This is a genomic window from Blattabacterium cuenoti, assembly GCF_014251375.1.
Taxonomy (GTDB): domain Bacteria; phylum Bacteroidota; class Bacteroidia; order Flavobacteriales; family Blattabacteriaceae; genus Blattabacterium; species Blattabacterium cuenoti_K.
In genome coordinates this window covers 115,343-173,013 of the sequence record NZ_CP059187.1, presented here as the reverse complement: position 1 = coordinate 173,013, position 57,671 = coordinate 115,343, and the positions used below count along the sequence as shown (strand labels likewise).

Here is a 57,671-nt window from a genome sequence, read left to right as displayed (position 1 = left end):
CAAAGCTTTTTTTGCTTCATTCTTATTGTTTACTAATATAACTCCTTTTCCAGAAGCTATTCCGTTGGTTTTAATAGCTACGGAATAAGTAGTATTTTCTAAATAATCCATAGCTTTTTGATAACAAGAAAAAATTTTGTATTTAGGAGTACGGACACCGTATTTTTTCATAAAAGATTTAGCAAAAATACGATCGCCTTCAAGTCTAGCTGCAAGGTAATGCGGACCTATTATTTTTAATTTAAAATTATTGAAAATATCCACAATTCCTTCTAATAAAAACACCTCAGATCCAACAATAGTTAAATCTATTGCGTTTTTTTTTGCAAATAAACATAATTCTAATGGAGTATAAATTTTTTCAAGATTTTTTCCTATTTGATCGGTTCCACCATTTCCAGGATAAAAATAAAGATCCATGGAATGAAAATCTTTTAATAATTTTTTTCCGATAGCGTGTTCACGTCCTCCGCTTCCCAGAATTAATACTTTCATGTTTTTTTAATGTTTAAAATGTCTTTCGCCCGTAAAAGCCATAGCTATTCCATATTCATCACAAGCATTTACAGATTCTTCATCGCGTATGGAACCACCGGGTTGAATAATGGCACGAATTACACCAGAACGGGCGGCTTCATCTACTACATCTCTAAAAGGAAAAAAAGCATCAGAAACAAGTACTAAATCTTTTTTTCTTTTCTCTAAAGCTCTCTCTATAGCTTGTCTAGCAGACCAAATTCTGTTTGTTTGACCTCCAGAAATCCCTAAAGTTTGTGTTCCTTTAGCAATAACAATTGCATTGGATTTTACGTATTTAACTACTTTTTGAGCAAAAAATAAAGATTTTAGTTCTTGATTAGAAAATTTTTTCTTGGTTACTATTTTGTAATCATGAGATAAAAAACGATCGATTTGTTGTACTAATATTCCTCCATCTATTTTAACAGATTCTAATGTATCAGAAATAGGATCATTTATTCTAATAATTCTTAGATTTTTTTTTAATTTTAAAATATTTAACCCATCTTTTTCATAGCTAGGAGATAAAATCACTTCTAAAAAAATGTCTTTTATCTCATTCGCTAATTCTCTTGTTATTGGAACATTCACTGCCATTATTCCTCCAAAAGAAGAAATATCATCTGCATAATAAGTTTTTTGAAATGCTTCAATTACATTTTTACCTGATGCCACTCCACAAGGGGTAGAATGTTTTACTGTACAACAAGCTGGATCAGAAAATTCTGAAACAACTTTCCAAGAGATATCCATATCTCGTAAATTATTAAATGAAAGTTTTTTTCCATGTAATTGATGAAAATTTCGCATTGCCCCCCGATGAATAGTACTAACATAATATGCCGCTTTCTGATGAGGATTTTCTCCATAACGGAGATTCATTTCTTTTTTGTAAGAAGAATGTAAATAAATAGGAAAATCTTCTTCTAGAAGATATTGAGAAATGGAAGAATCATAAGCAGAAGTAAAATTAAATACTTTTCCTGCTAATTTTTTTCTCAATTTTAATGAAGTCATTCCATTATGTTCTATTTCTTTTTTTACTAGAATATAGTCATTATGATCTATAATTGCCGTAACATGTAAAAAGTTTTTTGCAGCTGCACGAAGCATAGAAGGACCTCCTATATCAATAAATTCAATCAATGATTGAAAAGATTTTAGGTGTTTTTTTTCTAAAAAAGGATAAAAATTAACTAAAACAATATCAATAGGATAAATCTTGTAATAAAAAATAGAATTCATATGTTCCTCAATAGAACGATTAGCTAAAATTCCTCCATAAATGTTAGGATGAATAGTTTTGATCCTACCGTCTAAAATTTCAGGAAAAGAGGTGATATCTGATATTTTTATAACATGATCTATACCATGTTTTTTCAAATATTGAAAAGTCCCCCCAGTAGAAATAATTTGATATCCTTTTCTATTTAAAAAACTGACAAAATCAAATAACTTTTTGTCCTTTTCATAAACACTAATTAATGCTCTTTTCATATTCAGTTTGTATGTCTATGTGTAGTAATTTTTTTTGTTGAGAATTAATTAAAAAAAATAATTTAGAGATTTAATGAGTATCTCTTCTTCTATGATAGATATCTTTTTAGATAAAGAAATTGGAGTTTCTTTTGAAGAAATTCTACATGATTTTTTTAAAATAACCCCTCCTGAATCAATAGATTTTGTCACGTAATGAACTGTGGCTCCTGATATTTTTTCTTTATTATTGATAACTTCTTGATGCACTTTCATTCCATACATTCCCTTTCCTCCATATTTAGGTAAAAGAGAAGGATGAATATTTATGATTTTTTTATTCCATTTTTTACACAATTCTGCATCAAGTATGGAAAGAAATCCTGAAAGAACTATGACATCTGGAGTATATTTCAAAAGTAAGGAATCAATTTTTTTAGAAAGAAATATTTTTTTTTCTTTTTCTAAATAATCTAAATAAACAGTAGGAATATTTACTGTTTTTGCATATTGTATGGCGATACATTTTCTATCAGAAATAACTAAATCCACTTTAAAATTAGAAAGTGTTCCATTGGAAATAGCTTGTAGAATATGCCGCATATTTGTTCCTTTTCCAGAAACTAAAATGGCCAATTTTTTCATGATCATTTTTTATATTTAATACTTTTATTTCCTTTTACGATGTGACCAAAAACAAAGGGGGTTTCCCCTAAAACACATAACTTCTGAAATACAGAATGTTGATCTTGAACAGAAACTATTATAATCATTCCCACCCCCATATTAAAAGTATTCCACATGATTTTATCTGATAAATCTCCTTTTTTTTGAATAAAATTAAATACAGAATGAATAGGAATTTTGTCTATTTCTACTATAGCTGAAAAATTTTCTGGAAGAATCCGAAATAAATTTTCGTAAATTCCACCTCCAGTTATATGAGCTAATCCATGTATTAAAAATTCTTTAAATAAAATATGAATAGGATAATGATAAATTCTAGTTGGAATTAAAAGAGTTTCATAGAACGGTTTTTTTTGAAAATTTTTGCTAAAGTCTTCTTTAGAAAAAATTTTTCTAATTAAAGAAAATCCATTGCTATGGACTCCTGAAGAAGGAATCCCAATTAAAACATCCCCTTCCCGAATTCTTTTTTTTCCATCTACAATATTACTTTTTTCTACAATTCCTACACAAAATCCAGCAATATCATAGTCATTGAATTGATAAATTCCAGGCATTTCAGCAGTTTCCCCTCCAATAAAACATGTTTTTGTTTCATTACAATATGTAGCTATCCCTTGTAAAATTTTTTCAATAATATTCGAATCAAGTTTCCCGAAAGCCAAATAATCTAGAAAAAATAAAGGTTTTGCTCCATGACACAAAACGTCATTTGCACACATGGCAAAACAATCTTTTCCAATTATATCATATTTTTTGTAATCAATAGCTAAACGTAATTTAGTCCCCACTCCATCAACTCCAGAAATCAAAACAGGTTCTTTGTATTCTACAATATCAGAGATTTGATAAAAAGCAGAAAAATGATCCAAGGAACTAATTACTTTATTGTTATAAGTTTTTTTTAGAATTTTATTAATTTTAGTTTTTATAATTCTCCTATGATTTTCTTTCATTTTTTTATTTATAAGTGACAATAATCATTTTTTATGAACCGGATAGTTTCCAGTGAAACAACCGAAACAGTAATTTGTACTTCCAAGTATTTCTATCAGACTGTTCATGCTTAAAAATTCTAAACTATCTACATCTAAAATTTCAGCTATTTTTTCCTTATTAATGTTATGCGAAATAAGATCTTTTCTTCTAGGAGTGTCCACTCCTAAAAAACAGGGGGCTATAATAGGTGGTGAAGCACTTCTAAAATGAATTTCTCTAGCTCCTGCTTTTCTTAAGATAGAAACTAACTTTTTACTGGTCGTTCCACGAACAATAGAATCATCAATAATAACAATACGTTTTCCTTTAATTTCATCTAATATAGGATTTAGTTTTAGATTTACTATCCGTTCACGGATTTCTTGTTTAGGGAGAATAAAAGATCTTCCAATATATTTATTTTTTACTAAAATTGGCTTAAAAGGAATTCCAGAAGCTTTGGAGTACCCAATAGATGCGGGGACTCCAGAATCTGGTACCCCAATAACGACATCGGCTTCTACTGGATGTTGTTCATAAAGTTTTTCTCCACTTTTTTCACGAACTTCATAAACATTTATATTTTCAATTAAAGAATCAGGACGAGAAAAATAAATATATTCAAAGGAACATGTTCTTCTTCTTGTGTATTTTTTTTTTTTAAGTAAAGAGAATCGGATTGATTTTTGATCTACTATAGCCATTTCTCCTGGAAAAAGATCTCTTATATAAAAACCTCCTACAGAATCTATTCCACAAGTTTCAGAACTAAATATATAAGTTTTTTCATTGAGCATTCCATAACATAAAGGACGAATTCCATTTGGATCTCTAAATGCCGCAATTTTATTATTCATAAGAACTATTACTGAATAAGCTCCTTGAATATCAAGAGTTGTTTTTTGAATAGCTCTTTCTAGACTATTATCATATTCATGTAAATATTTCTGTATTAAACGTAAAATTACTTCTGAATCAGAATGTTCTGATATGAAAGTGATTCCTTTTGATTCTAGATTCTTACGAATCTTTTTGGCGTTAACTAGATTTCCATTGTGAACTATAGAAATAATACTTTTTCCATGAGAATCTTCTCCAAAAAATGGTTGAATATTCTTTTTACTTTGTCCTCCTTCTGTAGAATAACGTGTATGTCCAATCACTGCATTTCCATGATAACATTTGGAATTTGAAATTTCCCGAAAAGAATCTAAAACAAGTCCTTCACTCTTATGAGATAAAAGAAATCCATCTCGTAAAACAGAAAAACCACAAGCTTCCTGACCTCTGTGTTGCAATGCAAATAAACCAAATTGAATTAAAGAAAATGTATCTACCTTATTAGGCGAATAAACTCCAAATACACCACATTCTTCATGGAACTTATCAGAATCAAAATGATTCAATTTTCCCATTGTGAATATTAAAAAATAATAGATTATTTATTATTAACTTTAATCGATATTTAACCGTTTTAATACTTCCATATAAGTATCAATGACTATCTTTTCACTCTTCCCTTTCCTAAAGAGATCTTTATCAAGTTTTTTCATTGTTTTTTTATCCCAAAAACGACAAGTATCAGGACTGATTTCATCAGAAAGTAAAATTTCGTTTTTTTCATCCTTTCCAAATTCTATTTTAAAATCTACTAATAAAATATTCTTTTCTAAAAAATATTTTTTAAGAATATTATTAATATTGAATGTGATTTTATTAATTATATTTAATTCTTCATAAGAAACAACACCTAAAAAAACTGCATGATGATCATTAACTAATGGATCATTTAAGGCATCATTTTTATAAAAAATTTCAAAAATAGGATTTTTTGAAAGAGTTCCTTCTTTGATTCCTAAACGTTTAGATAGACTTCCAGTAATAATATTGCGAACCACAAATTCTAATGGAATCATATCTACTTTTATACACAATTGTTCTCTATTATTTATTCTACGAATAAAATGAGTTTTTATTCCACAAGAATTAAGATATTTGAAAATAAATGTTGTTATTTCATTATTTAAAATTCCTTTATCTTTTAAAAATTCTTTTTTTAATCCGTCACCAGCTGTTAGACTATCTTTATAATGAAGGATAATTTCATGTGGATTTTTTGTAGTATATATTTTTTTTGTTTTTCCTTCCCCTAATAAATTATTTTTTATTTTATTCTTCATAATTATTTTTATCTATTTCACTTTCTAATTTTTCCTTTTCATTTATTCTGAATTTTATTAATAATTTTCTTATATCTTTATACTTTATAGATAAAATATGAATTGCTAACAAACCTGCATTATAGGAATTATTTATTCCTACTGTAGCAACCGGTACATTTTTGGGCATTTGAACTATAGAAAAAAGTGCATCTATTCCTCCTAACAATCCGTTTTTTTTATTATAAATTGGTACTCCTATGACTGGAAGTATAGTTTTTGAAGCAATGAATCCTGGTAAATGAGCTGATAAACCGGCACCTGCAATAATTAATTCTATCCCTTCTTCCATAGATTTTTTTATTGTTTTTGATAAAATATCTGGCAGTCTATGGGCTGAAATTATATAACTTTTATACCCTATATTAAATTGATTTAGTATTTCAACTGCTGATTGCATAATTAATTTATCTGATATGCTTCCACAAAATATGGCTATTTTCTTCATATTGATTGATTGAATTTTTTCTATAAAAAATATTGTACCGCATTCTTAAAAATAGAATGTTCTTTAATGTTCGGGATATTTTTTAATAATCCATGATCATAACGTTCTGGATGTGTCATTCTTCCATAAATTTTTCCATCTTCACTTAATAATCCTTCTATTGCCTCAACAGATCCATTTGGATTATACGGTCTTTCTAAAGTCGGATTTCCTTTTAAATCTACGTATTGTGTTGCAATTTGATTTTTTTTGAATAAAACATTAGTTATTTTTTCACTAGCATAAAATCTTCCTTCTCCATGAGAGATTGGGAGAATATATCTTCTATTTTTCATTCCATTCAACCATGGAGATTGATCAGAAACAACTTTTATATGAACACATTGTGAGATATGTTTTCCGATTTCATTATAAGTAATTGTAGGTGATTTATAGTTACGTAATGTGATTTTTCCGTAAGGTAATAATCCTGATTTGATTAATCCCTGAAACCCATTACAAATTCCTAAAATTAATCCATCACGATCAAGAAATTGGTAAATAGCATCTTTTATGTACTGATTATGCAATATAGATGTAATAAATTTTGCAGATCCATCAGGTTCATCTCCCGCACTAAATCCACCACATAGCATAAATATTTGTACAGATTTTATCTGTTTTTCTATTTGAAATAGAGATTCAATAATCTCTTTATTACTCAAATTTCTAAATACAGAAGTTTTTACTATAGCACCTTCTTTTTCAAATGCATGAATCGATTCGAATTCACTATTCGTTCCAGGAAATATTGGAATAAATACACGGGGGATTCCTTTTTTTTTAGATTGAAATATCATTTTTGTAGAGGAATATCCTGAAGATTTCTCTCCTTTTTTTAAAATATTTTTCTTATGTTTTTTATTTTTTATTCTATTATTATTTATGTTTCTGGAATAAATAGATGATAAAGGGTGCATCCAAATTTCTATGGCTTCATCTATATCAACAATATGGATTCCATTAAAGTTTAAATTCTTAGTTGGAACAACTTCTCCTATTAATAAGAAATTTTCTGTAAGAAAAGATGAGGATTCTATTATTAATGATCCTATGTTAGTTTCTAGTAAATGATTTCTACAATTTATAGAAACTCCTAAACGATTTCCAAAAGACATTTTGGCAATAGCAACAGATATTCCTCCATCTTTTACCGTTTTAATAGAAACAATTTTTCCGGAACAAATCCCTTCATGAATTTGATTGTATGCTTTTTTTATAGAATCAAAATCCGGCATCTCATTATCCAAAGAACTATGATGATATAAATAAATTTTATTTCCTATTTTTTTCAATTCAGGAGAAATAATATTGAAACACGAACTAGTCGTGACTCCAAAAGCTATTAATGTTGGAGGAACATGTATGTTTTGATACGTTCCAAACATACTATCTTTTCCTCCAAGAGAGGCAATTCCAAATTTCATTTGAGCATGATAAGCACCTAATAATGCAGAAAAAGGTTTCCCCCAATTTTTGGGATCATCTCCTAGTTTTTGATAATATTCTTGAAAACTCAAAGAAACATTTTTATAATGTCCTCCCATAGAAATAATTTTAGAAATACATTCTACTATAGCATAAGCACCTCCATGCATAGGACTCCAAGTAGAAATTTCTGGATGAAAACCCCAAGAAGCTAAACTTACCGTAGTTGTATTACCATGTAATACAGGAATTTTTTGAACACTTCCTTCAGAAGGTGTCATCTGATACTTTCCTCCAAAAGGCATTAAAACTGTAGTTCCTCCTACAGTACTATCAAACATTTCCACTAATCTTTTTTGAGACGCAACATTTAACAAAGAAAGAGCGTTAAAAAATGTTTCTTTACTGAAAGAAATATTTCTTGATTTTTTAAAAGGGGAAATAGAATTAGGAGAACTAACATGAACAACTTTTTTTTTATTCAAACCGGAAGTATTTAAAAAAGAACTTTTTAAGTTGAAAAGTTCTTTTTTCTTATAACATAGTACGATCCGTTGATCATCAGTTATTTTAGCTATAGGTACTGATATGATATTTTCTTCACGAGCTAAATTTATGAATGTTTTTACATCAGAAGAGGCTAGCACAACTGCCATACGTTCTTGAGATTCTGATAATGCAATTTCTATCGGTTCTAAATCATTTTGTTTGATTGGTATTTTATCTAAATAAAGAATTAAACTATTACTTAATTCTCCAATAGCTACTGCAGCTCCTCCTGCCCCAAAATCATTACATTTTTTTATTAAGGATATTACTTTTTTTTTTCTAAAAAACCTTTGAAGTTGTCGTTCTATAATTGGATTTCCTTTTTGTTTTTGTTCTTGAATATTTGAAGAATAATCCTCTTTAGATTTAGAGGAAGATGTCGCTCCTCCTATTCCATCTCTTCCTGTTAATCCCCCAATTAACAAAACAATATCTCCTTTTTCTGGATTTTTTTGTTTTACAGAATCAACTGGAACGGCTCCAATAACCATTCCTACTTCCATTCTTTTAGCCCTGTACCCTTCGTGATAGATTTCATTTATATGAGTCGTTGCCACTCCTACCTGATTCCCATAGGAACTATATCCATGAGCTGATTCACAGCATATTTTCCATTGCGGCAATTTTCCCTCCAATGTTTTTTTAACAGTAGGATCTGCCGATCCACTTAATCTAATAGATTGATAAACAAAAGCTCTTCCAGATAAAGGATCTCTTATAGCTCCACCTATACAAGTGTTAGCACCTCCAAAAGGATCAATTTCAGTTGGATGATTATGTGTTTCATTTTTGAATAATAAATACCATTTTTCCTTTTTTTCACTATTATCATTCAGAATGATATCTACATCAACCATAATAATACAAGCATTATGTTCTTTAGAGTACACATAATTTTTCAATTTTCCTTTTTTAGAAAGGATCTGAGATGGAAGTCTAGATAAATCCATTAGATGGATAGGATCTTTGATTGATTTTCCTATGAATTCTCTATCTCTTAAATATTCATTAAAAATATTTTGATAGGTTTCTTTAAATATTCCATCGAAAGTTATATTTTCTAATTTCGTAAAAAATGTAGTATGACGACAGTGATCAGACCAATAAGAATCCAAAACACGGAGTTCCATTTCTGTTGGATCACGATTTTCTTCAGTAAGAAAGTATTGTTGAATGAACAGTAAATCATTGAAGTCTATAGAAAAGTTACACGTGTTATGAATATTTTTTATTTTTTCATGAGAGAAATGAATAAATCCATCTATAGAATGTTTTTTTTTATCCTTAAAAAAAGGATAGGAATGAATAATCTTTTTTTTTTGAAAAAAAACGGAATTCATACAATGTTTTTTGATCTTCTCAAGAAGATCTTCATTTTGAGTTACTCCTATTAATTCTATTAACTGACCGGTTTTTATAAAAACTTTAGACAAAGGATCTATAATTTTTATGCATTGTATAGCAGCATCTGCACGTTGGTCATTTATTCCTGGAATATTTTCTATAAAAAAATAGGGATTTTTTAGATGTATCTTTTTATGAAAAATATCTGTAACAGGATCTACAAAAATTTTATATAAACTATCTAAAAAAATTTCTTTTTTTATGTGTAAAATATCATATGTATGATAAACAATGGCCTTAGACTTAGATAAGGATAAATTCATCTCTTTCAATTCACTCGATAATTTTCTTGAAAAAATATCAAAAGGAATTCTTTTCTGTATATAAATCCTTAAATTCATTATTAATTTTAATAAATTATAGACTAAACTTTAAGATCCAGATTAGAATAATCATCAATAATAAAATGATAAAATTTATCTAGTATTGGATTGACTTGTTTTTCAACAAATTCTAAAGTTTGTTCTGAAGAAAACCCTATAAAATTTTTAGAATCAAGCATTTGATTTATTTTTTTTTCATCAATGGGGATTTTTTTATCGTTTAAAACACGTTGAATAAAATCATTCTCTTTTCCTTCCAATTTTATTTTTTCATTTGTATTCATAGAATGAATTCGGATTCTTTCATGTATTTCTTGTCTATTTGATCCGCTTTTTACACTTTCTACAATAATAGATTCCGTTGCTAAAAAGGGGAGCTCCTGATCTATATGTTTTTGAATCATTTTCGGATACACAACAATATTTTCTATAATATTATTCCAAATTATTAATATAGCATCTGTTGCTAAAAAAGATTGGGGAATAACCAATCTTCTATTTGCCGAATCATCTAAAGTACGTTCTAACCATTGAGTTGATGCAACCATTGCTGAACTATTTGATAGTGAAATGACATATTTTGATAAAGATGCCATCCGTTCACTACGAATAGGGTTCCGTTTGTAAGCCATTGCACTAGATCCAATTTGTTCTTTTTCAAATGGTTCTTCCATTTCTTTCAAATTTTGTAGAAGCCGCAAATCATTACTAAATTTATGAGAAGACTGAGAAATATTAGACAATAAATTTAATATTTGTGTATCTACTTTTCTGTCATAAGTTTGACCTGTAACCGAGAAAATATTTTTAAATCCAAATTTATTGGATAACTTTTTTTCTAAACTTTTTACTTTTTGTAAATCTCCATTAAATAATTCTTTAAAGCTAGCGGCTGTTCCTACAGTTCCTTTCACTCCTCTAAAACAAAGATTCTTTAATCTAAATTCTAATTCTTCTATGTCAAAAAGTAAACTCTGCATCCACAATGATGACCGTTTTCCTACAGTGGTCAATTGTGCCGGTTGATAATGAGTAAAAGCTAATGTAGGAGTATTATGATATTCTAAAGTAAAATTTCTAAGACGAAATAAAATATTAATTAATTTATTCAGTATAATTTCTAATCCATCACGGATTAGTATAAGATCCGTATTATCTACCAAAAATGCACTTGTAGCTCCTAAATGAATGATCGGTTTAGCTAAAACCGCTTTTTCTCCAAAAGCATATAAATGCGCCATGACATCATGACGGAATTTCTTTTCATAAAAAGAAACTCTATCCCAATCTATATCATATAAATGTTTTTTTAAATCTTGTATTTGTTCTTTCTTAATATTTAATCCTAATTCTTTTTGTATTTCTGCTAAAGTTACCCAAAGTTTTCTCCAAGTAGTAAACTTTTTTTTATAGGAAAAATTATATAACATTTCTTTACTACTATATCTTTCTACTAAAGGATTTTTATATTCTTTCACAAAAAGAAATATTTTTTTTAAGAAAAAAGTTTAAAAAAGGAAGATTTATTTTTTATAATATTTTGATTTCTTTCAGATCCAATAGAAATCAATAGAATTTCTAAATCTAAATATCCTTCAATAAAGGTAATATATTTTTTACAATTTATTGGTAAATCATCATATTCTTGAATATGAGAAATATTTCTTTTCCAACCCGTAAAATCTACATAAATTGCTTCTATATTTTCTTTTAAATTTGCTGGAAAATATTGAATTTTTTTTCCATTATTTTTATACCCTATACAGACTTTAATTAGTTCTAATTCACTTAAAACATCAAGTTTTGTAATCATCAAATGATTAATTCCATTAACCATGCAAGAATATTTCAAAGATAAAAGATCTAACCATCCACATCGTCTGGGCCGTTTTGTAGTTGCTCCATACTCATTTCCTTTTTGACGGATTATTTCACTTATATGATTCTTAATTTCTGTAGGAAAAGGTCCATATCCTACACGTGTACAATAAGCTTTTGCGACTCCAATAAAATTTTTCAAAAAAATAGGAGGGACTCCGGATCCTATACAAACTCCTCCTGTAGAAGGAGAAGATGGAGTGACATATGGATAGGTTCCATAATTAATGTCTAAAAGCATTGCTTGAGCTCCTTCAAATAAAATTTTTTTTTTTTTCTTAAAAGCATCATGGAGTTCATAAACGGCATCTATAATTCTAGGTAAAAGCGTTTTGGAATACTCTATATATTCCTCATATATAGATTCAAAAGAAAGAGGTTTTCTTTTATATATTTTTGTTATAATTTGATTTTTGTATTCAAGATTATTTTTCAATTTTTTATAAAAAGTTTTTAGATTTAAAAAATCCAATACACGGATCCCCATTCTTGCTATTTTATCTTCATAAGTAGGCCCAATTCCACGATGTGTAGTCCCAATAGATCTATCCCCTAAAGCTTCTTCTTTGTATTGATCTAATAAACGATGATAAGGCATAGTTATATGTGCACGTTTTGCTAAAAATACTTTTGATGTATTGATTCCTATAGATTCTATTTCTTTAATTTCTTGAAGTAAATATTTTGGATCTATTACTACTCCGGGGCCAATAATACATTTAATATGCGGATATATAACCCCAGATGGGATCAGATGAAGAATCAAATAATTTTTCTTAATATGAATAGAATGGCCTGAGTTATTTCCACCTTGATAACGGATTACATAATCCGAATTTTTAGAAAGTAAATCTGTGATTTTTCCTTTTCCCTCGTCACCCCATTGGAGGCCTACAATTACATTTGAAGGCATGATAAAAAAATTTTTTCAATTTCAAAATAAACAGTAAAATATATAATTTTTTTCATTATATTAATTTTTTTTGTTGATTATTTTTTATGTTTCTTCGTTTAACATGTTGATAAGCTAACATTGTTGCTTTTCTTCCTCTAGGAGTTCTTATTAAATATCCTTCTTGAATGAGAAAAGGCTCATAAACTTCTTCTATAGTTTCTGAATTTTCACTAACTGCTGTAGCTATAGTATTTATTCCTACAGGCCCTCCTTTAAAATGATCAATAATAGATGTCAGTATTCTATTATCCATTTCATCTAATCCATGTTTATCAACATTCAAAGATTTTAAGCCTAGATTACAAATATTTATATCTATAGTTCCATTTCCTTTGATTTGAGCAAAATCACGAACTCTACGAAGCAAAGAATTTGCAATACGTGGAGTTCCCCGACTTCTATTCGATATTTCAGAAGCCGCTTTTTCTGTGATTGGAATATTTAATATTTTCGCGCTTCTACGTATAATCTCTTTTAATAATTCTTTTTTATAATAAGTAAGACGACAATTGATTCCAAATCTAGAACGAATAGGAGCTGTTAGTAATCCAGATCTTGTCGTTGATCCAATTAAAGTAAAAGGAGATAAATCAATTTGCACGGATCTTGCATTAGAACCAGAATTTATTATAATATCTATCTTATAATCCTCCATTGCAGAATATAAATATTCTTCTACTATTGGAGAAAGACGATGAATTTCATCAATAAATAAAACATCATTTAAATTCATATGAATGAGTAATCCGGCCAAATCACCTGGTTTATCCAAAACAGAACCTGAAGTCACTGTAATATTGACACATAATTCATTAGCTACAATATGAGCTAAAGTAGTTTTTCCTAATCCTGGAGGACCATGAAATAAAATATGATCTAAAGCTTCTTTTCTTCTTTTAGTTGCTTGAATAAAAATTTTTAAATTTTCTAAAATGCTACGTTGTCCAACAAAATCTTGAAATTTATTTGGATTCAAAGTAGATTCTTCTAAAGATGACATATAATAATAGTATTTTTCATTCTAAATGAAAATGAATGGATATAGATTGATTTTTCTTTTTTTTTATTATTTATTAAAAGTTAGTATTATTTAAAATTCCATGATCTTAAGATATTTAAGATCTGATAATCTGTTAAATCGAATTGAATAGGGACAACAGAAATATATCCATTTTTCAAAGCCCATTCATCGGTATCTAATTCTTTATCGAAATTAACAAAATCTCCGACTAACCAGTAATAAGATTTCCCTTTTGGATTATAACGATGATCAAAATTTTCTTTCCATTTAGCTTCTGCTTGTCTACATATTTTAATTCCTTTGATTTTTTCTTTTTTCAATTTTGGAATATTGACATTAAGAATAATAATTTTTTCTGGAATAGGATTATTAAGAATTTTTTTTACAATTTTGCAGATATATTCTTTTGAAGGTTCAAAATCTGCATTCCAATCGAAATCTAAAAGCGAAAATCCAACAGATGGTATTCCTTCTATTCCAGCTTCTATGACAGCAGAAATTGTTCCAGAATACATAACATTTATGGAAGAATTTGATCCATGATTGATTCCTGATACACAAATATCAGGTTTTTTTGGAAGAATTTTACTAATAGCTAACTTAACACAATCTACAGGAGTTCCTGAACATTTCCATTCTTTTTGAATTCCATCATCAATTTTTACAGAATCACAATGCAAAACAGTATCCATAGTTATAGCATGTGCTATTCCCGATTGAGGTTTGTTGGGAGCAATTACATATACATCTCCTAAAGAATTCATAACATGAATGAGAGTTCGAATTCCAGGCGCTATTATCCCATCATCATTTGTAACTAGAATAATTGGTTTTTTTTTCATTTTTTTCTCTATTCTTAGAAAGAATCTATAATTTGAATCTATCTTTAGACTTTTGATCTAAAAATAAGATGATATCAGATTTTGAATTCAGTAAAAAAATTAGAAAGTTAAAATATATAGTAATTGGATTTATTTTTACTTTTTTATTGAGCTTTTGTTCTCCAAAAAGCGAACAAGAAACACATCATATTATATTAAAAAAAATATATCAAACACTATATTTATTCCATCCTAGACCTGTTAAAATCAACAATGATTTTTCAAAAAAAGTATATAGAAAATATTTTGACAATTTAGATTTTCAAAAACATTTTTTTTTACAAAAAGATTTGAATGATTTTTCTTTCTATAAAGAAAAATTAGATGATTATTGGATTAATGGAGATCCAACTTTTTTTAAAGTTACAATGAAACGTTTCTATCAACGAATTCAAAAAGGAGAAGATTTGTGTTTAAAAATCTTAAAAAAACCTTTTGATTTCAATAAAAAAGAAATATTTATTCCTGGAGAAAGAAAATTGTTTTATTCTAAAAACGAAAAAGAATGGATTGAAGAATGGAGAAAATATTTAAAATATTTGACTCTTGTAGAAATCCTCACTCCAGAAATAGAAAATCAAAAAGAAAATATTTTAAAAAATTCAGATAGTTTTTGGAAAAACTTATTCTTAAAAAAAGAAAAAGAATCTAGAAAAAAAGTTGAAGAAAATATTCTTGATTTTTTTAGAAAATTAAAAATGAAAAAAGAATCGGATTGGTTTTCGGTATACATAAATGCTATCATATCGCAATATGATCCTCATACTCATTTCTTTTCTTACAAAGAAAAGGAAAATTTCAATTTAGAAATATCTGGACAAACAGAAGGAATAGGAGTAGAATTGCAAGATCAAAAAGGATATGCGACAATAGTGAAACTTATAGTAGGGGGCCCTGCATGGAAAAGTAATAAGATAGAGATAGGAGATAAAATTATTAGAGTAGCAAAAGATTCCAATTCAGAATACAAGAATATTATAGGAATGTTGTTAGAATATTCTCTTCCTCTCATAAGAGGAAAAAAAGGGAGTAAAGTAAAATTAACAATTCAAAAAAAGAATGGATCTATAGAAGAAGTTGTTCTTATGAGAGATGTGATTGAAAAAAAAGAAATTTTTGCAAAAAGTGCAATCATATTGGATGAAAAAAATAGAAAATATGGGTTTATCTGTTTACCAGAATTTTATTTTCATCCTGAAAATAAAAAAGTAAGGAATTCAGATCAAGATATAAAAAAAATAATTCAAGAACTAAAAAGAGAAAAAGTTCAAGGAATTATTTTAGATATAAGAAATAACGGAGGAGGATCTTTAGAATCAGCTGTGGAAATTGCTGGTTTTTTTTTAGGAAAAGTTCCAATTGTACAGATAGGAAAACGTCAGGGAAAAAATATTATAATAAACGCTTCTCATTCAGCTATTTGGAACGGACCGCTTGTGATTCTTGTCAATGAGTTATCCGCTTCTGCTTCCGAAATTCTTGCTTCATCTATATCTGATTATAAAAGAGGGATTATTGTTGGAAGTTCTCAAACTTATGGAAAAGGAACAGTTCAAACTTTGTTTTCATTAAAAAGATTTCCCTTATTATATTGTAAGGAATTGGGGATAGTAAAACTTACTATAAATAAATTTTATCGTATCAATGGAAGCTCTACTCAATTGAAAGGTGTCAATTCAGATATAGTCATTCCAATTGATGGAAAAATATTTAAAATGGAAAAAGATCAGATAAATCCTATGTCATGGGATAAAATTTCCTCTATTTCATATCAAAATTGTACTCCTTGGAAAGGAAAAAAAAACTTGGAAAAAATAAAGTTAAGGAGTAGAAATCGTTTGAAAAAAAACAAAAACTTATTAATAAGTATTCATAATACTATAAAACTTTTAGAAAATAAATTATTCAAGGTCAAATCTGTCCCTCTAAATTGGAAAGAGTTTCTTTATGAAAATTTAAAAATAAAAAAGAACATCGAAAATTTTAAAAAATTGAAAAATTATTTGAATGAATATAGATATAGAATTTCTCATTCTTCTTCTTACAAAATACTTTCAAATGATTCTGAAAATTTAGAAGGAAAAAAATGGAAAGAAGATTTATCAAAAGATTTACAAATTTCAGAAAGTGTCAATATTTTTCAAGATTTTAATGAAATTCAATAGGTGATTTATAAACTTTTTCTACATCAGCTATTTCATCATTTTTTTTGATGTTAATTAATCGAACTCCTTGAGTTGCTCTTCCCATCACTCGTATATCTGATACAGATATTCGAATGATGATACCTGATTTTTTAATAATCATTAGATCATCTTGATCTGTGACATGTTTGATAGAAATTAAATTTCCTGTTTTTTGAGTGATATTTATTGTTTTTATTCCTTTTCCACCACGATTTGTTATCCTGTAATCTTTAAGATTCGATCTTTTTCCAAAACCTTTTTCAGAAACAACCAATAGATGTCCTTTCTCATTTTCTTCAACACATACCATTCCAATTACTGCGTCTTTTTCATTTTTTAAATGAATTCCTTTTACTCCAGAAGAAGCTCTTCCGGTTGAACGAACTTTTTTTTCTGAAAAACGAATGATTCTTCCGCTTTTTAAAGCGATAAAAACATGACTATTCCCTTTTGTTAAAATTGCTTCTAATAAAGAATCTCCTTGACGGATAACAATGGCATTAATTCCATCTTTTCGGGGTCTTGAATAGTTTTCCAAAGATGTTTTTTTAATGATCCCTTTTTGAGTTACCATCATGACATAATGATCTTGAACATAATTTTTATCGGTAAGATTTCCAGAAAGGAGTATATAGGCATTGACTTTATCATCTTGTTGAATAGAAATGATATTCTGGATTGCTCTTCCTTTAGAAGTTTTAGATCCTTCAGGGATTTCATAAACTCTTAACCAAAAACATTTTCCTTTTTCTGTAAAAAAAAGTAAATATTGATGATTGGTAGCTATGAGAAGATGTTTAAAAAAATCGAATTCTCTAGCACTGGCCCCTCTATTTCCCACTCCACCTCTTCCTTGACGCTTGTATTCAGACAAAGAAGTTCTTTTAATATATCCAGCATGAGAAATAGTAAGCACAACCTGTTCATTTTCAACTAAATCTTCTATATTTACTTCTTTTCCTAAATAATCTATTTCTGTGCGCCGTTCATCTTTATATTTTTCTTTTATATCTGAAAGTTCTTTTTTAATAATTTCCATTCTCATAGAATGGTGGATTAAAACATTTTTTAAAAATTCTATTTTTTTAATTAATTCTTCATATTCTTTTTTAACTTTTTCAAGTTCTAAAGATGTAAGACTTTGCAATCTCATGTCTAAAATAGACTTTGACTGATTTTGAGATAATTGAAATTTTTCAATTAGCTTGTCACAAGCTTCATTTTGATCTTTAGATTTTTTTATTAATTCAATCATTTTGTCTAAATGATTGAATGTTGTTAAAATCCCTATTAAAGTATGAACACGATTTTTGAATTTTTTTAATTCGTATTTGGTGCGACGAATAATTACATCATGTCTATGAGATACGAAATGACGAATAAAATCTTTTATATTTAGCTGTACTGGTTTTCCTTTCACTAACGCTATGTTGTTAACATTAAAAGAAGTCTGCAAAGAAGTATATTTGAATAAATTGTTTAGCAATATATTTGGATTTGTATTCTGTTTAAGAACATAAACGATTCGTAATCCTTTTCTATCCGATTCATCACGAATTTGATAAATTCCTTCCATTTTTCCTTCTTTCATTAATCCAACCGTTTTCGAAATCATTTCTGATTTATTTACTTGATAAGGAATTTCGTCTACAATAATACATTGTCTTTCCTGAATTTCTTCTAAATGAACTTTTGCACGGAGTACAATCCGTCCTCTTCCTGTTTGAAATGCTTCTTTAACTCCATCATATCCGTAAATAATTCCTCCAGTAGGAAAATCTGGGGCTTTAATAAATTCCATAATATTTTCTACAGATAGATCATTATTATCAATATAAGCGCAAATTGCTTCTATAGTTTCTTTTAAATTATGAGGTGGAATATTGGTAGCCATTCCAACTGCAATTCCAGAAGAACCATTTATTAATAGATTCGGAATACGTGTGGGTAATACAGTAGGTTCTTCTAAAGAGTCATCAAAATTAAGTTGCATATCTACCGTTTCTTTTTTTATATCCAATAACATATCTTCAGACATTTTTTTCATTCTAACTTCTGTATAACGCATTGCAGCAGGTGGATCTGAATCTAAGGACCCAAAATTACCTTGTCCATCTATTAATGGATAACGAAATGTCCATTTTTGTGCCATACGAACCATAGTATCGTAAACAGAAATATCACCATGTGGATGATATTTTCCTAATACTTCTCCGACGACACGAGCTGATTTTTTATGAGAATTGTTAGAAAAAATTCCTAATTGATACATTCCATAGAGGACTCTTCTATGTACAGGTTTCAATCCATCTCTAGCATCAGGAAGTGCTCTAGACACAATAACTGACATAGAATAATCTATGTAAGATGATTTCATTTCATCTTCAATATTAATAGGAATTAATTTCTCTACTTCATTCACATTCATCTTATTTTTTTATTCTTATGGATTATTATTGTCTTCTGAAGAATATACATATTTTTTATAGTTTACTTTTTTGTATTTGTAAAAAACTTTCCTTAATTAAGGAATAAGGTACTTGACAATTGTAAGAACAAATTCCTATCTTTTTTAATAAGGAAAATTGAATTTTATTTTTTTCATTTTTTTTATCATGTTCCATAATGAAGAATAGTTTATCAATTTCTAGATTAGAAACTTTTTCTAATACTACAGAAGAAAGAATAGATTTGATTTCTTTAAAATCATCTATTGATAATCCATTTATTTTATATGAAATCCAAGATTCGCATATCATCCCCATGGAAATCGCTATCCCATGTAAAAGTTTTTCTTTTTTTGAATTCATAAAATAGCTCTCTAAAGCATGACCTATGGTATGTCCAAAATTAAGAATTTTCCTTAATCCTTTCTCTTTTGGATCTTTTTTCACAATTTTATTTTTGATTAATATAGATTGATAGATTAAATGATTCCATTGATTTTTATATTTATTTTTCATTGGATTTTTTTTCATATCCATCCAAAAATTTTTATCTGCTATCAATCCATGTTTGAACATTTCGGCCATTCCTGAAATCATTTCTTTTTCAGGAAGAGTTTTTAGAAAATTAGTATCTATAATCAAAAGTTCTGGACAGTAAAATGTTCCTATTTCATTTTTTATAGATTCTAAATTGATTCCTGTTTTACATCCTATGGAAGCATCCACCATTCCTAATAATGTTGTAGGAATATTTATAAAACGAACTCCTCTTTTGAAAATGGAAGCAACAAAACCACCAATATCTGTGATTACACCTCCTCCTAAATTAATAATTAAACTCTTTCTATTTGCTTTAAAAATTTCTAGATTCTTCCATATTTGAATGCAGGTATAAATATTTTTTTCTTTTTCTCCTGATGAAATTTTTATAACATGAGATTCTTCTAAAGAGCTAATATGAGATAATAAAATTGGAAGACAATGTTTATAAGTGCAATAATCTACTAAAATAAATGTATTCTTTATATCTACTTGATTTTTATTATTGAAAAAATAATTTTTCAATTCTTTATAAGCCTCTTCATTAAAAAAGAGAATTTTTCTGTGATGATCCATATTAATAATTATAGTAGAAATATAGTAGAGAATAATTCAATAATCAATCAACAAAATGAAAGATTCGATACAATAAAAAAGCTAAAATCACGAAAGATATTATTATGAAAAATATATTAGCATTCCATCCTAAAATTTCAACAAAATGATAAAAATATTTCATACACATTTCATTTCATTACAATAATATGTAAAAATAAAATATTTTAAGCATTTATTTTTTTAATAGATAAATCAACAGAAAAAATGGAAATATTTAACTTTATCTTTAAAGATAGTTAGTATATCATATTCGTACACAATAAAATGTCAGATTTATGGGATTTTTTTCAGCATTTGTTTAATCCGAGATGGATTTTTTTCTATTTCGGGAATACAGCATTATTTATTCTTTTAGCAATTGTTTTTGCAGAAACAGGTTTTTTTATAGGTTTTTTCTTACCTGGAGATTCTTTGCTATTCACTGCTGGAATATTCGGAAAAGATTTGTGTAAAAATTTTTACAATGTCCCATTTTTTGTGATTATTTTAATTGTTGCATGTGTTGCAATTCTTGGAAATATGCAAGGATACTGGTTAGGATATAAATCCGGGAATTTATTGTATAGAAAAAAAGATTCCTTTTTTTTTAAAAAAAAACATCTTATTCTAGCAAAATTATTTTATAATAAATATAAAACTACCGCATTGATTATAAGCCGATTTCTTCCTATGTTTAGAACTTTTGCTCCCATAGTAGCAGGAGCTATCCGGATTGATTTTAAAAAATTTATGATTTATAATATTATTGGAGCATTTTCTTGGACTTTTTCTATCATGCTAGCTGGACATTATTTAGATCAAACTTTTCCTGAACTAAAAAATCATCTAGAATGGATCATTTTTCTAATTGTATTTACCACGACTCTCCCTATTTTTATAAAATTAAAAATAACAGGTAAAAATAAAAAAAAATAAAAAAAACATTACATTAAAATTCATCAGAATTTTTCTTTTTCATGATTTTTTTTCTTTTCAAAAAAAAAATTTCTGCATGAGACTTTTACATTTATTTTTCATAATACCAGATGAAAATTTGGTTTTAGGATGTAATTTTATTCCTGTATATAAAAATCCTCTTTTAGAATTATTTGTTGTTCCACACACTACCCTTCCAATTTGGGACCAAAACAATGCTCCTGCACACATCACACATGGTTCTACAGTAACATATAAAGTACATTCTCTGATATATTTTTGACCTAAAAAATTAGATGCAAAATTGATCACTAACATTTCTGCATGTGCCGTTATATTCCCAAAAGTTTCAGTCAAATTATGAGCTTTAGCTATGACTGAATTTTCATATATAACAACAGCTCCTATAGGAATTTCATCTTTATGAAATGCAGTAAAAGCTTCTTCCAAAGCGATTTTCATAAAATATCTATCATCCTTGAAACAAGAAAGATTATTTTTCATCATATTGCTCCTACTTTTTTTGTTTTTGATCTTCTTTTTCTTCTTTATTATTATTCTCATCTTGAGTTTCTTTAATTATACGAGATGGTTTGACCCTTGCTAAAAGGGTATTTAAAGGATGTAAAATAGTATACTTTTTTGAAGATAAATCTTTCACTGTGATTCTATCTCCTATATCCAAATAATTAATATCTAGTTTTATAAATTCAGGAAATTCAGAAGGAATAGCTTTTACTTTTAGTTTTCGAATAGGGGAATAATATTCCCCCCCTTTAGATACACCAATAGGTCTACCAAAATATTTTATAGGAATTTCTAATGTAATTGGTTTAGATTTTTCTATTTTACAAAAATCTACATGTAATATTTTTTCACTAATAGGATCAAATTGAATTTCTTTTCGAATTGCATTGATATTTTTATCACATCCTTCTATTTGAAGATTTACCAAGTATACGTCTGATGTATATACCAATTTTTTTAAATTTTCTTCTAATGAAATCCAAAATGGAATAGTATTAATACTTTTTCCATATAAAATACAAGGAATTCCTCCAGAAACTCGAATAGAATGTACAGCTTTTTTTCCTACATTTCTTTTTTTTCCGTATATATTTATATATTTCATTTCATTTATATATATGATGAAATTATTCAATTAAATTATAAACTTACTGCTTATTGATTCATCATTGTGAACAGAATGCATAACTTCTGCAAATAGAGGTGCGCAAGATAAAATTTTAATTTTATGAGCATTCTTTTTGATTGGGATAGTATCGGTTACTAACAATTCTTCAAGAACTGATTCTTTTATTTTTTCATATGAATTTCCAGATAATACGGGATGGGTGGCTACCGCACGGACACTTTTAGCCCCTTGTTTTTTGATTAAAAGAGCTGCTTCTGTTAAAGTTCCAGCTGTATCTACCATATCATCTATAAGTACTATATTTTTTTCTTTCACATTTCCAATGAGATTCATAAATTCTATTTCATTTGCTTTTTTTCGCTCCTTATAACAAATAACTACATCTGTTCCTAAATATCCAGCATAACTCCTGGCTCTTTTTGCACCTCCCATGTCTGGGGAAGCAATAGTAAGTTGATCTATATTCAATTTTTTAATGTAATCTATAAATATTCTAGATGCATATAAATGATCTACAGGAATATCAAAAAATCCCTGAATTTGATCTGCATGTAAATCCATGGTCATTACTCTTGTTGCCCCTGAAGCAACCATAAGATTAGCAACTAATTTTGCAGCAATAGGAGTCCTAGGTCTATCTTTATAATCTTGTCTTGCCCATCCAAAATATGGAATTACAAGTGTTATATTATGAGCAGAAGCTCTTCTAGCGGCATCACACATTAAAAGTAATTCCATTAAATTGTCTACTGGGGGGAAAGTAGATCCAATCAAAAATACTCGTGATCCACGAACAGATTGTTCAAAACAAGGAGTATATTCTCCATCACTAAATTTCAAAAAACGAACTTTTCCTAGAAAATTTCCATAATGATCCGCTATACTCTCAGAGAGTATTAATCCGCTTCTTGTAGAAAAGAAGAGTACTTTTTGATTCATAGTTATGTTTTTATTATTTTGTACACAAAAATACTTTTAATTGAAATGAAAAAAATAAATTTCTTATTATTCTTTTATATTTTTTAGTACTATGAAACAATATTTAAGTTTATTAAAATATATCTTAAAAAATGGAATAAATAAAATGGATCGGACTGGAATAGGAACAAAAAGTATCTTTGGATACCAGATGAGATTTGATTTAGAAAAAGGGTTTCCTCTTTTAACTACTAAAAAATTAAGCATCAGATCTATTATTTATGAATTATTATGGTTTTTGAAAGGGGATACGAATGTCCGTTTTTTGAAAGAAAAAAAAGTATCTATTTGGAATGAATGGGCAAATGAATCTGGAGATCTTGGCCCTATTTATGGGTTTCAATGGAGAAAATGGCCCACTTATAATGGGTATTTTATAGATCAAATAGAAAATGTAATAGAAGAAATAAAACTAAATCCACATTCACGACGTTTAATTGTTTCTTCTTGGAATGTCGGGATGATTAAAGATATGAGATTACCACCTTGTCATTTACTTTTTCAATTTTATGTACTTAACAAAAAACAATTATCTTTACAATTATATCAAAGAAGTGCAGATATTTTTCTTGGATTACCTTTTAACATTGCTTCCTATGCCTTATTACTCACAATGATATCTCAAGTTCTTAATTTGAAGGAAAAAGAATTAATTCATACTATAGGAGATGCACATATTTATAATAACCATATGGAACAAGTGAAACTACAAATACAACGGATTCCAAGATCTTTACCGAAGATCATTTTAAATCCTTTAATCAAAAATATTTTTGAATTTCGTTTTGAAGATTTTCAATTAAAAAATTACACCCCTTTTCCTCATATAAAAGGAGATATCGCAATTTGAATATTTTTCTATTAAGATCTTCTTTCTATTAACCAATTTTTAAATATATTATAAGTATTAGGAATTTGAATTGTTTTTCTTTTTTTTGAACCTAAAAGAATTTTAAATTGTTCAGGAACAGAAATCTCTTTTCTTAAAGAAACCGGAAGATGATCTATAAATTTAATAGGATGAGCTGTTTCTAAAAAAATAGATGTCGTTAAAGGATCCTTTACTTCTTCTTGCAAGTATTGTCTAATCCCTAAATACCCAATGGCTCCATGTGGATCTAACATATATTTGTATTCCTTCCAAACCATTTCTATAATAGAAAGTGTTTCTTCATCTGTAAAGCTATAAGAAAATAATTTTTTACGTAATTGATTCATATTTTTTTTATATAAATACCATATACGAGAAAAATTGCTTGGATTTGATATATCCATTGCATTGGATATTGTTTTTTTTACTGAAAGAGGATGATATTTTTCAGTTTTTAAAAACCTAGGAATAGTGTCATTTATATTTGTAGAGGCTATAAAACACTTTATAGGAACCCCCATCCTTTCAGAAAGCATTCCTGCACAAATATTTCCAAAATTTCCACTAGGAATTGAAAAAATTAATTCTTTGTTTTCTTCTTCTATTTCTCTTATTTTTCTATAAGATAAAAAATAATAAAACATTTGAGGAATCCATCTTGCAATGTTAATAGAATTTGCAGAAGTTAGTATATATTTTTCTAAAATTTCTTTGTCTAAAAAAGCTTTTTTTACTATATTTTGACAATCGTCAAAATCTCCTTCTATTTCTAAAGCGTATATATTATCTCCTAAAGAAGTAATCTGTTTTTCCTGTAATAAACTAACTCCTTTGTATGGATATAATATAATAACTTCTATTCCAGGTTTTTTGTGAAATCCTTTTGCTACGGCACCTCCAGTATCTCCAGAGGTTGCAACTAAAACAGTAACTGATTTACCTATTTTTTTGCAAAAAAAGCTTAAACATTCTGCCATAAATTTGGCTCCCACATCTTTAAACGCTAAAGTAGGACCATGAAAAAGCTCTAATACATAGATATTATCATGAATTATTCGTAATGGAAAAGAAAAATTTAAAGTGTTATGAATAATACTATAGATAGATTCTTCAGGAATCTCTTTTCCAATATAAGGAGCGATTATTTCCATTGCGAGAGAATCTATGTCATATTTTTGCAAGTTTTGAATCAATTCTTTTTTTAAAAAAGGTATTTTTTCTGGAAAATATAAACTTCCATCTGGAGCTAATCCTCTTAAAACAGCACGTTCAAAAGAAATGAGACTTTTATGGTTTTCTAAACTGTGATATAACATAAAAAAAATTTTATATTTTGTTGAATATATCCCTTCTTATCTTATCTGAAAAAATTTCAGACCATTTTACTCCTTGTTTATTAATAGGAGAAGTATAAGTTTTATAATCAACTTTTAATGGAGAATAAACACAATTCATCATTTTAGTAACTTTTTTTGCGATATGATTTCCTTTACTTAACATGAAAACGGAAGGACCAGATCCAGAGATTCCTCCACCTAAAGCTCCTATTTCTTTACATCTTATTTTTAATTCATAGAAAGCGGGGATCAACATGGCCCGAATAGGTTCCACAATAACATCTTCTAGAGATCTACTGATCAATTCATAATCTTCTTTATATAATCCCGAAACCAAGGCACCAATATTCCCCCATTGTCGTATTGCATCTGTCATCAATATTTTTTGCTTTAATATTTCTCTAGCATCCGATGTTTTTATTTCAATTTGAGGATGTATAATACTAACCCATAATTCATTAGGAGTATGTAATCTAATAATATCTAATGGGTTATAACTTCTTACTAAAGTCACTCCTCCCATGATGGCAGGAGCTACATTATCTGCATGAGCCGTTCCGCTTGCTAAACGTTCTCCTTCCATAGCGAAACGAATTAATTGCATGGTGCTAAACGGTTTTCCTAGTAATATGTTTGCTCCAAAAACAACTCCAGCAGCACTAGCAGCACTGGAACCTATTCCACTTCCTGGATGGATATTTTTAATTAATTCTATTTCAAATCCCACTTTTTTAGTATCAAATTTTTTTTGTTGATACTTTTTTAATAAAGACTGTAAAGCTACAAAAACAACGTTTTTTTTTGGATCATTAGGTAATGAAAAGGAATCTCCATATATTATTCTATTAATCCGGATTCCAGGATTATTTGATTTGTATAAAAAAATCTCATCTCCTGGAATCTCTAAAGCTAATCCAATAACATCGAACCCACAAGCTAAATTTGCGACAGTAGCTGGTGAAAAAATTTTTATACCCTTCATTTTATTTAGTAGCTTTAATAATATCAGAAAAGACACCAGATGCAGTGACTTCTGCACCTGCTCCAGCACCTTTTATAATTAGAGGTTGTTCCGCATAACGAGATGTATTATATAAAACCATATTATCTTTTCCTTCCAATTGATAAAAGGGATGGCTTTTTTGAACTGATTCTAATCCAACAGAAGCAATTCCATTTTCATAACGAGCTATAAAACGCAAGCGTTTTTCTTTTTCTTCTGCTTTTTTTCTTATATTTAGAAAATAATCTCTGTGGCTATGTAGTTCTTGATAAAATTTTTCTATAGAAATTGCATTTGAACAACTTTTAGGAAGGAATTTTTTTTGTTGAATATCAATAAGTTCTATAGTTTCACCACATTCTCTTGCTAAAATAAGGATCTTTCGCATGACATCTAATCCAATCAAATCAATTCTAGGATCTGGTTCTGTATATCCTTTTGATTGTGCTTCTTTTACTACCTCTAAAAAAGATTTTTTTCCAATAAAATGATTAAAAATAAAATTTAAACTTCCGGATAATACAGCTTCTATCTTTTTAATTTTATCTCCACTATTGATAAGATCATTGAGAGTGCTTATTACAGGAAGACTAGCCCCTACATTAGTTTCAAATAAAAAAGGGGACTTAAAATGTCTAGAAAGAGTTTTTAATTTTTTATAATGATTGTAATCAGAAGAACAGGCGATTTTATTACAAGTAATAACTCCCATTCCATTTTTTAAAAATTTTTCGTAAGTCATCGCCATTTCCTCACTAGCTGTATTATCTACAAATAAACTGTTTCTTAGATTAAATTTCCATACTTTTTCCATAAAATATAAAATATTCATTTTATGTCCATTCTCATTTAAATGATCTTTCCATTTGCATAAATTTATTCCCTTATCATGAAAATACATTTTCTTACTATTGGCTAATCCAATAATTCTAACTTGAAGTTTTAATTTTTCAAGCAAATAATTCTTTTGTTGATTGATTTGTTCAAGCAATTTACTACCTACTTTTCCAACTCCACAAATGAAAAGATTAATTTGTTTTGGAGGCCTTTCAAAAAAAGCTTCATGCAAAGTGTTTAAAGCTTTTTTAAAATCAGTTTTTTGAATAACTGCTGATATATTTTTTTCCGTAGATCCTTGTGCTATAGCTCTAACATTGATACTATTTCTTCCTAAAGAAGAGAACATTTTTCCGCTTGTTCCATGAAGATTTTTCATGTTATCTCCTACTACTGCAATTATACAAAGATCTTTTTCTATTTTTAACGGATCAATACATTTTTTATGGATTTCTTGAGCAAATTCACTATCTATCACAGTCTTTGCTTTTATAATGTCCATTTCATGAATTCCAGTTGTGATTGAATGCTCTGAAGAACTTTGTGTGATAAAAATCACATTGATTTTCTCATGTGATAAAGCTTCAAACAACCGTTTAGAATACCCTGGAACTCCAACCATTCCACTTCCTTCAAGAGTGAGTAAAGCTAAATTTTGAATTCCGGAAATTCCTGTAACCGGTTGACTAATATTTGTTTTTTTTCTAATATAGATTAATGTCCCAGGATCTAAAGGGGAAAAAGTATTTTTAATTTGTATGGGAATGTGTTTTTTCATAGCTGGTTGTATAGTTGGTGGGTAAATAACTTTTGCTCCAAAATGAGATAATTCCATGGCTTCTTCATAAGAAATTTCTTTAATCGGAAAAGCTTGATTCACTATTTTTGGGTTAGCTGTCATCATTCCACTTACATCTGTCCAAATTTCAAGTAAACTAGCAGATATTGCAGCAGCTAAAATAGATGCAGTATAATCAGAACCGCCTCTTCCAAGAGTAGTAGTTTCATTTTCTAAAGTTCCTCCTATGAATCCGGGAAGGACGATATATTCTGATGTTTTTTCACGGAAAAATTGAACAATATAGTGATTACTAGTAATAAAATCAACTTGTGCACATCCAAATTGAGAATCTGTGATAATTAAATCTCTGCTGTCTTTGCAAATGGCGTCTAATCCAGATTTTTTTAATTTTTCTGCAATAAGAAAAGAAGAACTCAATTCTCCAAAACTCATTATTTTATCTAGAGAACGTTTGGAAATCTCTTCTACTTGAAAAATTCCATCACATAAACTTTCTAAATCATTGATATTTTTTTTTATCCAACTGATTAAATAACTTTGATCCGTTATTGGAAATAATTCTCTTATTATATTAAGATGACGAATTTCTATTTCTTCTAAAATATTTTTGTAAATATTTTTTCTTTCAGAAGCTAATTTTCCACATTGTATCAATTTATCGGTAATATTACCTAATGCTGATACAACAATAGCATACCTCCCTTTTGGTTTTTTTTTTAATAAAGAACAAATACGTTTTATGGAATCAGAATAAGCGACAGAACTCCCCCCAAATTTTAAAACTTGCATTTTTATTAATTTATTACAATTTTCCCCCTATCTAACTATCTAAGCTATCTATTTTATTAGATGACGACAAAAATAATGATAATTTATAGAGAAATGATTCTTTATTATGTAATAAACAATATCTTTTATTTTTTTAGAATCATTTTTCTATAAACTATTTATTAAGATTATTGTTTTTCAAAAATTTTTATAGTTCTAGGAAAAAAATCGAAATAAAATATGTTTCAGTTTCTTTTTGAATTCAAAATTTTTTCAAAAAATATAATTTAAATTTAATTTATTGTAATATTTCATAACTTTATCCAAAAAAGTTGAATTGTTTTTGAAGAATAAATAAAACTTACTATGCTATGCACTTAACTTTTTATGAAAAGGAAAAAATTCTTCTGCATATGGCTGGAGAATTAGCAAAAAAACGTTTGAAAAGAGGGTTAAAATTAAACTATCCTGAATCTGTGTCTTTGATTACAAGTTATGTCATGGAAGGCGCTCGTGATGGAAAAACAGTAAAAGAACTTATGAATGAAGCAGAAAGTATTTTAAACGAGAAACAAGTAATGGATGGTGTGTATGAATTGCTTAATAATGTTCAAGTAGAAGCTACCTTTCCTGATGGAACAAAACTAGTTACTATACATATTAAGAATGAGAAGAAAAAAGGAAAAAAAACAATAATAATCAACAAAAATGATACAACAAACAACCTGATCCCAGGAGAATATGATCTTGTTAAAAAGGATATACTCTTATTACCTGGTAGATCGCGTATAGAAAGAGTGGTTTTGAATTCCGGAAATCGTCCTATACAAGTAGGATCTCATTTTCACTTTTATGAAACAAATCTTGCACTTCATTTCGATAGAAATGGAACTAAAGGGTATAGATTAGATATTCCTTCAGGAAGATCTATTCGTTTTGAGCCTGGTAAAACAAAAGAAGTGACATTAGTAAAAATAGGAGGAAGTCGAAAAATTTATGGATTTTCTGGAAAAGAAAATACAAGAATATGAAAAAAATAGATAGAGAATCCTATGCAAGGATGTATGGCCCTACAAAAGGAGATAAAATCCGTTTAGGAGATACATCCTTGTGGATTGAAATTGAAAAAGATTATACTGTTTATGGAGATGAATGTGTTTTTGGAGGAGGAAAAGTGATCCGTGATGGAATGGGTCAATATCCATTTGCAACAAGTAAAGAAGGAGGATTAGATTTAGTATTAACTAACGCAATAATTATTGATCATTGGGGAATTGTAAAAGCAGATATTGGAATAAAAAACGGAGTCATTGTTGGAATTGGAAAGTCTGGAAATCCACATTTTATGGATGGAGTTACCCCCAATATGTATATTGGAGCTGGAACTGAAGTTATTTCTTCAGAAAATATGATTGTTACAACTGGAACTGTTGATTGTCACGTTCATTATATCTGTCCTCAGTTATTTGAAGTAGCGTTAGAAAATGGAACTACAACTATTATTGGAGGAGGATCTGGCCCAGCTACAGGAACAATAGCTACTAATTGCACTTCAGGCGTATGGAATATTCAAAGAATGTTAAGAAGTACAGATCATATTCCTATAAACTTTATTTTTTTAGCTAGCGGAAATAGTTCTCATTCCGAAGCATTAATAGAACAAATAGAAGCTGGAGCAGGGGGGTTAAAAATTCATGAGGATTGGGGGTGCACACCATATGTCATAGATCAATGTTTAAATGTTTCAGAAAAATTAGATATTCAAGTTAACATTCATACTGATTCATTGAATGAATCAGGTTATATTGAGGATACTTTAAAAATATTTAAAAATCGTACAATTCACACTTATCATACAGAAGGTGCAGGAGGAGGACATGCCCCGGATTTGTTAAAAGTTATATCTGTTTCGAATGTTTTACCGTCTTCAACTAGTCCAACTTTACCTTATACTATTAACACTATAGATGAACATTTAGATATGCTTATGATATGTCATCATTTAGACTCTAATCTTCCCGAAGATATTGCTTTTGCTAAATCACGTATTAGATCTGAAACTATTAGCGCGGAAGGGGTCCTACATGATATAGGAGCTATTAGTATGACCAGTTCTGATTCTCAAGCTATGGGTAGAATTGGAGAGGTAGTGAAAAGAACTTGGCAAACAGCTGATAAAATGAAAAAACAAAGAGGCGCTTTAAACAAAGATCATTATCACCATGATAATTTTAGAGTCAAGAGATATATTTCAAAGTATACAATAAATCCAGCTATCACTCATGGAATTTCAGAATATATAGGCTCAATATCTCATGGAAAAATGGCTGATTTGGTGCTATGGAAACCCTCTTTTTTTGGAGTTAAACCGGAATTAGTAATAAAAAGCGGTATGATTGTGTACGCAAGTATAGGTGATCCAAACGCGACAATTCCTACCCCCCAACCATTTATGTATCGTAAAATGTTTGGTTTTTTTGAACCAAAATTGAGTAGTATTTTTGTTTCATTCAATGCGATGAATAATGGATTTTTTGAAAAAAATGAAATAAAAAAGAAAATTAAAATAGTAAAAGGATGCCGGTCCTTATCTAAAAAAGATATGATATTAAATAGTGTCACTCCGTGTTTAGAAGTAGATCCAAAAACTTATAGTGTTTTTATAGATGGAGAAAAAATTACTTCTCCTCCATCAGATATCTTACCTCTTTCTCAAAGATATTTTTTATTTTGAAATCAAAAAATACATACACATAATAATACCCAGAGCGGGATTCGAACCCGCATGATGTTAGATCACTGGATTTTGAGTCCAGCGCGTATACCTGTTTCGCCATCTGGGTGTTTTTTTTTTATTTAAGGATTCTTTTTTAGTTTAGAAAGAAAAAAAAGAGGATTTCTAATCCAAGATCAGTTGTTCTATAACTATTTTCAATTTTTTTAAAAAATTCAATCCATCAACCACTGTATACTTCTTATACTGATGTAAATATACAACTCTTTTGATTTTAGATTGATGAATTAATTTACTGCATTCTTTACAGGGAGCATGTGTTATATATAAAGAAGCCCCTTTGCAAGATTTTGAAGATGATGCCATTTTTAGTATCGCGTTTGCTTCTGCATGTAAAACATACCATTTTGTTTCTCCATTTTCATCTTCACAAAGATTATCGAATCCACTTGGAGTTCCATTATATCCATCAGATATAATCTGATTATTTTTGACTATAACAGCGCCTACTTTTTTTTTTTACAATAAGAAAATTGTGCACATTCTATAGCTATGTTCATATAATCTTTATCATATTTTTTTTTATAAATTTTATTATAATAATTCATCATGTTAACTTTTTTCAAAAAAATGATATATAATAATAGTTCACGGAATATAATAATTAAGAAATTAATAAAAATTTATAGAAAAAATTCCATGAAAATGTTTCTTGTAGAAGGCATCCAAGAGTTTGAAATGGCTATAAAAGGAAAATACATTCCTATAAAAATATTTATATATAAGGAAATATTTCATAAATATAATACGATTAAATCATTTAAAAATGTTGTTACTTTTATAAATAAAAGAGTATTTCAAAAATTAGTATATAGGAAAAATTCAGGAGGAATTATTTCCTTATTTAAAAATAACTCTCCTGAAAGAAAATTGAAAAAGATAATAAAAATTCCCAATAATCCATTTATTCTTATATTAGATGGAATAGAGAAACCTGGAAATTTAGGTGCTATTTTAAGAACAGCAGATGCTGCAGGAGTTCATTTTATTATATTATGCAATATAAAAACATATATTTTTAATGCTAATGTAATCAGATGTAGTTTAGGAAGTATTTTTACAACAAAGATTTTTATAGAAGAACCAAAATCAATTTTTTCTTGGTTAAAAAAAAAAAAAATAGAAATTGTAGTTGCAGGATTTCATAAAAAAAAATCCATTACATTATATACCAATCAATTTTCTTCACATTTGGCGATTGTTTTAGGTTCAGAAAACAAAGGAGTGTCAGATTTTTGGATAGAAAAAGCACATAAAATCATAACTATTCCTATGTTTGGTCATATAGATTCTCTAAATGTTAGTCAGGCTATGTCTATTATACTTTATGAAATAATTAGACAAAGAATGACTCACTTTTCCTCCTCTTAGTTTTTCTATTTTATATTTTTTTTTACTTTTTTATTTTGTTGTTCATATTCATAATCTATTTTTAGATTTTTACTTTTTGAAGCTTCCACAGATAATTTATCACAGAAATTGTTAATATGGTGATTATTGTGAGATTTAATCCATTGAAATAGAATCAAATGTTTTTGAAAGATTTCTAAGAATCTAGTCCAGAGATCTACATTTTTTTTTTTGTAAAAATTATTTTTTTTCCATTTATAAATCCAATTATTTTGAATAGTATTGACTATATATTTAGAATCTGTAAATACAATTATGTTTTGTTTTATTTTCGTAATTTCTTCTAATCCAACTATCACAGCTAGTAATTCCATTCTATTATTGGTAGTGTATCTAAATCCTTCAGAAATTACTTTTTTATAAGATGTTCCAACAATTTCTATGAAAATTGCATACCCTCCAGGGCCAGGATTTCCTTTGGATGATCCATCTGTATAAAGATGAATTTTTTTTTCTTTTTTTTTTCTAAAAAAATCATTGATTTATTATTTTTTCACGTTCAAACTTTTTTAATTGATTTTTTATTAAATTGAAGCATTTTTCTTTTAAAAAATTTTTATCCTTCAAAGATAGATTTTTTGTTGAAATAGAGGAATGTTGTTTAATTCTTATTTTTCCAGGAAATCCTTTTATAATGGAATAACTAGGAAATTTTGTTTTGATATCAGCTATAGTAAATGGAATAATAGATATTTTTTTTTTTATAGCAATGAAAAACGCTCCACTTTTGAAATGACCTAAAAAGATAGACGTATTTGGAACTCCTCCTTCTGGAAAAATACAAATACTTTTTCCAGAATCTACTTTTTCTTGTATTTCCTTAAATACTTGAATACAACTTGATAGACTCTTTCTGTCTATTAATATATTACTTTTTTTATAAACAAATCCAAAAAAAGGAAGTTTAGCTAATTCCGCTTTTCCTACAAAAACTAACGGATGATTTCTCATTAAAGAATAAATTAACATTATATCCATAATAGAAGTATGATTGCTAATGATTACATATTGTTTATTTTTATCTAATATTTCTTCATCTTTTTCTAATACATACCAGAATCCCATGAGAAACAAATTACTTCTAGCCCACATTTGATGAAACCAATATGCAATTGGATAATATTTATCTTTAAAAAGAAATGGAATAGATGCTCCAGCCCATAGTGGAACTAAAAAAATATTTATTAAAAAAAACCATATTCTCCATAATAATATCAATAATATTTGTATGATTTTCATCAAATTAATAAGATGATAAAATTATTAAAAGTATATAAAATTCATAATGTGTGATTGATTTAGTTTGGTATTAGTTACAAAAAAAATTTTCTTTATTTTTTATTAGTTTTGAATGAATTTTCAGCTCTCTAAAAGAGAAAAATTTAGAATTTTTTTTTATTTTAAATGTCTAATTATTTGATTAAATATTTCTAAATCTTTTCCTTTCTCTAGGAGAACTGATATTTTTATGATTTTATAAAAATCAAATTTGTTTACATCATCATGTATACATTAGGAGAATTTATTATAGAGAATCGGGATAAATTTTTATATTCTAAAGAGGCTTTATTAAGACTGTTTAGTTCTATCAAACTAGCGGCTAAATCTATTAATAAAGAAGTCAATAAAGCTGGGTTGACAGAAGAGATTATGGGAAGTTCTGGAATGACTAATATACAAGGAGAAACTCAGCAAAAATTGGATAATTTTGCACATAGGGCTTTTATTGAATCATTTAAAAGCAGAAATGTAGTTTGTGGAATAGCTTCGGAAGAAAGTAAAGATTTTATAATTATAGGAGAAAAAGAAAACGAGAATAATAATCTCAGCAAATATATTGTTTTGATAGATCCACTTGATGGATCTTCTAATATAGATGTAAATATTCCTATTGGAACTATATTTTCAGTTTATATTAGAAAAACTCCTACTAGAATGGAGTTAACAATAGAAGATTTTTTGCAAAGAGGGAATAAACAAATCCTTGCAGGATATATTATTTATGGTTCTTCTACAATTTTAGTGTATTCTACAGGTAATGGGGTCCATGGATTTACTTTGGATCCTTCTCTAGGAACTTTTTATTTATCACATCCTGATCTTCATTTTCCTAAAAAAATAGAAAAGATTTATTCTATTAATGAAGGGAACTATGCACGATTTTCTGATGGGATTAGAAACTTTATAAGATATTGTCAAGAAAAAAAAGAAAACCGTCCTTATACTGCAAGATATATAGGATCCCTAGTAGGAGATTTTCATAGAAACATGATTCAAGGAGGAATCTACATTTATCCTGAAACAATTCATTTTCCTTGTGGAAAACTGAGATTGCTATATGAATGCAATCCTATAGCGTTTTTAACAGAACAAGCTGGGGGAAAAGCATCTGATGGAAAAAAACGGATTTTAGATATAAAACCAAGAAATCTACATCAAAGAACACCATTCATTTGCGGTCCTATAGGAATGGTGTCTAAGTTAGAAGAATTTATGAATGATTGATTATTAATTTTTATGTATGAATAAAAATGAAAAAAAAAACGTGCATTATACAATAATGAAATATGGAACAATTTTTTCAGAATTTCCTATTTCTGCTTTTGTGCTACTCTCTAAAAAGGAAATAAATTCGAAAAATAAAAAAATAGACTTGGTTGGAACTTTAGTGAAAAAAAAAAGCTTTAAGAAAGCTATTCACAGAAATAGAATAAAACGTTTATTAAGAGCTTCATTTTTTTTAAATAAATATCTTTTAGAAAAAAAAATAGAATTCAGTATTCATAAAAAAACTTATCAGATTATTTTTTCTTATAGAGGATTTCTTTTACCTACATTTGAAGATATAAATCAATCTGTTAAAAAAATTTTTTCTGAAATATTAGAAGAAAAAATTTCCTAATAGAAGTAGGAGTAGGAGTCGTCTATCGACTCCTACTCCTACTTCTTGTCTATTGATCTATTTTGATTATCCTTGTTGAAATAATTGTCCTGCATTAGCTCCGAAAATTTTCACTGAAAATGCCAATAATACAATTCCAAATATTTTTTTTAATACATCCAATCCATTTTTTCCTATTTTTTTAGCTATCAAATCACATCTATCTATGACAAAATAAACTACTATCATGTTAAGAATGAGTGATAAAAGAATAATGTATACATTATAAGTTGTTCTTAATGAAATTAAAGTGGTTAAAGATCCGGGCCCAGCTATCAGGGGAAAAGCTATTGGAACTATGGAAGTTTGTGCATTTTCTGTTACTTTATGAATATCTACTCCCAAGATCATTTCCAATCCTATTAGGAACAAGACAATGGATCCTGCAACAGAAAAAGAGTTCACATCAACTCCAATAATTTTTAGCATAGGTTGTCCTAAGAATAAAAAAGATAAAAAAATAACAAGAGAAGTAACTATTACTTTTTTAGTATCTATAATGTTTCCTTTAGATTTAAACCCCATAATTATAGGAGCATTTCCGAGTATATCTATAATACTAAAAAGGATCATAAAACAACTGATTAATGAGTTTATCCATTTCATATTCAAAACTTATTCAAAAATTTTTTAAAAGTTTAAAAAGAGTTTTTTTTGATGATTAAAAATCATATAAGTCTATTTCTCACTATACAAATTAAACAAAAATATGATCAGTATCATGAATTTTTTTTTGAAAGTCCTTTTTCATAAGCTTTCCATCCTGCATGTCTATATTGTTCTGCAGCTACTTTTGGATTTTTAGATTGATAAATTGCTTTTCCAACTATGATAAAATCGCTTTTATTTTTTTCAAAAGCTTGTTTAGGATGAATATATGTATTACCTTCTTTGTTTTTTTTTGATTCAGAAAAATGGATTCCAGGGGTAAACAATAATAATCTATCATCTACTTTTCTTTGTGCTACAGTTCCAATTACTTTTGGATTATTCAAAGAAATATTTAACGCTTTTCTTATATAATTATCATCTGATAATCTTCCATAAGAAGACATTTCCGACACAGTAATTAACCCTATTTTGGAAGAAATATTCAAATTTTTTATACTTGCACTTCCAGCAATAACATGTACAGTAATAATATCCGCCCAAGAAGAAATTTTGTGTACTCCATGATGGAGTTGAAGATTGTTTGTAGGCCCTACGTCACATAATTTTCTATCTTCAAATAGTAAAAATTTTTTTTCTATAGAAATATTTTTAAGAGATGTTATGAATGAAATAGAAAAATCATTAATAATATCTACATGAAGTTTTAATCCACAAATTCTATCACCAATAGAATTCACTAATTTTAATATGGATGAAGTGGATATTAAATCTGCTGATACTATCAAATTTGTTTTTTTTTTCAATGTTATATCAAGAAGTTTTTTTCCTATAGGATGAGAAATTTTTTCTTTTTTTTCTTCATAAGAAATCCGTTTTTCTTGAAAATTTTTTCTTCTTTTTTTAAAGAATTGAATTATTATATGGATTTCTTTTTTTTTTAAAAGATGTTTCTTATCGAGCATTTTTAAAACTTCTCCTATACAAAATAAAGTTCTGATGTTATATCCTCTTTTTTTTATGTTTTCTATTCCACCTTGTTCTCGATCAAGAATAGATAGAATATTTTTTATGATCAATCCTTCTTTTTCAATCTCTATTACAGTTTTTAACAAACTATCCCCACTAGTAATCACATCCTCTATAAGGAGACAATTTTGGCCTTTTTTATAAATTCCTTCTATCATTCGTTTTGTCCCATATCCTTTATTTTCTTTCCTTTTAATAATCAAAGGAATATTCGCCCTTAATGATAAAGTGGTAGCTATCGGTAGAGCTGCATATGGAACTCCACAAATTAGTTCAAATGTATGAGCTGGAACCTCATTGAGGAGTAAGTCAGATAACTTAATTAATAAGTCTGGTCTAGAAGCGATCGGACGAAAATCTATATATATTGGAGAAGTCATTCCGCTTTTTAATGTAAAATTTCCAAACTTAATAATTCCCAGATTGTAAATTTTTAAAAAAAACTGTTCTTTTTCTTTCATGTCATAATCAAAATACTGTATTTGTAAAGTTAAAAATTTTATCCTTTTTAAATTTGTATATTTATTTTGAATAATTTCATGTTTCATGAAAAAACAAATAGATATTTCTTCTTCCATAAATGGAATTAAACTTTCATCCTGTATTATGAACGCATCAGGAGTTCTCTGTTCTACTGAGAAAGAACTTTCTGATATTATGGAGAGTTCTTCTGGAGCAGTAGTTACAAAAAGTTGTACTCTCATTCCAAGAGAAGGAAATCCTCCTCCAAGATATTTTGAATGGAATATAGGAAGTATAAATTCTATGGGCCTCCCAAATCTTGGGATAGATTTTTACTTAAATTTTTTAGAAAAAAAAAAATCTAGAAAGCCTTTTTTTTTATCTATATCAGGACTTTCTATAGAAGAAAATTATAAACTTATTCTTAAAGCAAATCTTTCAAAAATAAATGCTGTAGAATTAAATCTATCTTGTCCAAATCTTGTTGAAAAAAAAAATATATTGGGATATGATTTTTATAAAATTTCTGATTTTCTAGAAAACCTATTTGAATTAACTAAAAAACCTTTAGGAGTAAAATTACCTCCTTATTTTGAGGATTTTCACATCAAAAAAATAGCTTTGATTTTAAATCAGTTTCCTATTTGTTTTGTTACTTGTATTAATAGTTTGCCAAACGGGATTTTCATTGATAGAATGAATGAAACAACAGTAATTCATCCAAAAGAAGGGTTTGGAGGAGTAGGAGGAAGTGTGATAAAACCATTTGCATTAGCTAACGTTCGTAGATTTTACAATTACCTTAGAAAAGATATTTATATAATTGGATGTGGAGGAATTTGTTCTGGAAAAGATGTTTTTGAATATATATTATGCGGAGCTTCTGCAGTTCAAGTAGGAACACAATTTTTGAGAGAAGGAATTCAAGTATTTGATAGATTGAAAAACGAATTTTTTTCAATTCTCCGAAAAAAAAACTATTTCTCAATAGAAGAATTCAAAGGAAAATTAAAAAACATTTAATAAGATTTTGCAAATATCACACGTTGATTAGAAGGGTTTCCAGAATAAATACATTTTCCTATTTCAATCTTATTATGAATTGGAATGCAACGTATAGTAGCTTCTGTTTCTTCTTGAATTTTTTTCACTGTATTTATTGTTCCATCCCAATGAGAAATAATAAAACCTCCGGGAGTATTTATTTTTTTTTTAAAATCATCGTAATGATCTGAAATAAATGTACATTCTTCTGTTCTTTGTAAAGCTTTTTTATAAATATTTTTTTGTATTTTATCAAGAAGTTCTGGAATAAAATCTTTTAAACAATTCCAAGAAACATACATCTTTTCATATGTATCTCTTCTAAAAATTTCTACTTTTTCATGTTTTACTTCATATAATCCTATACTAATTCGGATAGGGATCCCTTTCATTTCGTATTCATGAAATTTCCATCCTGGAGTAAAAATCTCTCTGTTATCGTATTGAACACTGATTCCTTTTTTTTCCAGAACATTTTGAATTTTTTCTATAATATCACTGATTTTACTTAATTCTTTTTTATTTTTATATATTGGTATTATAACTATTTGAATAGGAGCTATTTTTGGAGGTATAATTAATCCATGATCGTCAGAATGCGACATAACTAATCCTCCTATTAATCTTGTAGAAATCCCCCAAGATGTAGACCACACATATTCTTTTTTTCCATTGAAATTAGTAAATCTGACATCAAAAGCTTTTGAGAAATTTTGCCCCAGAAAATGAGAAGTTCCTATTTGCAATGCTTTTCCATCTTGCATAAGAGCTTCAATACAATATGTAGTTTCAGATCCAGAAAATTTGTCCATATAAGGCTTGATCCCTTGTAATACTGGGATTGCCATAAAATTTTTAGAAAAATTAGTGTAAATATTTAATATTTTTTCAGTTTCCTCTATTGCTTCTTTTTTAGTAGAATGTGCTGTATGTCCTTCTTGCCATAAAAATTCTGAAGTTCTTAAGAATAAACGCGTTCTCATTTCCCATCTCACAGCATTTCCCCATTGGTTAAAAAGAATCGGAAGATCTCTATAAGATTGTATCCAACGTCTATAAGTCTTCCATATGATACTTTCAGAAGTAGGTCGTATAATTAATTCTTCTTTTAATTTAGATTGTGAATCTATTATCAATTCTTCTTGATTTATTTTTTTTTTCAATTTGCAATGCGTAACTACAGCACATTCTTTAGAAAAACTTTTAATATGTTGTTTTTCTTTAGAAAAAAAAGATTTTGGAATTAATAAAGGAAAATAAACATTTTTATGTCCAGTTTCCTTAAACATTTTATCTAATTTTTTTTTTATGATTTCCCATATAGAAATCCCATATGGTTTAATAATCATAAATCCACGAACTCCTGAAAATTCCGCTAATCCAGATCTAACAACTATCTCATTATACCATTTGGAATAATTCTTATTACGTTTAGTTAATTGTTTACGAATCATAATAATAATTAAAAAAAATAAAAAAATAAACATCCATTTTAACCATAATAAAGATAAAAAAAATTATTTTTGGAATCCTATTATTCAAACGAAACAAAAAAATAATTAAATAATAATGGCACATCCTAAAAGAAGACAATCTAAGTCTAGAAAAAATAAAAGAAGGACACATTTAAAAATCAAAGCTCCTTTATTAGGACAATGTTCTTTAACAAAGAAAAAACATTTGTATCATCATGCTTATTGGGATGATAACAACTTGATTTATAGAGGTAAAATCATTTTAAAAATGAATAAAAATAAGAAATAAAGTAAATCAATCTTTCTTCTTATTTTTATTTTTAAAATGATTTTATGAATTTAAAAGATATTCAATCTCTGATTGAATTTATTTCTGGATCTGACATTCATGAAATAAAAATTCAAATAGGAAATACTAAAATTCAGGTAAAAAATAAAATTTTTAAAAAAAAGAGAAAAAAATTATTGAATCCAATTCCTGTAAATGATACTGATACAATTTATTCCACTATTTCTTCCGATTTTTCAGATAGATTTTATCCTAAAAAAAAGAAAGAATATAAAAAAAATGAATATTTAACAATTAAATCTCCTATGATTGGAACATTTTATCGTAAACCTCATCCAGATCAAGATCCTTTTGTAAAGGTTGGAGATGAAATTAAAAAAGGAACAAAAGTCTGTGTTATAGAAGCAATGAAATTATTCAATGAAATTGAATCTGAAGTAGATGGTAAAATAATTAAAATTTTTGTTGAAAACGCTTCTCCAGTTGATTATGATCAGCCTTTATTTCTCTTGGATCCAAAAATTATTAAATAAAATATGTTTAAAAAAATATTAATTGCTAATAGAGGAGAAATAGCTTTACGGATTATACGAACAGTTAAAGAAATGGGAATAAAAACGGTCGCTGTTTATTCTACCGTAGACAAAAACAGTCTTCATGTTTATTTTGCTGATGAAGCTGTATGTATAGGTCCACCTTCACCAAATCAATCATATTTAAATGTTCCAAATTTAATATCTGCAGCTGAAATCACTAATGCAGACGCTATTCATCCTGGATATGGATTTCTTTCTGAAAATCCCTATTTTTCATCTATGTGTAAAAAACATGGAATAAAGTTTATAGGTCCTCTTCCAAATCATATGATTCAAATAGGAAATAAAATTTCAGCTAAGAAAACTATGAAAAAAATTGGAATATCTTGCTTGCCTGGATCTGATTGTTTTTTTGTAGAATCCTCTTATAAGGAGATAGAGAAAATTGCAGAAAAAATAGGATATCCCATTATAATTAAATCTGTTTCTGGAGGTGGGGGAAAAGGAATACGATCTGTTTTAAATAAAAATTCTTTAAAAAATTCTTGGGAAGAAGCTAAAAAAGAAACTTTAGCATGTTTTGGAAGGGGAAAAAAGGAGATGTATATAGAAAAATTAATTTTAAATCCAAGACATGTAGAAATACAAATTATTGGAGACAAATATGGAAAAGCGTGTCATTTATCAGAAAGAGATTGTTCGATTCAAAGAAGAAATCAAAAATTATTGGAGGAAGCTCCTTCTCCATTTTTAACTCCATATTTAAGAAAAAAAATGGGGGAAATCGCTGTCAAAGCAGCTGAGTCTATTCATTACGAAGGAGTAGGAACTATAGAATTTTTATTGGATAAAAACAAAAATTTTTATTTTCTAGAAATGAATCCAAGAATTCAAGTGGAACATCCTATAACAGAAGAAATAACAGGATTAGATCTTATACAAGAACAAATTTGTTTAGCTTATGGAAAAAAACTTTCTGAAAAAAATTATTATCCAAAAATGTATTCTATAGAATGTAGAATTAATGCAGAAGAACCCTATAAAAATTTTCGTCCTATGGCAGGAAAGATAACTCAAATGCATGTCCCAGGAGGAAAAGGGGTTCGTGTCGATACTCATATTTATGCTGGATACAGTGTTTCCCATTATTATGATTCTATGATTGCAAAAATTATTACTACAGCAAAAAGCAGAAAAGAAACTATTGAAAAAATGCGTCGTTCATTAGATGAATTTGTTATAGAAGGGATTTGCACAACTATTCCTTTTCATAAACAGCTTATGCAAAATAAGGACTTTTTGAAAGGAGAATATCATACAAACTTTTTGGATACATTAAAATTTTACTAAATTCTACTAAAACTGAATTTTTGATTCATCGTATTTTGTAAGAAGATCAATCATTTCTTGAATATTTCCGTTCATAAATCCTACAAGATCATAAATAGATTTATGAATTCTGTGATCTGTGACTCTATTTTTAGGATAATTATAGGTACGTATTTTTACAGAACGATCACCTGTAGAGACTAAGCACTTTCTTTTTATGGATCGTTCTTTTAATTTTTTTTCCTTTTCATTTTGATAAATACGTGATCGTAAAACATTCATTGCTTTTTCAAAGTTTTTGTGTTGTGATCGCCCCTCTTGACATTCTACTGTTATTTTACTTGGAAAATGAGTTAATCTAACAGCAGATTCTGTTTTATTAACATGTTGTCCACCAGCTCCACTAGATCTGAATGTTTCTTTTTTTATATCGGATAAATTTATATTTATATCTATATCTCCGACTTCAGGTAAAACAGCTACTGTAATAGCAGATGTATGGACTCTTCCTTGAGATTCTGTTTTAGGAATTCTTTGTACTCTATGGACTCCAGATTCAAATTTTAGATTTCCATAAATCTCTCCTTTTTCTTCTTTTGTACTTTTTCTTACATCTAAGATGATTTCTTTGTATCCGCCTCCTTTTTTTCCTCCTTTTTGAGCATGTATGATTTCATATTTCCATCCTACTTGTTTGAAATAAAGTACGTACATTCGTAATATATCTTCTACAAAAAGACATGCTTCATCTCCTCCTGTTCCGGAACGTAATTCTACAATTGCATTTCTGTTATTTTCTTCTGTTGTATTAATAGGGGAAATAGGAGTAGAAAGGAGATCATGTGATTTTTTTTCAATAAAAGATAAATCTTTTAAAATTTTTTTTTTTTCCAAAAAAGCTATTTCTTTCATTTCAGGATCAGAATCTGTTTCTAAAATGAAATTTGCTTCTTGAAGAGAAATTAATTTTTTTTTATATTTCTCATAAAGATGAAGTAACTTTTCTAGTTTATTATACTTTTTAAATAGTGTTTTATACTTTTTTCTGTTTTTATTTTTATGATCAGTGTTAATGATTGAATTTGAAATTTCATGAAATTCTTTTTCAAGAACTTCAAATTTTTTAATCAATGGGTTTTTTTTCATTCTTATTTTTTTTTAAGATTTAATTTATTAGAAAGAGAATAAGAATAAAATTTACCGTATTCTATTTATAGAATTAATTAACTCTATATCTTTTTTTATGTACTTATTAGAAAAATAGAAAATCCATATGGATAGAAATGTAAGAAAAAGATTCATTTTTCTTAAAAAAAGAAAAGATTTATTTGATTGATAAAATGAAACAAAAAGAATTACTATGAAAATAATGCTATTTAGGAGTATATTTATACAGTTGAAAAGTATTTGTAGTTTTCTCTTTTGAAAAGAAAGAAAACTACAAATAGATAAAGCGATACACACGATTAAAAAAATAAAAATAGCTTTATCAAAAACAAAAAATGGATATTTAATTTCTTTTTTATTTTGAAAAACAGGATAAAAGTAGAAAGAAAGAGAAGAGATAAATATAGATATAACTAAATAAATAGTTTGTATTCGATATAACATAGAATATAATTTTTGATTAAAAAAAATATTTTATAACTTCTTAAGTTTAAATTAATATGTATAATTGCATTTACTGTGTTGCTTAATCTTAAGAGCTTATTTTTTTTTCGTTGTTTATTTTATCATCTGTTGTTAGGATGTGTTTTATTATATGCAGAATGTAAATGTAGTAAAAAAATTAACTGCTACTTCTTCTTATTCTGAACTCCCCCATTTATTTGGGGAATAAATAAGATCCAAAAAATTAAGTAAAAAAAAGAATGGCATTATAATAAACCCAATTACTTTATGTTTGATATTACTGAATTAAAAAGTAAAAAACTTTTTGAATTACAGGAGATTGCTCGTTCTTCAGGATTAAAAAAATGTACTCAATTGCGGAAAAACGAACTCCTAGAAAAAATTATTTCTATTTTTAATAAAAAAACAACTTCATTTTCTTCTTCAAAAAGAGAAAATCCTTTTCGAAAAGGATTTAAAAGTAGAAAAAATACTGAATCCAACATCTTATTAAACGTAAATGAAAAAAAAAAATTAATTTCAAATTCTCATTCTCAAAACCGTTTGAGAAATCCTTCAAATTCTCATTCTCAAGACCGTTTGAGAAATCCTTCAAATTCTCATTCTCAAGACCGTTTGAGAAATCCTTCAAATTCTCATTCTCAAGACCGTTTGAGAAATTCTTCAAATTCTCATTCTCAAGACCGTTTGAGAAATTCTTCAAATTCTCATTCTCAAGACCGTTTGAGAAATCCTTCAAATTCTCATTCTCAAAACCGTTTGAGAAATCCTTCAAATTCTCATTCTCAAAACCGTTTGAAAAATCCTTCAAAAACGAGAAATAAAGAAGAAATTATAAAATTTCAAAGAAAAAATCAAAATCAAACTTTTACAAATCCAAAAGTTCCTTTTTCTAGAACAGAAAGTAGCAATACTTTTACACAAAAAAATCTGAATAAATATCGCACTCCTGAATATGAATTTGAAGGAATTATCATAAGCGAAGGGGTTCTAGAAATTATGCCAGAAAATTATGGTTTTTTAAGATCTTCCGATTTTAATTATTTGTCATCTCCTGATGATATATACGTATCTCAATCTCAGATTAGATTGTTCGGAATGAAAACCGGAGATACTATAAGGGGAGAAGTTCGTCCTCCGAAAGAGGGAGAAAAATACTTTCCTTTAATAAAAATTCTTGAAATTAATGGGAGCCCCCCTTCTTTTGTAAGAGAAAGAGATTCTTTTGAACATTTAACTCCTCTTTTTCCAAATGAGAAATTTAAACTAGCTGGTAAAAATGCGACCCTTTCAACAAGAATAGTGGATCTTTTCACTCCTATAGGAAAAGGACAAAGAGGAATGATTGTAGCTCCTCCTAAAACAGGAAAAACTACTTTATTGAAAGAAATAGCTAATGCTATTGCAGCGAATCATCCGGAAGTGTACTTAATTATATTACTTATTGATGAACGTCCAGAAGAAGTAACTGACATGCAAAGAAATGTTAAAGGAGAAGTGATTGCTTCTACTTTTGATGAACCAGCAGATAGACATGTTAAAGTAGCTAATATCGTATTACAAAAAGCTAAAAGAATGGTGGAATGTTCTCATGATGTTGTAATTTTATTAGATTCTATAACTCGTTTAGCAAGAGCATATAATACTGTATCTCCTGCATCTGGAAAAGTGTTATCAGGAGGGGTAGATGCCAACGCTTTACACAGACCCAAAAGATTTTTTGGAGCAGCTAGAAATATAGAAAATGGAGGATCTTTGTCTATTATTGCCACAGCAATGATTGATACAGGATCCAAAATGGATGAAGTTATTTTTGAAGAATTTAAGGGAACAGGAAATAAAGAACTTCAATTGGATAGAAAGATTGCTAATAAACGAATTTATCCTGCTATTGATCTCGTTTCTTCCAGTACTAGAAAAGATGATTTGTTATTGGATCATAAAACATTACAGAGAATGTGGATTTTAAGAAAACATCTTTCCGATATGAATCCAGTAGAAGCTATGGAATTTTTAAGATCACGTATGTCTAGAACTCAAAATAATGAAGAATTTTTAATTTCTATGAATGGATAAATCCATTAATAAATATTAATATTTGTTTGATTTTGTAAATGAAAAATATTATATTTAAATTTTGTATTATTATTAAGTGAATTTGATTATATAATCGCGGGATGGAGCAGTTGGTAGCTCGTCGGGCTCATAACCCGAAGGTCATAGGTTCGAGTCCTATTCCCGCTATTTGACTTCATGTTCATGTTTATGTGTATATGTGAGGGAGTCTGAGTTTGAACCAAAACCAAACTGTTGTTATCTTATTAACTATTTTCCTTTTGTTTCAAAAAAACAAAAAACCACTCTATTAAACTTATGTATTATCTTTTGGGACTTTTTTTGTGTTCCTTCTTTATAATATTTTTCTTTTTTTTCAAAAAATTTGAATTTCTTTTTAAAGAAGAATCTAGAAATCAGAAAAATGAAATACAAAAAGAATTCCAATATGAAAAAAGAGAACTCATAGATTCTTTTAAAGAAGTAAAAGACGGACTTATACAATCTATAAAAGATTTTCAAGATTCTATAGAGAAAAAAATACATTTTTATATTGAAAATCAATCTAATAAATTAAATTTTTTTCATAAAGAACAAGAAAAGCTTGTTGATATAACAGAAAAAAAACTTGAGGAAATAAGAGGAAATGTCAATGAAAAACTACAAAAATCCTTGAATACTCATTTAGGAAAATCATTCGAAATAATTGGAAATCAATTATTTTTTTTGCAAGAAGGATTAGGAAAAATGAAAAATTTGTCAAAAGATGTCAGCTCTCTTAAAAGAACTTTAAATCACGTAAAGATATGTGGTAGTTTTAGTGAAATGCAACTTTCAATGCTTTTACAACAAATTTTATCACCAGATCAATATGCATGTAATGTAATTACTAAATCGGGAACAAATTGTGTAGTAGAATTCGCAATTAAACTCCCCGGTCTTGGAGATGGGAATGTAATATGGTTACCAATTGATGTGAAATTTCCAAAAGAAACTTATGAAAAAATACAAAACGCTTATAATCAAGGAGAAAAAAAAAATATAGAAATAGCTAAAAAAAATATGGAATCTGTACTTAAAAAAATGTCTAAAGAGATTAAAGATAAATATATCGATCCTCCACATACTACCGATTTTGCTATTCTTTTTTTACCTTTTGAAGGAATATATGCGGAAATTGTTAAGAATTCAAGTTTATTAGAAGAATTGCAAAGAAAATATAAAATAATCATTACAGGACCATCTACATTAGCGGCTATGTTGAATAGTTTACAAATAGGATTCCGTACTTTAGCAATTCAAAAAAGGACTTCTGAAGTATGGAAAATTTTAGAAACTGTAAAAAAAGAATTTACAAAATTTGGATCTTTGCTTTATCAAGCACAAGACAAATTGAAAGCAGCGTCTAAGGATATAGATAAAGTGATTGGAGTAAGAAAAAATTTGATTGAAAAAAAATTCAAAGACATAGAAAACTGAAAAAAAACATTTGCGGAGAGAAAGGGATTCGAACCCTTGACACTTTGTTTTGTGTACACGCTTTCCAGACGTGCGCCTTAGTCCTCTCGGCCATCTCTCCAAAAAAGTAAGACTATAAGCCGGATTCTGTTTTTATACCTATCATTTTTCTAGGATATAGGTTACCCTAAATCTCTATCTGCCTACCCACCGGGGGGGCAATCAACCGAGCCAGTTGTTCCCGGTATACATGGCATTTCACCGTACAGAGTTTACATGATTTCACTACAGCCAAACTGTACTTTCTTTCTGTTGCACTATTCCTCACCTTTCGGTGTATGGGAGTTACCCATTGTACTGCTCTATGGTGTCCGGACTTTCCTCATTTCTTATTTTTGAAAAAAAAAATGCGATAGGACGTCTTACTTTTTTATTTTTTTTCAATCAAATCAAATTAGATTAGAGTAAACATTTTGAATGTCTTCATTTTTCTCAAGTACTTCAATTAAATTTAATATTTTTTTTTCGTTTTCTTTTGTAATATTTTTTTTCTGCTGTATAGAAATACGTTTAATTTGATACAGGTGAGGTATTTTCAATTTTTCTAAATTATTTTTCATAGAACCAAAATATTCAAAATCTGTATAGATAGATACCTTCTCTTTTTCTTTAAAAATATCTTTAGCTCCAAAATCTATTAACATCAGTTCAAAATCTTCCAGAGAAAAATGGATATCATTTTTTCTGATAGAAAAAATTCCTATTCTATTAAATAAATGAATGATCTCTCCATTGTGACATAATCTTCCGCCTTTTTTATTAAGAAAAGTTCTTATATTGGAAATTGTTCTAACACTATTATCTGTTATGCATTCTATAATCAAACTGATTCCGTGAATTTGTCCTTCTAAACTTAGATTTTTATAATTTTTTTTAATTTTTGAAGCTTTTTGAATTGTTCTTTCTATAGTCTGTTTAGGAACGTTAATTGATTTTGCATTGAGTATTGCATTTTTTAAACGAAATGAAGTTTTATTTTTTTCTTTAACTGCAATAGAAATTTCTTTAATAATTTTAGAAAATTTTTTAGATTTTATAAAATCTTTATTTGATTTTCGATGTTGTATATTTGACCATTTACTATGTCCTGACATTATTCTTTTTTTTTGAAAAGATAATTTTTGTGTGTTGTGTGATTTTATCTATCTTACAAAAGATAAAAATAAAGAGAAATTTATAATTATGTCAAAAATTTGTGAATTGACTGGAAAAAAAGCTCTGTTTGGAAATAAAGTTTCTCACGCTAATAACAAAAAAAAACGTCGTTTCAATATAAATTTATGTAAAAAACGTTTTTTCTTAATAAAAGAGAATAAATGGATTACATTAAAAATTTGCACATCTGCTATCAAGTTGATTAATAAAATTGGAATTGAAAACGCATTAAAACGTTTCAATTATAACAAGTATAAGAAAATTAAAAAAATTAGAAAAATTTAAATTCCAATGGGAAAAAAGGGAAATAGAATTCAAGTGATATTGGAATGTACTGAACAAAGAAAAAGCGGTATTCCTGGTTGTTCTAGGTATATAACTACAAAAAATAAAAAAAATACCCCAAAAAGAATAGAATTGAAGAAATACAATAGAATACTGAAAAAGTATACTCTTCACAAAGAAATTAAATAATAGAAACAAAGAAATAGATATGCCTAAAAATAAAAATATTGTAGAAAATAAAAAAAAAATATCAAAAAAAATGACTTTGGCTATTCGAATAATAAAATCTAAAAAATCCGGATTTTATACTTTTGAAAATAAAATCTTAACTGAAGATAAAGTAAAAGATTTTTTTTCCAAAAAAAATGAAAAAATAAAGAATGTTTTTTAACAAAAAGAAAGAAGTAAAAAAAACATTTAATCGTGAATTAGAGAAAACAAAAGAGTCTTTTTTTTCTAGGTTAAGGAATCTATTTCTTAGAAAATCTAAGTTAGACAGAGATTTTATTGATCATATAGAAGACATATTATTATCTTCAGATATAGGAACGAAAACTACTGTAAAGATTATCAGAAATCTTGAAAAAAGAGTTCAAAAAGAAAAATACAAGAATACACAAGAAATCTATAAATTCCTGAAAGAGGAAATTGAATCTCTTTTTATTGAAATAAAAAATGAACGTTTAGAACGAAAAATAAAAAATGAAAAAAAACCATATGTCATTATGATGGTTGGAGTAAACGGTGTAGGAAAAACGACTACGGTTGGAAAATTAGCATTTCTTTTAAAAAAAAAAGGATTCAATGTGATCATAGGAGCTGCAGATACATTTCGTGCTGCAGCTATTAATCAACTTGAAATATGGGCAGATATCGCTAATGTCCCATTAATCAAACAACATATGCATGCAGACCCAGCATCTGTTGCGTATGATACTTTACAATCTGCAAAATCTAAAAATATAGATGTTGTATTAGTAGATACAGCTGGAAGATTACAAAATAGAATGAGGCTTATGGAAGAGCTTTCTAAAATGAGCAGAGTTATGAAAAAGATTATCCCCGAATCTCCTCATGAAACCATGCTTGTTTTGGATAGTTCTACAGGACAAAATGCTTTTGAACAAGTCAAAAAGTTTACATATTTTGTAAAAGTTTCTTCTCTAATTCTAACAAAATTAGAAGGAACAGCTAAAGGCGGAGTGGTTATAGGAATAATGGATCAATTCAAAATTCCGATAAAATATCTTGGAATAGGTGAGAAAATACAAGATTTAAAAGAATTTGATGGAAAAACATTTATTGATTCTTTTTTTTCTTATCCCCAAGAAATTTATGACTGACATTATTATTTATTATTTGTTTGTTGTTCTTTAAATTTAAATGGGAGAGTCGTAAAAAAAATAAAATTCACATTGTTTTATGGAAAATGATAATAAAATTCGTGTTACTTCAGATAATATTTTTCCTATTATTAAAAGATTTCTTTATTCAGATCAAGAAGTTTTTTTACGAGAACTTGTTTCCAATGCGACTGATGCTATTTTAAAATTAAAAACTTTAGCAAAGTTAGGTAAGATAAATGAGGATTTGTGTGAAGATGATTTTAAAATCAAAATTAAAATAGATCAAAAAAAGAAAACTATTCATATTATTGATAATGGAATTGGTATGACTAAAGAAGAAGTAGAAAAATATATTAATCAAATTGCTTTTTCTGGAGCGGAAGAGTTTATTCAAACATATAAAAAAAATCTCTCATCTGATTCTATTATTGGACATTTTGGATTAGGTTTTTATTCTTCTTTTATGGTGGCAAGTCAAGTAATGATATTCACTCAATCTTATAAAAAAGATTCATATTCCGTTTTTTGGTCCTGTGAAGGATCGCCAAAATTCTCTCTGAAAGAGACAGAAAAAAGAGAGAGAGGAACAGAAATTATTTTGTTTCTTAATGAAGAAAGCAAAGAATTTTTAGAACACGATCGTATTTTAAAATTACTTTATAAATATTGTAAATTTATTCCAGAAAAAATATATTTTTTTGAAGAAAATGGAAAAGATATTCTCATTAATAATACTTCTCCTTCTTGGAAAAAAAGTCCTTTTCATTTAAAGGATAAAGATTATTTAAATTTTTATCATGAATTATATCCAGAACAAGTGGAAGATCCTTTATTTTGGATTCATTTGAATATAGATCATCCTTTTCGATTAACAGGTATTTTATATTTTCCTAAAATAGAATATAAACTTGATTTTCAAAAAAATGGAATTCGTTTATATCAAAATCAAGTTTATATTACAGATAATTTAGAAAAATTAGTTCCAGATTTTTTAAGTTTATTGAAAGGCGTTATAGATTCCCCCGACATTCCTCTTAATGTATCACGTACTCATTTACAATCAGATCCATCTGTAATGGATATATCAAAATATATAACAAGAAAAGTATCCGATAGACTTGATTCTATGTTAAAAAAAGAAAGAGAAATCTTTCAAAAAAAGTGGAAATATATAAAAATTTTTGTAGAATATGGGATGATAAGTGAGGAAAATTTCTTTGAAAAAGCTAAAAAATTTTTCATTTATTCTACTATAAAAAATTTTTATTTTACTTTTGATGAATTTAAGGAAAAAATAAAAAATTTTCAAAAAAATAAAGAAGGAAAAATCATTTTTCTTTATACTTCTGATAAAGAAAAACAATATAGTTATATTAGAGATGCAGAAAATAGATCTTATGAAATTTTAATTTTAGATAGTCCTCTTACAGTTCACTTAATACAAAAACTAGAATTTTCTCATAGAGATATTTCTTTTGTTCGTGTAGATTCAGATCATATTGACAAACTAATTGATAAAAAAGAGGAAAAATACTATTCAGAACTTTCAGAAAAAGAAAAAGAAAATTTAAAAAATTTTCTAACCCCCCATTTAATAAAAGAATATAAATTCTCTGTTCAATTAGAAAATTTGTCCAAAAAATATTTTCCTTTTTTAATTATTATTCCTGAATTTGTAAGGAGAATGAAAGAAATAAATTTTTTAGGAAAAGAAAAAAAAAATGATCAAGAAAAATTTTATAAATTGATTGTCAATACGAATCATATTTTAATGAAAAAAATATTGACCTCTACAGAGGGGGAAAGAAAAAAACTCATTCAAGAAGCTTTGAATTTAACTCTTTTATCAAAAAATTTATTAAAGGGAAAAAATCTAACTCTTTTTATAGAGAAAAAATTAGAAGATTTAATTCAAAATTAGTTATTTTTTTTATTAAATTTTCTTAATTTAACATTTTTTAATATTTTTTTAGTGTATAAAGGAAAATCTGAATTCTGTATCCACCCATAATAATTAGGGTCTTTATCGAAAATTTCTAAAACTTTTTCTCCTTTATATTTTCCAAAGTTAAATATTTCATTTCCTTCTTCATCTATTTTTATAAAACCAGCAAGATCGGCGATGTTTTTTTGATGTGAAAATTGATTTAAACTTTTAACGTCTTTTTTCAAATCCTTGTATTTTTCTAATTGTGCTAGCAAAATTTCATATGTAGCAAATGTATCTGCTTTAGAACTATGAGCTTTAATTAAATTTTTTCTACAATAATATTTGTAAGCTGCAGAAAGGGTTCTAGGTTCCATTTTGTGGAATATGACTTGTACATCTATTGTATTATGTTTCTTTATATCAAAAGATATTCCTGCACGAAGCATTTCTTCAGCTAAAATTGGTATATCAAATCTATTAGAATTATATCCTGCTAAATCAGTATTTTCAATCATATTAAAAATATATATCGCAACATCTTTAAATGGTAATTTTCCTGCTACATCTTCATCTGTAATTCCATGAATAGATGTTGATTGCGGAGGAATAGGGATTTCAGGAAATATAAGCCAAGTTTTGTCTTCTTGATCTCCATTTGGAAATATTTTTAATATAGATATTTCTATAATTCTATCTTTTCCAATATTTATTCCTGTAGATTCTATATCAAAGAAACAAATAGGACGATAAAGTTGGAGTTTCATGTGTTAATGTGAATTTTTTTTCTATTTAGTTTATTTTGATAACAATGATAACAAATTGAAGTTATAATGTAAAAAACAATAATGCATGGAAAAGCAACCATGTGTAAAGTTAATAAAAGAAACATACTAATCAATAAAAATAAATAACGTGTTCTATTTTTTTTCCAATAAAATCCATAAAAATGCAAAGAAAACATGGGTATTTTAGATATTAAAAAATAACAAGATAGAAAAACTATGATAAGCAGTATAACAGGAGATAATACAATATTTTTCTTAGAAAGAATAACAGATAAAGAAGAGAAAAATAAGGTATTGATTGGTGTGGTTAATCCATAATAATTTTTTTCTTTAGTAATATTAAATAGTGCCAATCTCCATGCGGAAAATATGGTAATGAGAAAAGAAGACCATTCAATAAATGGAATCCCTTTGTTTTTTTTTAGTAGATCAAAAACTATCATAGATGGAACCAATCCGAAAGAAACCATGTCCGCTAAAGAATCTAATTCTTTTCCAAATTCATTTTCTATATGAAAAAATCGGGATAGAAATCCATCTAATAAATCTAAAATTAATGAAAACATGGTGAAAAGAGAAGAATATTCAAAATGTTTTGACTGTAAAAGAGTTATAGATATACATCCAAAAAATAAATTGAATAAAGTCAAAATATTTGGAATTGTTTTTTTGATTTTTTTTCTCATTTAGATTAATTATATTATACAAATTATGATAAATTTTTTTTACGAACTTTCTGATTTTTCTTCTATAGAAAATGAATTATTTTTGAGTGAAATTAGTGAAAGAATTTGTATGATATTGAAAAATGAAGGAAAATATGCTGGAGATATTAATTATATTTTTTGTGATGATCATTTTATTTTAAATATGAACAAAAAATATCTTAATAAAGATTATTATACAGATGTTATTGCCTTTAAAAATTCTACTTTTATTAAGAATAAAAAAATGATATCAGGAGATATCTTTATAAGTATAGATAGAGTTTTATCTAATTCTGTACAATGGAATCAACTTTTTCAAGTAGAATTAAAAAGAGTGATGATTCATGCTATATTACACTTTTTAGGATATGATGATAAAAATTATATTAAAAAAAAATTAATGAAAAAAAAAGAGGAGTTTTATTTAAATTTTTTCAACTTTTAAAAAGTCATGTTTTTAAATACATATGAAATCATTGTTGTTGGAGGAGGACATGCGGGAGCAGAAGCCGCTTCTGCGGCGTCTAACATGGGATCAAAAACTTTATTAATCACTACAAATTTACAAACAATAGGGCAAATGTCATGCAATCCAGCTATGGGAGGAATAGCTAAAGGTCAAATAATAAGAGAAATAGATGCTTTAGGAGGGTATTCAGGAATAATTACTGATTATAGCACAATTCAGTTCAGAATGTTAAATCAATCCAAAGGACCTGCTATGTGGAGCCCTAGAGCCCAATGCGATAGAAAACTATTTTCAGATAATTGGAAATTATTTTTAGAAAAAAATACAAGATTAGATCTATATCAAGAAACTGTCACTTCTTTGATCCTAAAAGATAATAGAGTTGAAGGGGTGATTACTTCTTTAGGTACAAAAATTAAAGGTAAGTCAGTAATCCTCACAAATGGGACATTTTTGAATGGAAAAATTTTTATTGGAAAAAAAAGAATTGATGGAGGCAGAATTTCTGAACAACAAGTTAAAGGTATTACGGAACAACTAACTAAATTTGGATTAAAATCTGGAAGAATGAAAACAGGAACTTCTCCAAGAGTAGATGGACGGTCTTTGAATTATAAAAAAATGAAAAACCAAAAGGGAGATGTAAATCCTAAAAATTTTTCTTTTTATTACAAAACCAAAAAATTAAAAAAACAACGTGAATGTCATATCACTTATACAAATCAAGAAGTACACAATTTTATTCGTAATAATTTCAATGATTCTCCAATTTTTACTGGTTCTATTCAAGGAATAAGTCCTAGATATTGTCCATCTATTGAAGAAAAAATTTTTAGATTTTCTGACAAAAAAGAACATCAGATTTTTGTTGAACCAGAAGGATGGAAAACTATAGAAGTATATATAAACGGGTTCTCTACTTCTTTACCAGAAGAAACGCAATATAAATCTTTAAGAAAAATTTCAGGATTTGAAAAAGTAAAAATGTTGAGGCCTGGATATGCTGTTGAATATGATTATTTCACTCCAATTCAATTAAAACTTACTTTGGAAAGTAAGTTGATTCGGAATCTATTTTTTGCGGGGCAAATTAACGGAACCACAGGATATGAAGAAGCAGCAGCTCAAGGATTAATTGCAGGAATTAATGCGACCCTAAAAATTAACAAAAAAAATCCTTTTATTCTCAAAAGAAATGAAGCTTATATAGGAGTTTTAATAGACGATTTGATCATGAAAGGAACAGAAGAACCTTACAGAATGTTCACTTCAAGAGCTGAGTACAGAATGTTGTTACGTCAAGATAATGCAGATGAAAGATTAACACATATGGGATATAAAATTGGATTAATTTCAGAAAAAAACATGAAAAAAATAGATAAAAAAAAATATAAAATAAAAAAATGTATTTCTTTATTTCAGGAAAAACATTTAAAACCAGATCTGATAAATCCTATTTTAAGCAGGAAAAAATCTCCTAAAATTCATCAAGATAAAAAAATAGACATAATACTATCTCGATCTGAAATAGATATACAAGATCTCAAATCAATTCCTTTTTTAAAAAAAGAAATAGAAAAGAATAATTATAATAAAGAAATCTTAGAACAAGTTTCTATTCGAATTAAATATAGAGGATATATTGAAAGGGAAAAAGAAAATGCAAAAAAATTATTGAAACTTGAAAGTATTCGCATACCAAATAATTTTGATTACGAAAAAATTAAATCTCTTTCTACAGAAGCTAGAGAAAAACTAAATTATTATAGACCTGAATCACTTTATCAAGCATCTAGAATAAGTGGAGTCTCCCCTTCTGATTTAAGCATATTATTGATTTATATAAAACGTTAATAAGTTATTAAGGTTAATTATATTTCTTCTTTAGATTTATTAGATGATATGACAAACAAATCTTCATCATCTTTTTTCATGTAAAATTTTTCTCTGGCTAATTTTTCCAAATATGTTTTGTCTTTTTTCAATTTTTTTAAAATCTTTTCTTCCAAGAAAATTTTTTTTTTATAAAAATCTCTCTCTAATATCATTTGATTTATATTTTTTTCTAATTTCCAGTGTAATACTAAAGAATTAGTATCAAAAAAAGAAATCCATATAAAAAAAGATAAACTAATCCAAAAATATTTATTTTTCAATATTTTCCTGATTAAATAGGAATTTATTTTTTTTTTTGAATTCATATTTTTTTGTTCCATTACTAATCAATATACTAATGATCCAATAAATACTGAAAAAAAATAAAAAAAGGATACACCAAAAACCAGATATAGTTATCAACATGAAAAATAAAAAACCTATGAATTGAATAATAATCATGTATAGTTAAAATTTTTAAGTTTATTAATTTCGTAAAAAAAAATAGGAAAATGATTTTTAGATTTAGAATAGAAAAAGATACTTTAGGAACTGTGCAAGTTCCTATTGATAAATATTGGGGGGCTCAAACAGAAAGGTCAAGAAATAATTTTAAAATAGGATTAGAAGGTTCTATGCCAATAGAAATTATTCATTCTTTTGCTCTTTTAAAAAAAGCTGCCGCATATGTAAATTTTGAACTCGGAATTTTATCTAAAAAAAAAAGAGATTT

The 57,671-nt window shown here is 27.4% G+C and carries 53 protein-coding genes, 3 tRNA genes, 1 other RNA gene and 1 pseudogene (2 of these 58 running past the window's edge); 23 read left to right on the top strand and 35 right to left on the bottom strand.

Annotation, left to right across the window (positions count from 1 at the left end):
* The 12 genes from purD to surE all read right to left on the bottom strand — a co-directional run.
* Positions 1-495, bottom strand: partial view of a phosphoribosylamine--glycine ligase gene (purD, locus tag H0H71_RS00790; RefSeq protein ID WP_185856289.1) — the start only. 741 nt of this gene lie to the left of the window's left edge; the window shows 495 of its 1,236 coding nt (coding positions 1-495); it begins with the start codon at positions 493-495; the stop codon falls past the left edge of the window.
* Positions 496-501: 6 nt separating this feature from the next.
* Positions 502-2,016 (bottom strand): bifunctional phosphoribosylaminoimidazolecarboxamide formyltransferase/IMP cyclohydrolase, encoded by a 1,515-nt coding sequence (gene purH / locus H0H71_RS00785; protein WP_185856287.1) that lies wholly within the window; start codon positions 2,014-2,016, stop codon positions 502-504.
* A gap of 48 nt (positions 2,017-2,064) precedes the next feature.
* Positions 2,065-2,640 carry a formyltransferase family protein gene (locus H0H71_RS00780; RefSeq protein WP_185856286.1) on the bottom strand — a complete coding sequence of 192 codons (576 nt, stop codon included), beginning with the start codon at positions 2,638-2,640 and terminating at the stop codon, positions 2,065-2,067.
* A gap of 2 nt (positions 2,641-2,642) precedes the next feature.
* Positions 2,643-3,638: a phosphoribosylformylglycinamidine cyclo-ligase gene (purM, locus tag H0H71_RS00775; RefSeq protein WP_185856284.1), complete on the bottom strand. Its 996-nt coding sequence runs from the start codon at positions 3,636-3,638 to the stop codon at positions 2,643-2,645.
* 24 nt (positions 3,639-3,662) lie between these two features.
* Positions 3,663-5,075, bottom strand: a complete 1,413-nt coding sequence (gene purF, locus H0H71_RS00770) for an amidophosphoribosyltransferase (protein ID WP_185856282.1) — start codon at positions 5,073-5,075, stop codon at positions 3,663-3,665.
* 39 nt (positions 5,076-5,114) lie between these two features.
* Positions 5,115-5,840: a phosphoribosylaminoimidazolesuccinocarboxamide synthase gene (gene purC, locus H0H71_RS00765; RefSeq protein WP_185856280.1), complete on the bottom strand. Its 726-nt coding sequence runs from the start codon at positions 5,838-5,840 to the stop codon at positions 5,115-5,117.
* Entirely contained in the window at positions 5,830-6,327 is a 498-nt protein-coding gene (gene purE, locus H0H71_RS00760; protein WP_185856278.1) for a 5-(carboxyamino)imidazole ribonucleotide mutase, read from the bottom strand. Before purE ends, purC begins: the two co-directional genes overlap by 11 nt.
* Before the next feature lie 20 nt (positions 6,328-6,347).
* Positions 6,348-10,088: a phosphoribosylformylglycinamidine synthase gene (locus tag H0H71_RS00755; protein WP_185856276.1), complete on the bottom strand. Its 3,741-nt coding sequence runs from the start codon at positions 10,086-10,088 to the stop codon at positions 6,348-6,350.
* Between the two features lie 23 nt (positions 10,089-10,111).
* Positions 10,112-11,548 carry an adenylosuccinate lyase gene (gene purB / locus H0H71_RS00750; protein ID WP_185856275.1) on the bottom strand — a complete coding sequence of 479 codons (1,437 nt, stop codon included), beginning with the start codon at positions 11,546-11,548 and terminating at the stop codon, positions 10,112-10,114.
* 17 nt (positions 11,549-11,565) lie between these two features.
* Positions 11,566-12,861: an adenylosuccinate synthase gene (locus tag H0H71_RS00745; RefSeq protein WP_185856273.1), complete on the bottom strand. Its 1,296-nt coding sequence runs from the start codon at positions 12,859-12,861 to the stop codon at positions 11,566-11,568.
* A 55-nt stretch (positions 12,862-12,916) separates the two neighbouring features.
* A complete protein-coding gene (gene ruvB, locus H0H71_RS00740; protein ID WP_185856271.1) occupies positions 12,917-13,903 on the bottom strand; it encodes a Holliday junction branch migration DNA helicase RuvB in 987 nt (328 codons plus the stop codon).
* A gap of 86 nt (positions 13,904-13,989) precedes the next feature.
* Positions 13,990-14,766, bottom strand: coding sequence for a 5'/3'-nucleotidase SurE (gene surE, locus H0H71_RS00735; RefSeq protein ID WP_185856269.1), 777 nt, complete (start codon positions 14,764-14,766; stop codon positions 13,990-13,992).
* Between the two features lie 68 nt (positions 14,767-14,834).
* Here surE and H0H71_RS00730 point away from each other — a divergent pair, with 68 nt between their 5' ends.
* Positions 14,835-16,970: a carboxy terminal-processing peptidase gene (locus tag H0H71_RS00730; RefSeq protein ID WP_185856268.1), complete on the top strand. Its 2,136-nt coding sequence runs from the start codon at positions 14,835-14,837 to the stop codon at positions 16,968-16,970.
* Here H0H71_RS00730 and gyrA read toward each other — a convergent pair.
* Complete coding sequence (gene gyrA, locus H0H71_RS00725) at positions 16,954-19,419, bottom strand: DNA gyrase subunit A (protein WP_238784462.1); 2,466 nt, start codon at positions 19,417-19,419, stop codon at positions 16,954-16,956. The genes H0H71_RS00730 and gyrA overlap by 17 nt on opposite strands.
* A 55-nt stretch (positions 19,420-19,474) precedes the next feature.
* Positions 19,475-20,554 carry a 3-dehydroquinate synthase gene (gene aroB / locus H0H71_RS00720; protein ID WP_185856266.1) on the bottom strand — a complete coding sequence of 360 codons (1,080 nt, stop codon included), beginning with the start codon at positions 20,552-20,554 and terminating at the stop codon, positions 19,475-19,477.
* Between the two features lie 306 nt (positions 20,555-20,860).
* Here aroB and H0H71_RS00715 point away from each other — a divergent pair, with 306 nt between their 5' ends.
* A complete protein-coding gene (locus H0H71_RS00715; protein WP_185856264.1) occupies positions 20,861-21,511 on the top strand; it encodes a DedA family protein in 651 nt (216 codons plus the stop codon).
* Positions 21,512-21,568: 57 nt separating this feature from the next.
* Here the strand turns inward: H0H71_RS00715 and H0H71_RS00710 are convergent, their stop codons facing one another.
* The 3 genes from H0H71_RS00710 to H0H71_RS00700 are packed head-to-tail and all read right to left on the bottom strand — an operon-like array spanning position 21,569 to position 23,606.
* Positions 21,569-21,973 carry a nucleoside deaminase gene (locus tag H0H71_RS00710; RefSeq protein WP_238784470.1) on the bottom strand — a complete coding sequence of 135 codons (405 nt, stop codon included), beginning with the start codon at positions 21,971-21,973 and terminating at the stop codon, positions 21,569-21,571.
* A 52-nt stretch (positions 21,974-22,025) separates the two neighbouring features.
* Positions 22,026-22,643, bottom strand: a complete 618-nt coding sequence (locus H0H71_RS00705; protein ID WP_185856262.1) for a 50S ribosomal protein L25 — start codon at positions 22,641-22,643, stop codon at positions 22,026-22,028.
* 30 nt (positions 22,644-22,673) lie between these two features.
* A complete protein-coding gene (locus H0H71_RS00700) occupies positions 22,674-23,606 on the bottom strand; it encodes a ribose-phosphate pyrophosphokinase (protein ID WP_185856260.1) in 933 nt (310 codons plus the stop codon).
* A gap of 91 nt (positions 23,607-23,697) precedes the next feature.
* On the opposite strand from H0H71_RS00700, the gene H0H71_RS00695 reads away from it, so the two are divergent.
* Positions 23,698-24,495, top strand: coding sequence for a thymidylate synthase (locus H0H71_RS00695; protein ID WP_185856258.1), 798 nt, complete (start codon positions 23,698-23,700; stop codon positions 24,493-24,495).
* A gap of 11 nt (positions 24,496-24,506) precedes the next feature.
* On the opposite strand, the gene thrC is transcribed toward H0H71_RS00695, so the two are convergent.
* Genes thrC through thrA form a run of 3 tightly spaced genes read right to left on the bottom strand, consistent with a single transcriptional unit; the run spans position 24,507 to position 29,284 of the window.
* Positions 24,507-25,832, bottom strand: coding sequence for a threonine synthase (gene thrC, locus H0H71_RS00690; protein WP_185856256.1), 1,326 nt, complete (start codon positions 25,830-25,832; stop codon positions 24,507-24,509).
* 10 nt (positions 25,833-25,842) lie between these two features.
* Entirely contained in the window at positions 25,843-26,835 is a 993-nt protein-coding gene (locus tag H0H71_RS00685; RefSeq protein WP_185856254.1) for a homoserine kinase, read from the bottom strand.
* A gap of 1 nt (position 26,836) precedes the next feature.
* On the bottom strand, positions 26,837-29,284 hold the full coding sequence (gene thrA / locus H0H71_RS00680; protein WP_185856252.1) for a bifunctional aspartate kinase/homoserine dehydrogenase I: 2,448 nt from the start codon (positions 29,282-29,284) through the stop codon (positions 26,837-26,839).
* Between the two features lie 350 nt (positions 29,285-29,634).
* Here thrA and H0H71_RS00675 point away from each other — a divergent pair, with 350 nt between their 5' ends.
* Complete coding sequence (locus tag H0H71_RS00675) at positions 29,635-30,294, top strand: urease subunit gamma (RefSeq protein ID WP_185856251.1); 660 nt, start codon at positions 29,635-29,637, stop codon at positions 30,292-30,294.
* The gene (ureC, locus tag H0H71_RS00670) at positions 30,291-31,997 is read left to right on the top strand and encodes an urease subunit alpha (protein ID WP_185856250.1); all 1,707 of its coding nucleotides are present in this window, start codon (positions 30,291-30,293) and stop codon (positions 31,995-31,997) included. Before H0H71_RS00675 ends, ureC begins: the two co-directional genes overlap by 4 nt.
* A 26-nt stretch (positions 31,998-32,023) precedes the next feature.
* On the opposite strand, the gene H0H71_RS00665 is transcribed toward ureC, so the two are convergent.
* Together H0H71_RS00665 and H0H71_RS00660 are read right to left on the bottom strand one after the other, a co-directional pair.
* A tRNA-Leu gene (locus tag H0H71_RS00665) sits at positions 32,024-32,106 on the bottom strand.
* Between the two features lie 56 nt (positions 32,107-32,162).
* Positions 32,163-32,605 (bottom strand): annotated as a pseudogene (locus H0H71_RS00660) (deoxycytidylate deaminase).
* Between the two features lie 97 nt (positions 32,606-32,702).
* Between H0H71_RS00660 and H0H71_RS00655 the strand changes: the two are divergent.
* Positions 32,703-33,428 carry an RNA methyltransferase gene (locus tag H0H71_RS00655; RefSeq protein WP_238784461.1) on the top strand — a complete coding sequence of 242 codons (726 nt, stop codon included), beginning with the start codon at positions 32,703-32,705 and terminating at the stop codon, positions 33,426-33,428.
* A gap of 5 nt (positions 33,429-33,433) precedes the next feature.
* Here H0H71_RS00655 and H0H71_RS00650 read toward each other — a convergent pair whose 3' ends face one another.
* Together H0H71_RS00650 and H0H71_RS00645 are read right to left on the bottom strand one after the other, a co-directional pair.
* Positions 33,434-33,949 (bottom strand): ribonuclease HI, encoded by a 516-nt coding sequence (locus H0H71_RS00650; protein WP_185856456.1) that lies wholly within the window; start codon positions 33,947-33,949, stop codon positions 33,434-33,436.
* Positions 33,942-34,706 (bottom strand): lysophospholipid acyltransferase family protein, encoded by a 765-nt coding sequence (locus H0H71_RS00645; RefSeq protein ID WP_185856247.1) that lies wholly within the window; start codon positions 34,704-34,706, stop codon positions 33,942-33,944. Before H0H71_RS00645 ends, H0H71_RS00650 begins: the two co-directional genes overlap by 8 nt.
* 264 nt (positions 34,707-34,970) lie before the next feature.
* On the opposite strand from H0H71_RS00645, the gene fbp reads away from it, so the two are divergent.
* Together fbp and H0H71_RS00635 are read left to right on the top strand one after the other, a co-directional pair.
* Entirely contained in the window at positions 34,971-35,972 is a 1,002-nt protein-coding gene (gene fbp / locus H0H71_RS00640) for a class 1 fructose-bisphosphatase (protein ID WP_185856245.1), read from the top strand.
* A gap of 16 nt (positions 35,973-35,988) precedes the next feature.
* The gene (locus tag H0H71_RS00635; RefSeq protein ID WP_185856243.1) at positions 35,989-36,369 is read left to right on the top strand and encodes a ribonuclease P protein component; all 381 of its coding nucleotides are present in this window, start codon (positions 35,989-35,991) and stop codon (positions 36,367-36,369) included.
* Positions 36,370-36,435: 66 nt separating this feature from the next.
* Here the strand turns inward: H0H71_RS00635 and H0H71_RS00630 are convergent, their stop codons facing one another.
* Together H0H71_RS00630 and pyrF are read right to left on the bottom strand one after the other, a co-directional pair.
* On the bottom strand, positions 36,436-37,014 hold the full coding sequence (locus tag H0H71_RS00630; RefSeq protein ID WP_185856240.1) for a MarC family protein: 579 nt from the start codon (positions 37,012-37,014) through the stop codon (positions 36,436-36,438).
* A gap of 113 nt (positions 37,015-37,127) precedes the next feature.
* The gene (gene pyrF, locus H0H71_RS00625; RefSeq protein WP_185856455.1) at positions 37,128-38,507 is read right to left on the bottom strand and encodes an orotidine-5'-phosphate decarboxylase; all 1,380 of its coding nucleotides are present in this window, start codon (positions 38,505-38,507) and stop codon (positions 37,128-37,130) included.
* 85 nt (positions 38,508-38,592) lie between these two features.
* Here pyrF and H0H71_RS00620 point away from each other — a divergent pair, with 85 nt between their 5' ends.
* Positions 38,593-39,531 carry a dihydroorotate oxidase gene (locus H0H71_RS00620; protein ID WP_185856238.1) on the top strand — a complete coding sequence of 313 codons (939 nt, stop codon included), beginning with the start codon at positions 38,593-38,595 and terminating at the stop codon, positions 39,529-39,531.
* Here the strand turns inward: H0H71_RS00620 and proS are convergent.
* Positions 39,528-41,006, bottom strand: a complete 1,479-nt coding sequence (gene proS, locus H0H71_RS00615; protein ID WP_185856236.1) for a proline--tRNA ligase — start codon at positions 41,004-41,006, stop codon at positions 39,528-39,530. The two genes, H0H71_RS00620 and proS, sit on opposite strands and share 4 nt — an antisense overlap.
* Positions 41,007-41,121: 115 nt before the next feature.
* Here proS and rpmF point away from each other — a divergent pair, with 115 nt between their 5' ends.
* From rpmF to accC, 3 genes are read left to right on the top strand one after another with little or no spacing between them, the layout of a single operon-like run.
* On the top strand, positions 41,122-41,316 hold the full coding sequence (gene rpmF, locus H0H71_RS00610; RefSeq protein ID WP_185856234.1) for a 50S ribosomal protein L32: 195 nt from the start codon (positions 41,122-41,124) through the stop codon (positions 41,314-41,316).
* 44 nt (positions 41,317-41,360) lie between these two features.
* Positions 41,361-41,849 (top strand): acetyl-CoA carboxylase biotin carboxyl carrier protein, encoded by a 489-nt coding sequence (accB, locus tag H0H71_RS00605; protein WP_185856232.1) that lies wholly within the window; start codon positions 41,361-41,363, stop codon positions 41,847-41,849.
* Between the two features lie 3 nt (positions 41,850-41,852).
* Positions 41,853-43,202, top strand: coding sequence for an acetyl-CoA carboxylase biotin carboxylase subunit (accC, locus tag H0H71_RS00600; protein ID WP_185856230.1), 1,350 nt, complete (start codon positions 41,853-41,855; stop codon positions 43,200-43,202).
* A 6-nt stretch (positions 43,203-43,208) separates the two neighbouring features.
* Here accC and prfA read toward each other — a convergent pair whose 3' ends face one another.
* Complete coding sequence (prfA, locus tag H0H71_RS00595; protein WP_185856228.1) at positions 43,209-44,327, bottom strand: peptide chain release factor 1; 1,119 nt, start codon at positions 44,325-44,327, stop codon at positions 43,209-43,211.
* 51 nt (positions 44,328-44,378) lie between these two features.
* The gene (locus tag H0H71_RS00590) at positions 44,379-44,792 is read right to left on the bottom strand and encodes a DUF4293 family protein (RefSeq protein WP_185856226.1); all 414 of its coding nucleotides are present in this window, start codon (positions 44,790-44,792) and stop codon (positions 44,379-44,381) included.
* 288 nt (positions 44,793-45,080) lie between these two features.
* Between H0H71_RS00590 and rho the strand changes: the two genes are divergently transcribed.
* The 3 genes from rho (at position 45,081) to H0H71_RS00575 (ending at position 48,347) form a co-directional block, all read left to right on the top strand.
* Positions 45,081-46,889: a transcription termination factor Rho gene (rho, locus tag H0H71_RS00585; RefSeq protein WP_185856225.1), complete on the top strand. Its 1,809-nt coding sequence runs from the start codon at positions 45,081-45,083 to the stop codon at positions 46,887-46,889.
* Positions 46,890-46,984: 95 nt separating this feature from the next.
* Positions 46,985-47,057 (top strand) — tRNA-Met (locus H0H71_RS00580).
* Positions 47,058-47,186: 129 nt separating this feature from the next.
* The gene (locus H0H71_RS00575) at positions 47,187-48,347 is read left to right on the top strand and encodes a DNA recombination protein RmuC (RefSeq protein ID WP_185856223.1); all 1,161 of its coding nucleotides are present in this window, start codon (positions 47,187-47,189) and stop codon (positions 48,345-48,347) included.
* Positions 48,348-48,360: 13 nt separating this feature from the next.
* Here the strand turns inward: H0H71_RS00575 and H0H71_RS00570 are convergent.
* From H0H71_RS00570 to H0H71_RS00560, 3 genes are all read right to left on the bottom strand, one after another.
* A tRNA-Ser gene (locus H0H71_RS00570) sits at positions 48,361-48,447 on the bottom strand.
* An RNA gene (gene rnpB / locus H0H71_RS00565) (RNase P RNA component class A) lies at positions 48,447-48,755 on the bottom strand. Before rnpB ends, H0H71_RS00570 begins: the two co-directional genes overlap by 1 nt.
* Positions 48,756-48,775: 20 nt before the next feature.
* Positions 48,776-49,480: a YebC/PmpR family DNA-binding transcriptional regulator gene (locus tag H0H71_RS00560; protein ID WP_185856221.1), complete on the bottom strand. Its 705-nt coding sequence runs from the start codon at positions 49,478-49,480 to the stop codon at positions 48,776-48,778.
* A gap of 88 nt (positions 49,481-49,568) precedes the next feature.
* On the opposite strand from H0H71_RS00560, the gene rpmB reads away from it, so the two are divergent.
* The 5 genes from rpmB (at position 49,569) to htpG (ending at position 53,093) form a co-directional block, all read left to right on the top strand.
* A complete protein-coding gene (rpmB, locus tag H0H71_RS00555) occupies positions 49,569-49,826 on the top strand; it encodes a 50S ribosomal protein L28 (protein WP_185856219.1) in 258 nt (85 codons plus the stop codon).
* Between the two features lie 6 nt (positions 49,827-49,832).
* Complete coding sequence (gene rpmG, locus H0H71_RS00550) at positions 49,833-50,015, top strand: 50S ribosomal protein L33 (RefSeq protein ID WP_185856217.1); 183 nt, start codon at positions 49,833-49,835, stop codon at positions 50,013-50,015.
* Between the two features lie 19 nt (positions 50,016-50,034).
* On the top strand, positions 50,035-50,217 hold the full coding sequence (locus tag H0H71_RS00545) for a DUF4295 family protein (protein ID WP_185856215.1): 183 nt from the start codon (positions 50,035-50,037) through the stop codon (positions 50,215-50,217).
* Positions 50,207-51,169 carry a signal recognition particle-docking protein FtsY gene (gene ftsY, locus H0H71_RS00540; protein ID WP_185856213.1) on the top strand — a complete coding sequence of 321 codons (963 nt, stop codon included), beginning with the start codon at positions 50,207-50,209 and terminating at the stop codon, positions 51,167-51,169. Before H0H71_RS00545 ends, ftsY begins: the two co-directional genes overlap by 11 nt.
* Before the next feature lie 79 nt (positions 51,170-51,248).
* Entirely contained in the window at positions 51,249-53,093 is a 1,845-nt protein-coding gene (gene htpG / locus H0H71_RS00535) for a molecular chaperone HtpG (RefSeq protein ID WP_185856211.1), read from the top strand.
* Here the strand turns inward: htpG and H0H71_RS00530 are convergent.
* Together H0H71_RS00530 and H0H71_RS00525 are read right to left on the bottom strand one after the other, a co-directional pair.
* Positions 53,090-53,866, bottom strand: a complete 777-nt coding sequence (locus H0H71_RS00530; protein ID WP_185856209.1) for a 3'-5' exonuclease — start codon at positions 53,864-53,866, stop codon at positions 53,090-53,092. The two genes, htpG and H0H71_RS00530, sit on opposite strands and share 4 nt — an antisense overlap.
* Positions 53,863-54,573 (bottom strand): CDP-alcohol phosphatidyltransferase family protein, encoded by a 711-nt coding sequence (locus H0H71_RS00525; protein WP_185856207.1) that lies wholly within the window; start codon positions 54,571-54,573, stop codon positions 53,863-53,865. Before H0H71_RS00525 ends, H0H71_RS00530 begins: the two co-directional genes overlap by 4 nt.
* Positions 54,574-54,598: 25 nt before the next feature.
* On the opposite strand from H0H71_RS00525, the gene ybeY reads away from it, so the two are divergent.
* Together ybeY and mnmG are read left to right on the top strand one after the other, a co-directional pair.
* A complete protein-coding gene (ybeY, locus tag H0H71_RS00520; protein ID WP_185856205.1) occupies positions 54,599-55,039 on the top strand; it encodes an rRNA maturation RNase YbeY in 441 nt (146 codons plus the stop codon).
* A gap of 6 nt (positions 55,040-55,045) precedes the next feature.
* On the top strand, positions 55,046-56,917 hold the full coding sequence (mnmG, locus tag H0H71_RS00515; protein ID WP_185856203.1) for a tRNA uridine-5-carboxymethylaminomethyl(34) synthesis enzyme MnmG: 1,872 nt from the start codon (positions 55,046-55,048) through the stop codon (positions 56,915-56,917).
* A 17-nt stretch (positions 56,918-56,934) separates the two neighbouring features.
* On the opposite strand, the gene H0H71_RS00510 is transcribed toward mnmG, so the two are convergent.
* Positions 56,935-57,279: a septum formation initiator family protein gene (locus tag H0H71_RS00510; RefSeq protein WP_238784460.1), complete on the bottom strand. Its 345-nt coding sequence runs from the start codon at positions 57,277-57,279 to the stop codon at positions 56,935-56,937.
* 171 nt (positions 57,280-57,450) lie between these two features.
* Here H0H71_RS00510 and fumC point away from each other — a divergent pair, with 171 nt between their 5' ends.
* A protein-coding gene (fumC, locus tag H0H71_RS00505) for a class II fumarate hydratase (protein ID WP_185856201.1) crosses the window boundary here: on the top strand, positions 57,451-57,671 show its beginning. 1,171 nt of this gene lie beyond the right edge of the window; only the first 221 of its 1,392 coding nucleotides appear in the window; the start codon lies at positions 57,451-57,453; its stop codon lies off the right edge, out of view.

Coding starts and splice junctions, on each gene's coding strand:
- rpmB (WP_185856219.1), top strand. CDS start 49,569: ATGTCAAAAATTTGTGAATTGACTGGAAAAAAAGCTCTGTTTGGAAAT.
- H0H71_RS00560 (WP_185856221.1), bottom strand. CDS start 49,480: ATGTCAGGACATAGTAAATGGTCAAATATACAACATCGAAAATCAAAT.
- purH (WP_185856287.1), bottom strand. CDS start 2,016: ATGAAAAGAGCATTAATTAGTGTTTATGAAAAGGACAAAAAGTTATTT.
- H0H71_RS00695 (WP_185856258.1), top strand. CDS start 23,698: ATGAAACAATATTTAAGTTTATTAAAATATATCTTAAAAAATGGAATA.
- H0H71_RS00635 (WP_185856243.1), top strand. CDS start 35,989: ATGAATAAAAATGAAAAAAAAAACGTGCATTATACAATAATGAAATAT.
- H0H71_RS00525 (WP_185856207.1), bottom strand. CDS start 54,573: ATGAGAAAAAAAATCAAAAAAACAATTCCAAATATTTTGACTTTATTC.
- H0H71_RS00575 (WP_185856223.1), top strand. CDS start 47,187: ATGTATTATCTTTTGGGACTTTTTTTGTGTTCCTTCTTTATAATATTT.
- surE (WP_185856269.1), bottom strand. CDS start 14,766: ATGAAAAAAAAACCAATTATTCTAGTTACAAATGATGATGGGATAATA.
- rpmG (WP_185856217.1), top strand. CDS start 49,833: ATGGGAAAAAAGGGAAATAGAATTCAAGTGATATTGGAATGTACTGAA.
- gyrA (WP_238784462.1), bottom strand. CDS start 19,419: ATGAATGTGAATGAAGTAGAGAAATTAATTCCTATTAATATTGAAGAT.
- htpG (WP_185856211.1), top strand. CDS start 51,249: ATGGAAAATGATAATAAAATTCGTGTTACTTCAGATAATATTTTTCCT.
- ureC (WP_185856250.1), top strand. CDS start 30,291: ATGAAAAAAATAGATAGAGAATCCTATGCAAGGATGTATGGCCCTACA.
- H0H71_RS00530 (WP_185856209.1), bottom strand. CDS start 53,866: ATGAAACTCCAACTTTATCGTCCTATTTGTTTCTTTGATATAGAATCT.
- ybeY (WP_185856205.1), top strand. CDS start 54,599: ATGATAAATTTTTTTTACGAACTTTCTGATTTTTCTTCTATAGAAAAT.
- mnmG (WP_185856203.1), top strand. CDS start 55,046: ATGTTTTTAAATACATATGAAATCATTGTTGTTGGAGGAGGACATGCG.
- H0H71_RS00675 (WP_185856251.1), top strand. CDS start 29,635: ATGCACTTAACTTTTTATGAAAAGGAAAAAATTCTTCTGCATATGGCT.
- H0H71_RS00590 (WP_185856226.1), bottom strand. CDS start 44,792: ATGTTATATCGAATACAAACTATTTATTTAGTTATATCTATATTTATC.
- H0H71_RS00745 (WP_185856273.1), bottom strand. CDS start 12,861: ATGCCTTCAAATGTAATTGTAGGCCTCCAATGGGGTGACGAGGGAAAA.
- H0H71_RS00645 (WP_185856247.1), bottom strand. CDS start 34,706: ATGAAAATCATACAAATATTATTGATATTATTATGGAGAATATGGTTT.
- purM (WP_185856284.1), bottom strand. CDS start 3,638: ATGAAAGAAAATCATAGGAGAATTATAAAAACTAAAATTAATAAAATT.
- ruvB (WP_185856271.1), bottom strand. CDS start 13,903: ATGTCATCTTTAGAAGAATCTACTTTGAATCCAAATAAATTTCAAGAT.
- ftsY (WP_185856213.1), top strand. CDS start 50,207: ATGTTTTTTAACAAAAAGAAAGAAGTAAAAAAAACATTTAATCGTGAA.
- H0H71_RS00730 (WP_185856268.1), top strand. CDS start 14,835: ATGATATCAGATTTTGAATTCAGTAAAAAAATTAGAAAGTTAAAATAT.
- purF (WP_185856282.1), bottom strand. CDS start 5,075: ATGGGAAAATTGAATCATTTTGATTCTGATAAGTTCCATGAAGAATGT.
- rho (WP_185856225.1), top strand. CDS start 45,081: ATGTTTGATATTACTGAATTAAAAAGTAAAAAACTTTTTGAATTACAG.
- purE (WP_185856278.1), bottom strand. CDS start 6,327: ATGAAGAAAATAGCCATATTTTGTGGAAGCATATCAGATAAATTAATT.
- purC (WP_185856280.1), bottom strand. CDS start 5,840: ATGAAGAATAAAATAAAAAATAATTTATTAGGGGAAGGAAAAACAAAA.
- H0H71_RS00715 (WP_185856264.1), top strand. CDS start 20,861: ATGTCAGATTTATGGGATTTTTTTCAGCATTTGTTTAATCCGAGATGG.
- rpmF (WP_185856234.1), top strand. CDS start 41,122: ATGGCACATCCTAAAAGAAGACAATCTAAGTCTAGAAAAAATAAAAGA.
- H0H71_RS00630 (WP_185856240.1), bottom strand. CDS start 37,014: ATGAAATGGATAAACTCATTAATCAGTTGTTTTATGATCCTTTTTAGT.
- H0H71_RS00620 (WP_185856238.1), top strand. CDS start 38,593: ATGAAAAAACAAATAGATATTTCTTCTTCCATAAATGGAATTAAACTT.
- accB (WP_185856232.1), top strand. CDS start 41,361: ATGAATTTAAAAGATATTCAATCTCTGATTGAATTTATTTCTGGATCT.
- H0H71_RS00710 (WP_238784470.1), bottom strand. CDS start 21,973: ATGAAAATCGCTTTGGAAGAAGCTTTTACTGCATTTCATAAAGATGAA.
- accC (WP_185856230.1), top strand. CDS start 41,853: ATGTTTAAAAAAATATTAATTGCTAATAGAGGAGAAATAGCTTTACGG.
- H0H71_RS00655 (WP_238784461.1), top strand. CDS start 32,703: ATGTTTCTTGTAGAAGGCATCCAAGAGTTTGAAATGGCTATAAAAGGA.
- fbp (WP_185856245.1), top strand. CDS start 34,971: ATGTATACATTAGGAGAATTTATTATAGAGAATCGGGATAAATTTTTA.
- H0H71_RS00755 (WP_185856276.1), bottom strand. CDS start 10,088: ATGAATTTAAGGATTTATATACAGAAAAGAATTCCTTTTGATATTTTT.
- thrA (WP_185856252.1), bottom strand. CDS start 29,284: ATGCAAGTTTTAAAATTTGGGGGGAGTTCTGTCGCTTATTCTGATTCC.
- proS (WP_185856236.1), bottom strand. CDS start 41,006: ATGATTCGTAAACAATTAACTAAACGTAATAAGAATTATTCCAAATGG.
- pyrF (WP_185856455.1), bottom strand. CDS start 38,507: ATGAAAGAAAAAGAACAGTTTTTTTTAAAAATTTACAATCTGGGAATT.
- H0H71_RS00685 (WP_185856254.1), bottom strand. CDS start 26,835: ATGAAGGGTATAAAAATTTTTTCACCAGCTACTGTCGCAAATTTAGCT.
- H0H71_RS00780 (WP_185856286.1), bottom strand. CDS start 2,640: ATGAAAAAATTGGCCATTTTAGTTTCTGGAAAAGGAACAAATATGCGG.
- thrC (WP_185856256.1), bottom strand. CDS start 25,832: ATGTTATATCACAGTTTAGAAAACCATAAAAGTCTCATTTCTTTTGAA.
- aroB (WP_185856266.1), bottom strand. CDS start 20,554: ATGGATCATCACAGAAAAATTCTCTTTTTTAATGAAGAGGCTTATAAA.
- prfA (WP_185856228.1), bottom strand. CDS start 44,327: ATGAAAAAAAACCCATTGATTAAAAAATTTGAAGTTCTTGAAAAAGAA.
- H0H71_RS00700 (WP_185856260.1), bottom strand. CDS start 23,606: ATGAATCAAAAAGTACTCTTCTTTTCTACAAGAAGCGGATTAATACTC.
- H0H71_RS00545 (WP_185856215.1), top strand. CDS start 50,035: ATGCCTAAAAATAAAAATATTGTAGAAAATAAAAAAAAAATATCAAAA.
- H0H71_RS00510 (WP_238784460.1), bottom strand. CDS start 57,279: ATGGAACAAAAAAATATGAATTCAAAAAAAAAAATAAATTCCTATTTA.
- H0H71_RS00705 (WP_185856262.1), bottom strand. CDS start 22,643: ATGAAATATATAAATATATACGGAAAAAAAAGAAATGTAGGAAAAAAA.